Annotated in this window: 45 protein-coding genes and 2 riboswitches; of the genes, 26 read left to right on the top strand and 19 right to left on the bottom strand. The window is 69.7% G+C overall.

From position 1 onward, the window contains the following. The first annotated feature begins 127 nt into the window (after nt 1-127). The 7 genes from ACIY1X_RS04085 to gcvP all read left to right on the top strand — a co-directional run bounded on the left by ACIY1X_RS04085 (nt 128) and on the right by gcvP (nt 8,400). A complete protein-coding gene (locus ACIY1X_RS04085) occupies nt 128-1,096 on the top strand; it encodes a TRAP transporter substrate-binding protein (protein WP_399678183.1) in 969 nt (322 codons plus the stop codon). Between the two features lie 92 nt (nt 1,097-1,188). Then, the gene (locus ACIY1X_RS04090; RefSeq protein WP_399678185.1) at nt 1,189-1,701 is read left to right on the top strand and encodes a TRAP transporter small permease; all 513 of its coding nucleotides are present in this window, start codon (nt 1,189-1,191) and stop codon (nt 1,699-1,701) included. A gap of 17 nt (nt 1,702-1,718) precedes the next feature. Continuing rightward, complete coding sequence (locus ACIY1X_RS04095; RefSeq protein ID WP_399678256.1) at nt 1,719-3,011, top strand: TRAP transporter large permease; 1,293 nt, start codon at nt 1,719-1,721, stop codon at nt 3,009-3,011. A 71-nt stretch (nt 3,012-3,082) separates the two neighbouring features. Beyond that, nucleotides 3,083-3,601, top strand: a complete 519-nt coding sequence (locus tag ACIY1X_RS04100) for a hypothetical protein (RefSeq protein ID WP_399678186.1) — start codon at nt 3,083-3,085, stop codon at nt 3,599-3,601. Between the two features lie 18 nt (nt 3,602-3,619). After that, a riboswitch (glycine riboswitch) is annotated at nt 3,620-3,691 on the top strand. 21 nt (nt 3,692-3,712) lie between these two features. Next, nucleotides 3,713-3,826: riboswitch (glycine riboswitch) on the top strand. Between the two features lie 57 nt (nt 3,827-3,883). Then, a complete protein-coding gene (gene gcvT / locus ACIY1X_RS04105) occupies nt 3,884-5,026 on the top strand; it encodes a glycine cleavage system aminomethyltransferase GcvT (RefSeq protein WP_399678188.1) in 1,143 nt (380 codons plus the stop codon). A gap of 64 nt (nt 5,027-5,090) precedes the next feature. After that, entirely contained in the window at nt 5,091-5,471 is a 381-nt protein-coding gene (gene gcvH / locus ACIY1X_RS04110; RefSeq protein ID WP_038211381.1) for a glycine cleavage system protein GcvH, read from the top strand. Nucleotides 5,472-5,505: 34 nt separating this feature from the next. After that, nucleotides 5,506-8,400 (top strand): aminomethyl-transferring glycine dehydrogenase, encoded by a 2,895-nt coding sequence (gcvP, locus tag ACIY1X_RS04115; RefSeq protein WP_399678189.1) that lies wholly within the window; start codon nt 5,506-5,508, stop codon nt 8,398-8,400. Nucleotides 8,401-8,414: 14 nt separating this feature from the next. On the opposite strand, the gene ACIY1X_RS04120 is transcribed toward gcvP, so the two are convergent. Both ACIY1X_RS04120 and metE read right to left on the bottom strand, forming a co-directional pair. Beyond that, complete coding sequence (locus ACIY1X_RS04120) at nt 8,415-9,269, bottom strand: lysophospholipase (RefSeq protein ID WP_399678191.1); 855 nt, start codon at nt 9,267-9,269, stop codon at nt 8,415-8,417. 64 nt (nt 9,270-9,333) lie between these two features. After that, complete coding sequence (metE, locus tag ACIY1X_RS04125) at nt 9,334-11,628, bottom strand: 5-methyltetrahydropteroyltriglutamate--homocysteine S-methyltransferase (protein ID WP_399678193.1); 2,295 nt, start codon at nt 11,626-11,628, stop codon at nt 9,334-9,336. Nucleotides 11,629-11,736: 108 nt separating this feature from the next. On the opposite strand from metE, the gene ACIY1X_RS04130 reads away from it, so the two are divergent. Further along, nucleotides 11,737-12,636, top strand: coding sequence for a LysR family transcriptional regulator (locus tag ACIY1X_RS04130; protein ID WP_399678195.1), 900 nt, complete (start codon nt 11,737-11,739; stop codon nt 12,634-12,636). On the opposite strand, the gene ACIY1X_RS04135 is transcribed toward ACIY1X_RS04130, so the two are convergent. Genes ACIY1X_RS04135 through ACIY1X_RS04150 form a run of 4 tightly spaced genes read right to left on the bottom strand, consistent with a single transcriptional unit; the run spans nt 12,627 to nt 16,552 of the window. Then, complete coding sequence (locus ACIY1X_RS04135; protein ID WP_399678197.1) at nt 12,627-13,487, bottom strand: oxaloacetate decarboxylase; 861 nt, start codon at nt 13,485-13,487, stop codon at nt 12,627-12,629. The two genes, ACIY1X_RS04130 and ACIY1X_RS04135, sit on opposite strands and share 10 nt — an antisense overlap. 19 nt (nt 13,488-13,506) lie before the next feature. Further along, on the bottom strand, nt 13,507-14,958 hold the full coding sequence (locus ACIY1X_RS04140; RefSeq protein WP_399678198.1) for a bifunctional 2-methylcitrate dehydratase/aconitate hydratase: 1,452 nt from the start codon (nt 14,956-14,958) through the stop codon (nt 13,507-13,509). Nucleotides 14,959-14,996: 38 nt separating this feature from the next. Further along, nucleotides 14,997-16,160 (bottom strand): 2-methylcitrate synthase, encoded by a 1,164-nt coding sequence (gene prpC / locus ACIY1X_RS04145; RefSeq protein ID WP_399678199.1) that lies wholly within the window; start codon nt 16,158-16,160, stop codon nt 14,997-14,999. Next, the gene (locus tag ACIY1X_RS04150; RefSeq protein ID WP_399678201.1) at nt 16,157-16,552 is read right to left on the bottom strand and encodes an acyl-CoA thioesterase; all 396 of its coding nucleotides are present in this window, start codon (nt 16,550-16,552) and stop codon (nt 16,157-16,159) included. Before ACIY1X_RS04150 ends, prpC begins: the two co-directional genes overlap by 4 nt. Before the next feature lie 126 nt (nt 16,553-16,678). On the opposite strand from ACIY1X_RS04150, the gene ACIY1X_RS04155 reads away from it, so the two are divergent. Further along, the gene (locus ACIY1X_RS04155; RefSeq protein WP_399678203.1) at nt 16,679-18,091 is read left to right on the top strand and encodes a short-chain fatty acyl-CoA regulator family protein; all 1,413 of its coding nucleotides are present in this window, start codon (nt 16,679-16,681) and stop codon (nt 18,089-18,091) included. Nucleotides 18,092-18,096: 5 nt separating this feature from the next. Here ACIY1X_RS04155 and ACIY1X_RS04160 read toward each other — a convergent pair whose 3' ends face one another. The 3 genes from ACIY1X_RS04160 to ACIY1X_RS04170 all read right to left on the bottom strand — a co-directional run bounded on the left by ACIY1X_RS04160 (nt 18,097) and on the right by ACIY1X_RS04170 (nt 21,251). Then, the gene (locus ACIY1X_RS04160; protein WP_399678205.1) at nt 18,097-19,095 is read right to left on the bottom strand and encodes an MBL fold metallo-hydrolase; all 999 of its coding nucleotides are present in this window, start codon (nt 19,093-19,095) and stop codon (nt 18,097-18,099) included. Between the two features lie 97 nt (nt 19,096-19,192). Then, the gene (locus ACIY1X_RS04165) at nt 19,193-20,026 is read right to left on the bottom strand and encodes a helix-turn-helix transcriptional regulator (RefSeq protein ID WP_399678207.1); all 834 of its coding nucleotides are present in this window, start codon (nt 20,024-20,026) and stop codon (nt 19,193-19,195) included. Nucleotides 20,027-20,066: 40 nt separating this feature from the next. Then, entirely contained in the window at nt 20,067-21,251 is a 1,185-nt protein-coding gene (locus tag ACIY1X_RS04170; RefSeq protein WP_399678209.1) for a glycoside hydrolase 100 family protein, read from the bottom strand. A gap of 91 nt (nt 21,252-21,342) precedes the next feature. On the opposite strand from ACIY1X_RS04170, the gene ACIY1X_RS04175 reads away from it, so the two are divergent. Then, nucleotides 21,343-21,717, top strand: coding sequence for an energy transducer TonB (locus ACIY1X_RS04175; protein ID WP_399678211.1), 375 nt, complete (start codon nt 21,343-21,345; stop codon nt 21,715-21,717). Nucleotides 21,718-21,727: 10 nt separating this feature from the next. On the opposite strand, the gene ACIY1X_RS04180 is transcribed toward ACIY1X_RS04175, so the two are convergent. Beyond that, the gene (locus tag ACIY1X_RS04180) at nt 21,728-22,639 is read right to left on the bottom strand and encodes a DUF3014 domain-containing protein (RefSeq protein ID WP_038209823.1); all 912 of its coding nucleotides are present in this window, start codon (nt 22,637-22,639) and stop codon (nt 21,728-21,730) included. Between the two features lie 89 nt (nt 22,640-22,728). Continuing rightward, a complete protein-coding gene (locus ACIY1X_RS04185; RefSeq protein ID WP_038209826.1) occupies nt 22,729-23,796 on the bottom strand; it encodes a nitronate monooxygenase family protein in 1,068 nt (355 codons plus the stop codon). A 171-nt stretch (nt 23,797-23,967) separates the two neighbouring features. On the opposite strand from ACIY1X_RS04185, the gene opgC reads away from it, so the two are divergent. From opgC to ACIY1X_RS04205, 4 genes are all read left to right on the top strand, one after another. Further along, entirely contained in the window at nt 23,968-25,176 is a 1,209-nt protein-coding gene (gene opgC / locus ACIY1X_RS04190; RefSeq protein ID WP_399678213.1) for an OpgC domain-containing protein, read from the top strand. 205 nt (nt 25,177-25,381) lie between these two features. Beyond that, the gene (locus ACIY1X_RS04195; RefSeq protein WP_399678214.1) at nt 25,382-26,551 is read left to right on the top strand and encodes a tyrosine-type recombinase/integrase; all 1,170 of its coding nucleotides are present in this window, start codon (nt 25,382-25,384) and stop codon (nt 26,549-26,551) included. A 63-nt stretch (nt 26,552-26,614) separates the two neighbouring features. Beyond that, nucleotides 26,615-27,352, top strand: coding sequence for a hypothetical protein (locus tag ACIY1X_RS04200; RefSeq protein ID WP_399678216.1), 738 nt, complete (start codon nt 26,615-26,617; stop codon nt 27,350-27,352). A gap of 880 nt (nt 27,353-28,232) precedes the next feature. Then, the gene (locus ACIY1X_RS04205) at nt 28,233-28,409 is read left to right on the top strand and encodes a hypothetical protein (protein ID WP_399678218.1); all 177 of its coding nucleotides are present in this window, start codon (nt 28,233-28,235) and stop codon (nt 28,407-28,409) included. A 6-nt stretch (nt 28,410-28,415) separates the two neighbouring features. Here ACIY1X_RS04205 and ACIY1X_RS04210 read toward each other — a convergent pair whose 3' ends face one another. Together ACIY1X_RS04210 and ACIY1X_RS04215 are read right to left on the bottom strand one after the other, a co-directional pair. After that, a complete protein-coding gene (locus ACIY1X_RS04210; protein ID WP_399678219.1) occupies nt 28,416-28,910 on the bottom strand; it encodes an HIRAN domain-containing protein in 495 nt (164 codons plus the stop codon). A 3-nt stretch (nt 28,911-28,913) separates the two neighbouring features. Beyond that, a complete protein-coding gene (locus tag ACIY1X_RS04215) occupies nt 28,914-29,279 on the bottom strand; it encodes a hypothetical protein (protein ID WP_399678220.1) in 366 nt (121 codons plus the stop codon). A 219-nt stretch (nt 29,280-29,498) separates the two neighbouring features. On the opposite strand from ACIY1X_RS04215, the gene ACIY1X_RS04220 reads away from it, so the two are divergent. The 3 genes from ACIY1X_RS04220 (at nt 29,499) to ACIY1X_RS04230 (ending at nt 30,557) form a co-directional block, all read left to right on the top strand. After that, the gene (locus ACIY1X_RS04220) at nt 29,499-29,693 is read left to right on the top strand and encodes a hypothetical protein (RefSeq protein ID WP_399678221.1); all 195 of its coding nucleotides are present in this window, start codon (nt 29,499-29,501) and stop codon (nt 29,691-29,693) included. A gap of 233 nt (nt 29,694-29,926) precedes the next feature. Then, nucleotides 29,927-30,133 (top strand): hypothetical protein, encoded by a 207-nt coding sequence (locus tag ACIY1X_RS04225; RefSeq protein ID WP_399678223.1) that lies wholly within the window; start codon nt 29,927-29,929, stop codon nt 30,131-30,133. A 127-nt stretch (nt 30,134-30,260) separates the two neighbouring features. Continuing rightward, a complete protein-coding gene (locus ACIY1X_RS04230) occupies nt 30,261-30,557 on the top strand; it encodes a hypothetical protein (protein ID WP_399678225.1) in 297 nt (98 codons plus the stop codon). A gap of 133 nt (nt 30,558-30,690) precedes the next feature. Here the strand turns inward: ACIY1X_RS04230 and ACIY1X_RS04235 are convergent, their stop codons facing one another. Beyond that, on the bottom strand, nt 30,691-32,406 hold the full coding sequence (locus ACIY1X_RS04235) for a long-chain fatty acid--CoA ligase (RefSeq protein WP_399678226.1): 1,716 nt from the start codon (nt 32,404-32,406) through the stop codon (nt 30,691-30,693). Between the two features lie 202 nt (nt 32,407-32,608). Here ACIY1X_RS04235 and ACIY1X_RS04240 point away from each other — a divergent pair, with 202 nt between their 5' ends. Further along, nucleotides 32,609-32,884, top strand: a complete 276-nt coding sequence (locus ACIY1X_RS04240) for a hypothetical protein (protein WP_399678228.1) — start codon at nt 32,609-32,611, stop codon at nt 32,882-32,884. A gap of 20 nt (nt 32,885-32,904) precedes the next feature. On the opposite strand, the gene ACIY1X_RS04245 is transcribed toward ACIY1X_RS04240, so the two are convergent. Continuing rightward, a complete protein-coding gene (locus ACIY1X_RS04245) occupies nt 32,905-33,879 on the bottom strand; it encodes an NAD(P)H-dependent flavin oxidoreductase (RefSeq protein ID WP_399678230.1) in 975 nt (324 codons plus the stop codon). Nucleotides 33,880-34,050: 171 nt separating this feature from the next. Between ACIY1X_RS04245 and ACIY1X_RS04250 the strand changes: the two genes are divergently transcribed. The 8 genes from ACIY1X_RS04250 to ACIY1X_RS04285 all read left to right on the top strand — a co-directional run bounded on the left by ACIY1X_RS04250 (nt 34,051) and on the right by ACIY1X_RS04285 (nt 39,811). Continuing rightward, on the top strand, nt 34,051-34,845 hold the full coding sequence (locus ACIY1X_RS04250) for a transporter substrate-binding domain-containing protein (RefSeq protein WP_399678231.1): 795 nt from the start codon (nt 34,051-34,053) through the stop codon (nt 34,843-34,845). Then, on the top strand, nt 34,845-35,501 hold the full coding sequence (locus ACIY1X_RS04255) for an amino acid ABC transporter permease (protein WP_399678233.1): 657 nt from the start codon (nt 34,845-34,847) through the stop codon (nt 35,499-35,501). Before ACIY1X_RS04250 ends, ACIY1X_RS04255 begins: the two co-directional genes overlap by 1 nt. 7 nt (nt 35,502-35,508) lie before the next feature. Next, entirely contained in the window at nt 35,509-36,162 is a 654-nt protein-coding gene (locus ACIY1X_RS04260; protein WP_399678235.1) for an amino acid ABC transporter permease, read from the top strand. Further along, nucleotides 36,146-36,922, top strand: coding sequence for an amino acid ABC transporter ATP-binding protein (locus tag ACIY1X_RS04265; protein WP_399678237.1), 777 nt, complete (start codon nt 36,146-36,148; stop codon nt 36,920-36,922). Before ACIY1X_RS04260 ends, ACIY1X_RS04265 begins: the two co-directional genes overlap by 17 nt. A gap of 146 nt (nt 36,923-37,068) precedes the next feature. Next, complete coding sequence (locus ACIY1X_RS04270) at nt 37,069-37,656, top strand: DUF1439 domain-containing protein (RefSeq protein ID WP_399678238.1); 588 nt, start codon at nt 37,069-37,071, stop codon at nt 37,654-37,656. Between the two features lie 42 nt (nt 37,657-37,698). Continuing rightward, a complete protein-coding gene (locus ACIY1X_RS04275) occupies nt 37,699-38,703 on the top strand; it encodes a glycerophosphodiester phosphodiesterase (protein WP_399678240.1) in 1,005 nt (334 codons plus the stop codon). Between the two features lie 38 nt (nt 38,704-38,741). Beyond that, entirely contained in the window at nt 38,742-38,993 is a 252-nt protein-coding gene (locus ACIY1X_RS04280) for a hypothetical protein (RefSeq protein ID WP_399678259.1), read from the top strand. Beyond that, entirely contained in the window at nt 38,990-39,811 is an 822-nt protein-coding gene (locus ACIY1X_RS04285; RefSeq protein ID WP_399678242.1) for an alpha/beta fold hydrolase, read from the top strand. Before ACIY1X_RS04280 ends, ACIY1X_RS04285 begins: the two co-directional genes overlap by 4 nt. Nucleotides 39,812-39,821: 10 nt before the next feature. On the opposite strand, the gene ACIY1X_RS04290 is transcribed toward ACIY1X_RS04285, so the two are convergent. From ACIY1X_RS04290 to ACIY1X_RS04305, 4 genes are read right to left on the bottom strand one after another with little or no spacing between them, the layout of a single operon-like run. Then, complete coding sequence (locus ACIY1X_RS04290; protein WP_399678244.1) at nt 39,822-40,790, bottom strand: Bug family tripartite tricarboxylate transporter substrate binding protein; 969 nt, start codon at nt 40,788-40,790, stop codon at nt 39,822-39,824. After that, nucleotides 40,787-41,164, bottom strand: coding sequence for a chorismate mutase (locus ACIY1X_RS04295; RefSeq protein ID WP_038209862.1), 378 nt, complete (start codon nt 41,162-41,164; stop codon nt 40,787-40,789). Before ACIY1X_RS04295 ends, ACIY1X_RS04290 begins: the two co-directional genes overlap by 4 nt. Beyond that, entirely contained in the window at nt 41,161-41,634 is a 474-nt protein-coding gene (locus tag ACIY1X_RS04300; RefSeq protein WP_211260244.1) for an aromatic-ring-hydroxylating dioxygenase subunit beta, read from the bottom strand. Before ACIY1X_RS04300 ends, ACIY1X_RS04295 begins: the two co-directional genes overlap by 4 nt. A gap of 2 nt (nt 41,635-41,636) precedes the next feature. Further along, entirely contained in the window at nt 41,637-42,896 is a 1,260-nt protein-coding gene (locus ACIY1X_RS04305; protein WP_399678247.1) for an aromatic ring-hydroxylating dioxygenase subunit alpha, read from the bottom strand. Nucleotides 42,897-43,097 lie beyond the last annotated feature (201 nt).

The raw sequence follows: 43,097 nt of genomic DNA on the forward strand, positions 1-43,097 counted from the left end.
GCAGGCGGACGCCAGCTTCGACGACGCGATCCGCGCCTACGTCCGTGAAAATCCCCAGGCAGTGACGCTGCCGCTTGCGGCATAGTCGCGGGCTCTGTCTTTCATCACACCAATACCCGGAGACCTCATGACATTCCGCTTGCTGGCCGCTCTGGCCGCGCTGGCGCTGGGCGGTGCCGCCCACGCGCAGACCACCACCCTGAAGATCGGCTACGCCACCTCGCCGGAATCGCACTACGGCGTGGGCTCCAAGGTCTTCTGCGACGAGGTCGAGAAGAACACGCAGGGGCGCTACAAGTGCCAGCAGTTCCCCAACTCGGCGCTGGGCGGCGAGCGCGAGCAGATCGAGGCGGTGCAGCTCGGCACCCAGGATCTGGTGAACACCTCCACCGGCCCCGTCGGCAACTTCGTGCCCGAGGTCAAGATCGTCGACATCCCCTTCCTCTTCCGCGACTACGACCATGCGCGCAAGGTGATGGACGGCCCCATCGGGCAGGACATCCTGGCCAAGTTCCCGAGCAAGGGCATCATCGCCCTGGCCTGGACGGAGAACGGCTTCCGCCACATGACGAACAGCAAGCGCGACATCGTCAAGCCCGAGGACGCCAAGGGCCTGAAGATGCGCACCATGGAGAACAAGGTCCACATGGACGGCTACCGCGCCTTCGGCATCCTGCCCACGCCGATGGCCTTCCCCGAGCTGTTCGGCGCTCTGCAGCAGGGCACCGTGGACGGGCAGGAGAACCCGATCCCGGTGATCCTGGCGGCCAAGTTCTCGCAGGTGCAGAAGCACCTGTCGCTGACCGGCCACGTGTACTCGCCGGCGCTGCTGCTGCTGTCGCCCAAGGTGTGGAACAAGCTCTCCGACGCCGACAAGAAGGTCTTCGTCGAGGCGGCGAAGAAGGCCGGCGTGGCGCAGCGCAAGAAGGTCAACGAGGACGAGGCCAACGGCGTCGCCATGCTCAAGTCGCAAGGCATGTCGGTGGTCGAGAACGTCGACAAGCCCGCCTTCCAGGCCGCGCTGAAGACGGCCTACGAGGGCTACGCCAAGGAATTCGGCGCCGACAACATCAAGAAGATCCAGGACGTGAAGTAGCCCCCGGCCTCTTCGCGGAGCCGCCCGGTCCGCCCTCGCTGGCGCCCGGGCGGTTCGTTTTTCTCTTCCTCGCACACATCGAGAACAACACCGTGCAAGCCTTCGAGCGCATCTTCCTCACCGTCAACCGCTGGGCGCTGATCCTGCTGCTGGCCGCCATGTCGGTCATCATCTTCGTCAACGTGACGATGCGCTACACCACGCACGAGTCGCTCGAATGGGCGGAGGAGGTGTCGCGCCACATGATGATCTGGCTGACCTTCCTGGGCGCCGGGCCGGTGCTGCGCTACGGCGGCCACATCGCAGTCGAGAACCTGCAGGACGCCCTGCCCCGCGCCGGCGGCATCGCGATGCGGGCGGTGGTGGCGGCGCTGCTGTTCGCCTTCTTCGGCTTCATGGTCTGGTACGGGTGGCTGTACATGCAGCGCACCATGTTCCAGCTCACGGCCGTCACGCAGATCCCCTTCGCCTACATCTACAGCGCGATGGCGATCGGCGGCGTGCTGCTGATCGTGCACTTCCTGCTGGTCGTCAAGGGCTACGTGCTGCGGCGCGAGTTCGCCTCCGACGAGCATTTCGACGCCGACGCGGCGGCGTCCCTGTAGAGGAGCACACGGCCATGATGGACCCGAGCTTCCTTCTGATCGTCTCCGCCTGCGTGTACCTGGCCATCGGCGTGCCGGTGGCCTTCGCGCTGGGCCTGGCCACGGCCACCACGCTGGTCCTGGCGGAGAACTACCCGCTGATGGTGCTGCTGAAGGAGACCTTCACCGGCATCGACTCCTTCCCGCTGATGGCGGTGCCCTTCTTCATCCTGGCGGCCGAGCTGATGAGCGGCGGCTCGCTCACCGAGGTGCTGCTGCGCTTCGCCGGCCAGTTCGTGGGACACAAGCGCGGCGGACTGGGCTACACCAACGTGGTCTCGCTGACCTTCTTCTCGGGCATCTCCGGCTCGGCGCTGGCCGACGCGGCGGGGCCGGGCGCCATGCTGATCCGCATGATGGACAAGGCGGGCTACGACCGCTCCTACGCGGCGGCGCTCACCGCCTCCACCGCCATCGTCGGGCCGATCATCCCGCCCTCGATCATCATGATCATCTACGCGCTGCAGGACGAGACGGTGTCGGTGGGCCAGCTCTTCGTGGCCGGCATCATCCCCGGCATCCTGATCGCGGTGGCGATGTGCGTGGTCAACTTCCGCATCTCCAAGCAGCGCAACTACAAGGGCGACGGCCAGCTGCCGCCGCTCTCCGAGATCCTGCTGACGACGTGGAAGGCGCTGCCTGCCATCCTGCTGCCGGTGGTCATCCTGGGCGGCATGCGCGCCGGCTGGTTCACGCCGACCGAAGCCTCCGTGGTGGCCGTGTTCTACGCGCTGGTGTGCGGCAAGTTCGTCTACCGCACGCTGGCCTGGAAGGCGCTGCCCGACATCCTGGCCCGCTCGGCGCTGCTGTCGGCCTCGGTGCTGATCATCATCGGCCTGTCGGCCTCCTTCGCCTGGGTGCTGACCATCGAGGGCATCCCGCAGCAACTGGCCGAGTGGCTGGTGGGCATGGACCTCACGCCGTGGATGTTCCTGATCGTGGTGAACATCTTCCTGCTGCTGTTCGGCATCTTCATCGAGCCGCTGCCGGGGGTGATGGTGCTGGCGCCGATCCTCGCGCCGGTGGCCGTCAAGCTGGGCGTGGACCCGGTGCACTTCGCCATGATCGTCATCGTCAACCTGACGCTGGGCATGATCACGCCGCCGGTGGGCGGGCTGCTGTTCGTGACCTGCAACGTCTCGAAGGTGCCGATGACGGCGCTGGTGCGCGAGCTGGTGCCCTTCCTGTGGGCGCACGGCGTGGTGCTGGTGCTGCTCACCTTCGTCCCGCAGCTCTCCACCTGGCTGCCGCACGTGCTGGGCTTCAAGTAGGGCCCGAGGGTTTTCACGCGGGTGTCACGGCCGCCGGCGAAGCTGCCGCCTTTTTCCGGCGGTGGCTTCCCATGCGTTTCATCCGAACCGACAAGGCGCGCGACGAATTGCAGCCGGGCCGGCGCTCGCTGAGCCAGCGCGAACGCGCCCTGCTGCTGCTGGCCGGCGGCCAGCACTCGCTCACCGACTTCGGCGCGCTGTTCGGCGGCAGCCGCGACGAGGCAGAGCGCGTCGCGCAGCAACTGGTCGCCCGGGGCTACCTGGCTCCCGAGGCCCCGCCGCCCCAACGCACGCCCGAGCCTGAACCCGTGCCCGTCCCGGCCGTGGCGGCCGACGCCTTCGACGGCAAGCGCTCGCTGGCCACCACCCGCATGTTCCTGTTCGACCTATGCGAGCGCATGTTCGTGCGGCGCGACCCGCCGCGGGCCGAGCGCCTGCGTGCGGCGCTGCGCGAGGCGCGCGACCGCGAGGCGATGCTGGCCGTCGCCGAGTCGATGCTCGGCGAGATCGCGCTGGCCGCCGGCGAGGAGCGCGCCGCCTCGATCCGCGAACGCATCGAGCGCCTGCTGCCCGCCGAAACGGTGCACTGATCCACTACACTCCGGCCGGTCAGGAGAGAGCCCCCCGCGGGGCCGCCGAAGGCGCAGGAAACATCCGAACGCTCAGGCAAAAGGACTGACGCAGCGCCCGCCTCGTGCGGGCGTTTCCTGGCTGGAGAGAGGCGCCCGGCGGCATCCGCCGATGGCGTCCGCCGAAGGAGCAAGCCCCCATCGCGGAAGGCGAATCTCTCAGGCACCAGGGACAGCCGGGGTGGCCCACGACCTGCGTGTCGTGGAATTCGGACTGCCCTTCTGCCGCCCCTGGAGCCCCTCATGGCCGCTGCCCCTTCCGCCGACGCCGCCCTGCTGAAGACCCCGCTGTACGACCTGCACGTCGAGCTGGGGGCGCGCATGGTGCCCTTTGCCGGCTACTCGATGCCGGTGCAGTACCCCGCCGGCCTGATCGCCGAGCACCGCCACACCCGTGCCGCCGCGGGACTGTTCGACATCTCCCACATGGGCCAGCTGCGGCTGGCCGGCCCCGATGCCGCCGCCGCCCTCGAGACGCTGATGCCGGTCGACGTGATCGGCCTGGCGCCCGGCAAGCAGCGCTACGGCCTGCTGCTGAACGACGAGGGCGGCATCCTGGACGACCTGATGTTCTTCAACGAAGGGAATGACAGCCTCTTCGTGGTGGTCAACGGCGCCTGCAAGCAGGCCGACATCGCCCTGATCCAGCAGAAGATCGGCAGCCGCTGCCAGGTGCTGCCGATGCCCGGCCACGCCCTGCTCGCCCTGCAGGGCCCGCAGGCGGCGGCGGTGCTGGAGCGCCTCGCGCCCGGCATCGGCCGCTTCGTCTTCATGACCGGCGGCGCGGTGCGGATCGGCGGCGTGCCGGCCTTCGCCACCCGCAGCGGCTACACCGGGGAGGACGGCTTCGAGATCTCCGTCAAGGCCGAGGATGCCGAGCGCCTGGCGCGCCTGCTGCTGGCGCAGCCCGAGGTGCAGCCCATCGGCCTGGGCGCGCGCAACTCGCTGCGCCTGGAAGCCGGCCTGTGCCTGTACGGCAACGACCTGGACGCCACCACCACGCCGGTGGAGGCCGCGCTCACCTGGGCGATCCAGAAGGTGCGGCGCAGCGGCGGCGAGCGCGCCGGCGGCTTCCCCGGCGCAGATCGCGTGCTGGGGCAGTTGGACGGCACCATCCCGGTGCAGCGCAAGCGCGTCGGCCTGGCGGCGCTGGAGCGGGTGCCGGTGCGCGAGCCGGCGGCGCTGCACGTGCCGGGCGGCGAGGCCGTCGGCAGCGTCACCAGCGGCCTGCTGGGCCCCAGCCTCGACAAGCCTGTCGCCATGGGCTACGTGCCGCCGGCCCTGGCCGCGCCGGGCACCCGCATCGACGCGCTGGTGCGCGGCAAGCCGGTGCCGATGGAGGTCGCGCCCATGCCCTTCGTGCCCGCGCGCTACCACCGCGGCTGAATCCGGGCGCGCCAGCGCCCCCATACTTCGCTTTCCCTCCATTTCTTTCTTCAGGAACCCTCCCATGACCGTGCACTACTCCAAGGACCACGAGTGGATCGAGATCGCCGACCACGAGGCTGCCACCGTGGGCATCACGCTGCATGCGCAGGACGCGCTGGGCGACGTGGTCTTCGTCGACCTGCCCGAGGTGGGCAAGACCTTCAAGCAGGGCGAGGTGGCCGGCGTGGTCGAGTCGGTGAAAGCCGCCGCCGACATCTACATGCCCGTGTCCGGCGAGATCGTCGAGGTGAACGAGGCGCTGCGCGCCGACCCCTCGCTCGCCAACAGCGACCCGATGGGCGCGGGCTGGTTCTTCAAGGTGCTCATCGCCGAGAAGGACATGGCCGAGTTCGACCAGCTCATGGACGAGCCCGACTACGTCAAGTTCACCGAAGGGTCCTGATCCACCTCCGTCCTTGCCCGCCGCGTCCATGACCATGCCCGCCCCCTTCCCTCCCCTGGCCGCCCTCGAACGGGCCGACGCCTTCGCCGCCCGCCACATCGGCCCCACGGCCGACGACGAGGCGGCGATGCTGCGCGCCGTCGGCTCGGCCTCGCGCGCCGAGCTGATCGACGGCATCGTGCCGCCGGCCATCCGCCGCAGCCGTGCGATGAAGCTGCCCACGCCCGCCACCGAGGCCGAGGCGCTGGCGGAGCTGAAGGCCATCGCCGCGAGGAACAAGGTGGCGCGCAACTTCATCGGCCAGGGCTACCACGGCACGCACACGCCGGGCGTCATCCTGCGCAACGTGCTGGAGAACCCGGCCTGGTACACCGCCTACACGCCCTACCAGGCCGAGATCTCGCAGGGCCGCATGGAGGCGCTGGTCAACTTCCAGACCATGGTGTGCGACCTCACCGGCATGGCGATCGCCAACGCGTCGATGCTCGACGAGGCCACCGCCGCGGCCGAGGCGATGACGCTGGCCAAGCGCAGCGTGAAGAGCAAAAGCAACGTCTTCCTGGTGGCCGGCGACTGCCACCCGCAGACCATCGAGGTGATCCGCACCCGCGCCGCACCGATGGACATCGAGGTGAAGGTCAGCACGCTGAACGAGACGCTGCCGCACCTGATGGCCAGCGGCGAGTTCTTCGGCGTGCTGGCGCAGTACCCCGGCACCACCGGCCGCGTGCACGACCTGCGCCCGCTGGTGGGCATGGCGCACGAGAAGGGCGCCGCGTTCTGCGTGGCGGCCGACCTGCTGGCGCTCACCCTGCTCGCCCCGCCCGGCGAGTGGGACGCCGACATCGTCTGCGGCACCACCCAGCGCTTCGGCATGCCGATGGGCGCCGGCGGGCCGCATGCGGCCTACCTGGCCTGCCGCGACGCTTTCAAGCGCTCGCTGCCCGGCCGCCTGGTGGGCGTGAGCGTGGACGCGCACGGCGCGCCCGCCTACCGCCTGGCGCTGCAGACGCGCGAGCAGCACATCCGGCGCGAGAAGGCCACCTCCAACATCTGCACGGCGCAGGTGCTGCCGGCCGTGATCGCCAGCATGTACGCCGTCTACCACGGCCCCGAGGGGCTGGCGCGCATCGCGCAGCGCGTGGTGCTGCTCACCGACGTGCTGGCGCGCGGGCTGGAAGCGATGGGCCGCGCGCTGGTGCACGACACCGCCTTCGACACGCTCACCGTGAAGACCGGCGAGGACACGCAGGCCATCTACGACCGCGCCCAGCAGGCCGGCATGAACCTGCGCCGCCGCCTGCAGCAGCACCTGGGCATCACGCTGGACGAGACCCACGGCCGCGCCGACGTCGAGGCGCTGTGGGCCGTGTTCGCGCCGGCCGGCGCCGCCCTGCCGCGCTTCGACGACCTGGCCGCCGAGGCCCAGCCGCGCCTGCCGGCCGAGCTGCGCCGCACCAGCGCCTTCCTCACGCATCCGGTGTTCAACACCCACCGCAGCGAGACGGCGATGCTGCGCTACATCCGCGCGCTGTCCGACAAGGACCTCTCGCTCGACCGCAGCATGATCCCGCTGGGCAGCTGCACCATGAAGCTGAACGCGACCAGCGAGATGATCCCCATCACCTGGCCCGAGTTCGCCAACGTGCACCCCTTCGCGCCGGCCGAGCAGCTGCAGGGCTACAGGCTGCTCGACGAGCAGTTGCGCGCCTGGCTGTGCGAGGCCACCGGCTACGCCGGCATCAGCCTGCAGCCCAACGCCGGCTCGCAGGGCGAGTACGCCGGGCTGCTGGCGATCCAGGCCTGGCACGCCAGCCGCGGCGAGGCGCACCGCAACGTGTGCCTGATCCCCTCCTCCGCGCACGGCACCAACCCGGCCAGCGCGCAGATGGCCGGCATGCAGGTGGTCGTCACCGCCTGCGACGCGCAGGGCAACGTCGACATCGACGACCTGAGGCGCGCCTGCGAGCAGCACGCCGCCGACCTGGCCTGCGTGATGATCACCTACCCCAGCACCCACGGCGTGTTCGAAACGCGGGTGAAGGAGCTGTGCGAGATCGTCCATGCCCACGGCGGCCGCGTGTACGTGGACGGCGCCAACATGAACGCGCTGGTCGGCGTGGCCGCGCCGGGCGAGTTCGGCGGCGACGTGAGCCACCTGAACCTGCACAAGACCTTCTGCATCCCGCACGGCGGCGGCGGCCCCGGCGTCGGCCCGGTGTGCGTGGTGGAGGACCTGGTGCCCTTCCTCCCCGGCCATGCCACGGCCGGCGAGCCGGCCGCCGTCGGCGCCGTGTCGGCGGCGCCGCTGGGCAACGCCGCCGTGCTGCCGATCAGCTGGATGTATATCCGCATGATGGGCGCCACCGGCCTCACGGCCGCCACCGAGACGGCCATCCTCAACGCCAACTACATCAGCGCACGGCTGGTCGACCATTACCCGACGCTGTATGCCAGCCCCAACGGCCACGTGGCGCACGAGTGCATCCTCGATTTGCGCGGCCTGAAGGAGACCAGCGGCGTGATGGCCGAGGACGTCGCCAAGCGCCTGATCGACTACGGCTTCCACGCGCCGACGCTGAGCTTCCCGGTCGCCAACACGCTGATGGTCGAGCCCACCGAGAGCGAGCCGCTGGCCGAGCTGGACCGCTTCGTCGACGCCATGATCGCCATCCGCGGCGAGATCCGCCGCATCGAGGAAGGCGTCTGGCCGAAGGACGACAACCCGCTGAAGAACGCGCCGCACACCGCCGCCGCGCTGGCCGAGGGCGAGTGGACGCACCCGTACTCGCGCGAGGTGGCATGCTTCCCGCTGGCCTCGCTCAAGCAGGCGAAGTACTGGGCGCCCGTGGGCCGCGTGGACAACGTCTACGGCGACCGCAACCTGTTCTGCAGCTGCGTGCCGGTGGCGGAACTGCAGGAGGGCTGAGCCGACGCCGGCGCTCAGGCGCCGACGGTGCGGTCCAGGAAGCCGACGATGCGCGCCGTGACCTCCTCGCGGTTGGTCTCGTTCAGAAGCTCGTGGCGCGCCTGGGGGTACAGCACCAGTTCGACGTCGCGCAGGCCCGCGTCGCGGTAGCGCTGCGCGACGAGCTGCAGCGCCGCGCCGCCGGCGGCCAGCGGATCGGCGTCGCCCGAGAGGATCAGGAGCGGCAGGCCGCCGCGGATCTTCGCCAGTTCCTCCGGATCGGCCGCGCGCCGCAGGGTCTCGATGCCCTCGAAGGGCTCGGGCGCGAAGCCGCAGGCCGGATCGGCGCAGTACCTGTCGACTTCCGCCTCGTCGCGGCTGAGCCACTCGAAGCCCGTGCGGTGCTCGAAGGCCTGGTTGAACGCGCTCAGGTCCACCGGCCCCGGCGCGGTCAGCGCATCCACGATGCCCGACGGCTCGCTGGAACCGATCAGCACGGCCGCGTCCACCTCGGCCGAATGGTCCAGCAGGTACTGCTGCGTCGCGAAGGAGCCCATGCTGTGGCCCACCAGCGCCAGCTTCAGCCCCGGATGGTCGGCGCGGATGCGGCGGTTGAGCTGGTGCAGGTCGTCGACCCAGCCCGGCCAGCCGTCCCGCCCCCAGTGGCCGTAGCGGCCGGCAGCGGTGCGGCCCGAGCCCCGGCCGTCGGGCGCGTAGACGAGGTAGCCCGCCGCGGCCAGCGCCTCGCCGAAGCGGCGGTAGCGGCCGCCGTGCTCGCCCAGCCCGTGCTGCACCTGGACCACCGCCCGCGGCGTGCCCTCGGGCACCCAGCGCCAGGTCTGGATGCGGATGCCGTCGCGCGAAGCGAACTCGATGCTGTCTTCCTGCATGCCTCGTCTCCTGTTCCTGTGGAGCGAGGCATTCTAGGAAGGGCCTGCCGGCCGAAGGGGGGCGTCAGGCGGCGCCGGCGCGCAGCGTCCTGGCGGCTTCGACCATGTTGGTCAGGGCCGGGATCACCTCCGGCCACTGGCGCGTCTTCAGGCCGCAGTCGGGGTTGACCCACAGCCGCTCGGCCGGCACGCGCTCGGCCGCCTTCTTCATCAGCTGCACGATGTGCTCCTGCGTCGGGATGTTGGGCGAGTGGATGTCGTACACGCCGGGCCCGATCTCGTTCGGGTACTTGAAGTCGTCGAAGGCGTCGAGCAGCTCCATGTCCGAGCGCGAGGTCTCGATGGTGATCACGTCGGCGTCCATGTCGGCGATCGACGCGATGATGTCGTTGAACTCCGAGTAGCACATGTGGGTGTGGATCTGCGTCTCGTCGCGCACGCCGTTGGCGGTGATGCGGAAGGACTCCACGGCCCAGTCCAGGTAGTCCTTCCACTGCGACCTGCGCAGCGGCAGGCCCTCGCGCAGCGCGGCCTCGTCGATCTGGATGACGCGCACGCCGGCCTTCTCCAGGTCCAGCACCTCCTCGCGGATGGCCAGCGCCAACTGCTTGCAGGACGCCGAGCGCGGCTGGTCGTCGCGCACGAAGGACCAGTTCAGGATGGTGACGGGGCCGGTGAGCATGCCCTTCATCGGCTTGCTCGTCAGCGACTGGGCGTAGGTGATCCACTCCACCGTCATCGGCCGCGGGCGGCTGATGTCGCCGAACAGGATCGGCGGCTTCACGCAGCGCGAGCCGTAGGACTGCACCCAGCCGAGCTGGCTGAAGGCATAGCCCTCCAGCTGCTCGCCGAAGTACTCGACCATGTCGTTGCGCTCGGCCTCGCCGTGCACCAGCACGTCCAGGCCCAGCTTCTCCTGCTCGCGCACGCTGCGCTCGATCTCGGCCCGCATGGCGGCCTGGTAGGCGGGATAGTCCAGCCGGCCCGCCTTGAACTCGCTGCGCGCATGGCGGATCTCCGCCGTCTGCGGGAACGAGCCGATGGTGGTGGTCGGATATTTGGGCAGCTTCAGGAAGGCCGCCTGCTTGGGCGCGCGCCTGGCATAGGCGCTCTCGCGCCGGCCCAGGTGGCTGCCGATGCCGGCCACGGCCGCCTGCACCGCCGGGTTGTTCACGCGCGGCGAGGCGCGGCGCGCCGCGAGCGCGGCCCGGTTGGCGTCCAGCTCGGCCCCGACGGCCTCGCGGCCCTCGCGCAGCGCGCGGCCCAGCACCTTCAGTTCGTCCAGCTTCTGCAGCGCGAAGGCGAGCCAGGACTTCACCTCGGCATCCAGCTTCTGCTCGCTCGCCAGGTCCACCGGCACGTGCAGCAGCGAGCACGAGGGCGCGATCCACAGGCGATCGCCCAGGCGCTCGGCGATCGGCTCCAGCCAGTCCAGCACGGCATTCAGGTCGGTCTTCCAGATGTTGCGGCCGTTGATGACGCCCAGCGACAGCACCTTGTGCGCCGGCAGCATGCCCAGCAGGGGCAGCACGTCGTCGCGTCCGTTGACCGCGTCCACGTGCAGGCCCGCCACCGGCAGGTTGGCGGCCAGGTACTGGTTCTCCAGCAACTGGCCGAAGTAGGTGGCCAGCAGCAGCTTGACGCGGCAGCCCTTGAGCTGGTGGTACGCGGTGTTGAAGGCGTGCTGCCAGTCGGCGCCCAGTTCGGTGACGAGGATCGGCTCGTCGACCTGCACCCACTCGACGCCCTGCGCCGCCAGGGTGTCCAGCAGTTCGGCGTACACGGGCAGGAGCCGCGGCAGCAGCGCGAGCCTGTCCGAGTCGTCCTTGGCCTTGCCGATGGCGAGGTAGGTGACGGGGCCCACGATGACCGGCTTGGCTTTCACGCCCTGCGCCCTGGCCTCCGCGATCTGGTCGAGCAGGCGCGAGGCGTCCAGCGCGAACTGCGTGCCGGCAGTGAACTCCGGGACGATGTAGTGGTAGTTGGTGTCGAACCACTTGGTCATCTCGCCGGCCGCCACGCCGCCGCAGCAGCCGGCGTGTTCCTCGGCCGTCTGCGCGGAACGGCCGCGCGCCACGCGGAAGTAGTTGTCCAGCGCGTCGCCGTGGAAGCCGCGCACGCGCTCGGGCAGGTTGCCGAGCGTGAAGCTCATGTCCAGCACCTGGTCGTAGAACGAGAAGTCGCCCACGGGCACGAGGTCGAGGCCGGCCTGGTCGTTCCAGTGGCGCTGGCGAAGCTGCGCACCGAGCGCCTGGAGTTCGTCGCGGGAGGACTCGCCCTTCCAGTACGACTCCAGGGCGAACTTCAGTTCGCGCCTGGCGCCGATGCGGGGGAATCCGAGGTTGTGGGTGGTGGTCATCCGGTCTGCCGTGCGGGAGTCAATACACAAGGGGACGAATGCTAGGAAGGGGATTCGATGAAGTAAAATGGTTTTATCTCACATATCCATGAGCACTGCTCATTCATCATGCTGGAGCGCATCCACCTCGCCGTGGTCAGGGAAGTCGAAAGGCAGGGCTCGCTGACGGCCGCCGCTGAAGTGCTGCACGTCACCCAGTCCGCGCTGAGCCACAGCATGCGCAAGCTGGAGCAGCAACTGGGCACCGACATCTGGCTGCGCGAGGGCCGCAGCCTGCGCCTGACGCAGGCCGGCCAGTACCTGCTGGCCGTGGCCAACCGCGTGATCCCCCAGCTCGACCTGGCCGAGGAGCGGCTGGGCCAGTTCGCGCAAGGCGAGCGCGGCACCCTGCGCATCGGCATGGAGTGCCATCCCTGCTACCAGTGGCTGCTGAAGGTGGTGTCGCCCTACCTGGCCGCCTGGCCCGACGTCGACGTGGACGTGAAGCAGAAGTTCCAGTTCGGCGGCATCGGCGCCCTCTTCGGCTACGAGATCGACCTGCTGGTCACGCCCGACCCGCTGTTCAAGCCGGGCCTGCATTTCGAGCCGGTGTTCGACTACGAGCAGGTGCTGGTGGTGGCGCGCAGCCACCCGCTGGCCGGAGCCGCCCACGTGAAGCCCCGGCAGCTCACCAGGGAGGTGCTGATCACCTACCCGGTGGAGCCGCAACGGCTGGACGTCTTCACCGACTTCCTCTCGCCCGCGGGCATCGCGCCGAAGCGCCACAAGACCATCGAGACCACGGACATCATGCTGCAGATGGTGGCCAGCGGCCGCGGCGTGGCGGCGCTGCCGCGCTGGCTGGTGGAGGAATACGCCGACAAGATGGCGGTCGTGCCGGTGCGGCTGGGGCCGCGCGGCATCGCCAAGCAGATCTTCCTGGGTGCGCGCGAAGCCGACCTCGGCACCGACTACCTCCGGGCCTTCATCGAGCAGGCCCGGCAGCCGGCGGCGGCGCGTCAGGTATAGCGCTTCTCCAGCGCGTCCCACGCGGGCTTGCCGACCAGGCGCTGGCGCTCGGCGAAAGGTGTCACCAGGCCGCTGTCCTCCCGCACTTCCTTCTCGTCGCGCAGCACCGTCAGCGCCTTCTGCATGCCCGCCACCGCACCCTGCAGCGCCGCGTTGGCGTACAGCACGATGCCGTAGCCCAGTTCGCCGAGCTGCTGCGCGTTGAGGATCGGCGTGCGCCCGCCGATCACCATGTTCATCAGTTGCGGCTTGCCCAGGCGCCGGGGCAGCGCGCGCACCTCCTCCTCCTTCGTCACCGCCTCGACGAAGAGGATGTCGGCGCCCGCCTCCGCGAACTGCTGCGCGCGCTCCACCGCCGCCTCGAAGCCGTGCGTGGCCGCGGCGTCGGTGCGGGCCATGACGAGCAGGTCCGCGTCCTGCCGCGCATCGACGGCCGCCTTGATCTTGGCGACCGCCTCCCCGGTGGAGATCACTTCCTTGCCCGAGAAGTGGCCGCAGCGCTTGGGCGCCACCTGGTCCTCGAACTGGATGCAGTCGGCGCCGGCGCGCTCCAGCGTGCGCACCGTGTGGCGCACGTTCAGCGCATTGCCGAAGCCGGTGTCGGCGTCCACGATCAGCGGCAGGTCCACCGCATCGCGGATGCGCGCCGTGTGGTCGGCGATCTCGGCCAGGCCCATGAAGCCCTGGTCGGGCAGGCCGAACCACATGTTGGTGACGCCGGCGCCGGTGACGTAGATGGCCTCGAAGCCCAGGTCTTCGATGACCTTGGCAGACAGCGCATTGAACGCGCCGGGCACGAGCACGCCGCGGCGGGCTTCGGCCAGTTGCCTGAGTTGCTTGCGTGTGGACATGGCGTTTGCTCGCGGCCCATCAGATCACATAGAGATCGACATACTCGTGCACCGGCATCGCCGCCAGCGCCTGCGCGTCGAGCGAGGCGGCGAGGATGGCGTCCTGCTGCTTCTTCGGGAAGCGCCGCGCCAGATTGGTGCGGAACTTGGCTTCGAGCAGCGGAATGCCCTCGGCACGGCGGCGCTTGTGGCCGATGGGGTATTCGACGGCCACTTCGGGCAGCGTGCCGCCGTCCTTGAACTGCACGGTGAGCGCGTTGGCGATGCTGCGCTTGTCGGGGTCGTGGTAGTCCCGGGTGTACTGCACGTCTTCCACGCAGTGGATGCGCGCGCGCAGTGCGTCGATGCGCGGGTCCGCTGCCGCTTCGTCCTCGTAGTCGGCGGCCGTCAGGTGGCCCTTGATGAGCGGCACGGCCACCATGTACTGGATGCAGTGGTCGCGGTCGGCCGGGTTGTTAAGTGGGCCCTGCTTGTCGATGATGCGGATGCAGGCCTCGTGCGTGCGGATGGTGATCTTCTCGATGTCGTCGATGCTCCTGCCCGCGTCACGCAACTGCCGGTGCAGCGTCACGGCGGCCTCGACGGCGGTCTGGCTGTGGAACTCGGCCGGGAAGCTGATCTTGAACAGCACGTTCTCGCTCACGTAGCTGCCATAGGTGCGCTGGAACTTGAACGGCTGGCCCTTGAACAGCACGTCGTAGAAGCCCCAGGTCCTGGCCGTGAGCGCGCTGGGGCAGCCCATCTCGCCGGTCTGCGCGATCAGCGCCAGGCGCACGGCACGGCTGGTGGCGTCGCCCGCCGCCCAGCTCTTGCGGCTGCCCGCGTTGGGTGCGTGACGGTAGGTGCGCAGGCTCTGCCCATCGACCCACGCCAGCGACACGGCGGCCAGCGCCTCGTCGCGCGTCAGGCCCAGCAGCTTGCCGACCACGGCGGTGGAGGCGACCTTGACCAGCAGCACGTGATCCAGGCCCACCTTGTTGAAGGAATTTTCCAGCGCGATCACGCCCTGGATCTCGTGCGCCTTCACGATGCCGCGCAGCACCTCGATCATCGTCAACGGCGGCTTGCCGGCGGCCACCGCGGTGCGGCTGAGCCAGTCGGCCACGGCCAGGATGCCGCCCAGGTTGTCGCTGGGATGGCCCCACTCCGCGGCCAGCCAGGTGTCGTTGAAGTCCAGCCAGCGGATGAGCAGCCCGATGTTGAAGGCGGCCTGCACCGGATCGAGCTGGAACTGCGTGCCCGGCACCTTGGCGCCGTGGGGCACGGCGGTGCCCTTGACCACGGGGCCGAGCAGCTTGCAGGCGGCCGGGTATTCCAGCGCCTCCAGCCCGCAGCCGAGCGTGTCGATGAGGATGTGGCGCGCAGTCTCGATGGCGAGTTCGGACGTGACTTCGTAGTTCAGCGCGTAGTCGACGATGTCCTGGATGACCTGGTCGTAGTCGGGACGGATGTTGGAGATGGGGGAAGACATGGAAAGCTCTCGGGAGAAATGCTCGGCAGGGATGGACATCAGGCGCGCTGGTCGATGGGCACGAAGCTCCGGTCATCCGGGCCGGTGTAGTTCGCGCTCGGCCGGATGATCTTGTTGTCGACGCGCTGCTCGATCACGTGGGCGGCCCAGCCGCTGGTGCGCGCGATGACGAACAGCGGCGTGAACATCGCCGTCGGCACGCCCATCATGTGGTAGCTCACGGCGCTGAACCAGTCGAGGTTGGGAAACATCTTCTTGACCTCCCACATCACCGACTCCAGCCGCTCGGCGATGTCGAACATCTTGGTGGAGCCGGCCTCCTCCGACAGCCGCCGGGCCACGCCCTTGATGACGACGTTGCGCGGGTCGCTCACCGTGTAGACGGGATGGCCGAAGCCGATCACGACCTCCTTGGCCTCGACGCGGCGGCGGATGTCGGCCTCGGCCTCGTCGGGGTTTTCGTAGCGCTTCTGGATCTCGAAGGCCACCTCGTTGGCGCCCCCGTGCTTGGGCCCGCGCAACGCGCCGATGGCACCGGCGATGGACGAGTACATGTCGCTGCCGGTGCCGGCGATCACGCGCGCCGTGAAGGTGCTGGCGTTGAACTCGTGCTCGGCGTAGAGGTTGAGCGAGGTGTGCATCGCGCCCACCCAGGCCTGCGATGGCTTGCGCCCGTGCAGCAGGTGCAGGAAGTGCCCGCCGATGGAGTCGTCGTCGGTCTCGACCTCGATGCGCTTGCCGTGCGTGCTCCAGTGGTACCAGTACAGCAGCATCGAGCCCAGCGAGGCCATCAGGCGGTCGGCAATGTCGCGCGCGCCGGCCAGGTTGTGGTCCTCCTTCTCCGGCAGCACGCAGCCCAGGGCCGAGACGCCGGTACGCATCACGTCCATGGGGTGCGCGCCCGCGGGCAGGCTCTCGAGGGCCTCCTTCACGCTCACGGGCAGCCCGCGCATGGCCTTCAGCCGGTTCTTGTAGGCGCGCAGCTCGGCCCGCGTGGGCAGCTTGCCGTGCACCAGCAAGTGGGCGATCTCCTCGAACTCGCACACCTCGGCGATGTCGAGGATGTCGTAGCCGCGGTAGTGCAGGTCGTTGCCGCTGCGGCCGACGGTGCACAGGGCGGTGTTGCCGGCGGCGACGCCCGACAGGGCGACGGATTTCTTGGGCCTGAAGGCGGCCGTCTCGGTGGCGGTGGCGATGGTCATGTCGTTTCCTTGTCCAGGTAGGAGCGGTCGATGCAGGTGGGGCGGCCGGCGGCGTCCACGGCCACCATCTCGTAGATACCCTTGAACACTTCCTCGGCGGGCACGCCGGGCTGGTCCGCCAGCCCGGTGACGCACACGGTCATCGAGCTGCGGCCCACGCGGCTGACCCAGGCGCGCAGGACGAGCTGGCTGCCGACGGGGATGGGCGAGAGGAAGTCCACGCCGGTCACGCCGGCCATCACGACCTCGCGCTGCGCCAGGCCGCGCGCCGCCAGGAAGGCGGCCCCGGCCATCCACAGCAGGCCCTGTCCGGCGAACAGGGTGCCGTGGTGGTTCGCGTGGGCGGGCAGGACCAACTCGCGCAGTTCCACTGTTCCCAGGGGTGTTGTCATGCTTCGCAATTTACGCAAAATCCACCCCTCCGCCCATGACTGAAATGGCGAAAGATTGCGAATGAAAAACCTGCGAATTGCGAATTCTGCGAATTACACGCACCGCGGCTGCGCCGGAGCCCGCCGGTGAAGAAGACCTTCATGGGCGTGCGCCTGCGCAAGCTGCGGGCCGAGCGCGGCCTGTCGCAGGTGGCGCTGGCGCATGCGCTGGGCCTGTCACCGAGCTACCTGAACCAACTGGAGCAGAACCAGCGGCCACTCACGGTGGCCGTGCTGCTGAGGATCCACCGCGCCCTGGGCGTGGACATCCAGCAGTTCTCCGAGGACGAGGAAGCCCGCCTGGTGGCCGGCCTGCGCGAGGCGCTGGCCGACGCGCCCGAGCCGGTCACGCTGCCCGAGCTGAAGGAAGTGGCCGCGCAGATGCCGGCGCTCGGCCGCGCCCTGATCGCCCTGCACCGCCGCACCGTCGCGGCGCAGGAGCAGATCGAGACCATGGCCCTGCGCATGGGCGACGACCGCGCCGGCATCGCCGCGCCGCGCGCCATGCCCTTCGAGGTGGTGCGCGACTTCTTCTTCGCCCACCAGAACCACTTCGACGAAGTGGACCGCCAGGCGGAGGCCCTGGCGGCCGAGGCCGGCGCATCAGGCGGCACGCTGGCCGACTGGCTGGTGCAGCGCCTGCAGCAGCGCCACAAAGTCCGCGTGCTGGCCGGCACGGGCGATCACGAAGGCAAGCGGCAGTTCGATCCGGCGCGGCGCACGCTGCGGCTGTCGGCGTCGCTGGACGCGGCGCAGCAGGTGTTCCAGCTCGGCACGCAACTGGCGCTGATCGAGCACGCCGGGCTGATCGACGCGCTGGTGGACGCGCCCCCCTTCCACGGCGACGAGCCCTCGCGCCGGCTGGCGCGGGTCGGGCTGGCCAACTACTTCGCGGGCGCCCTGCTGCTGCCCTATGCGCCGTTCCTGCAGGCGGCCGAGCGGCTGCGCTACGACATCGACCTGCTGGGGCAGCAGTTCGGCGTCGGCTTCGAGACCGTCTGCCACCGGCTCAGCACGCTGCAGCGGCCGGGCGCGCCGGGCGTGCCCTTCTTCTTCGTGCGGGTCGACCGGGCGGGCAACATCTCCAAGCGGCAGTCGGCCACGCACTTCCACTTCAGCCGTACCGGCGGCACCTGCCCGCTGTGGAACGTGTACGAGGCCTTCGCGCAGCCGGGGCGCATCCTCCCGCAGCTGGCACGCATGCCGGACGGGCGCTCGTACCTGTGGATCGCGCGCACGGTGGCCAGCCGCCCGGGCGGCTACGGCGCGCCCGGGCGGGTGTTCTCGATCGGGCTGGGCTGCGACATCCGGCACGCGCCGCGGCTGGTCTACGCGAAGGGGCTGGACCTGCGCGACCCGGAGGCCGCCACGCCCATCGGCATGGGCTGCAAGGTCTGCGAGCGTCCGGACTGCCCGCAGCGCGCCTTCCCCTTCGTCGGCCGGCCGCTGGACGTGGACGAGAACCAGAGCCGGTTCACGCCGTACGGCGTGGCGCCCTGATCCCCTCAGGGCCGGCCCGGCGGCAGCGGCGAGAACTCGGCCGGCACCCAGGCATAGCCCTGCCCCTCGGGGCGCACGTGGCCCAGCCCCGGGAAGGGCAGGTGCGCGCCGGCCACCCACCAGCCCTCGCGCGCGGCCTGCGCCAGCAGGCGCCGGCGCGAGGCGACGGCCTGCGCACGGTCCACGTCGGGCTCGTAGCTGGCCGCGGGCCGTGCGAACTGCACGACGTGGTAGTGCACCACGTCGCCCCACACCAGCAGTTGCTGGCCGTCGCCAGCGCCGATCAGGTACGAGGTGTGGCCGGGCGTGTGGCCGGGCGAGGCCAGCGCCCGGACGCCGCCGGGCAGCGCGTCGCCGGGCCTGAAGGTGCGCAGCCGGCCCGCCGCCTGGTAGGGCGCCAGCGCGCGCCGCGCCAGGCCGACGATGAAGCGCAGCGCCTGCGGCGTGCGCGGCTCGGCCTCCGGGCCTTCCCAGTACGCCAGCTCGGCATCGTCGAGCCAGAGCGTCGCGTTGGGGAACGCGCGCGCGCCGTCCGCGCCCAGCACGCCGCACAGGTGGTCGGGGTGGGCGTGCGTCAGCAGCACGTCGTCGACGTCTTCCGGCCGGAAGCCGGCCGCCTTCAGATTGGCGGCGACCTGGCCCAGGCCGGGCCCGAAGCAGTCGGCCGTCCCGGCATCGACCAGCACGCGCCGCCCCTCCACCTGCACGAGATACGCGTTGATCGAGGTCTGCAGGCCTTGCGGACTTTCAGGCACGTAGCGCCGCTTCAGCAGCGCATCGACCTGCGCGGCGCCGAGGCCCTTGATCTGCGCGCGCGGCAGCGGCACGACGCCGTCGAACAGCGCGGTCACGCGCAGCGTGCTGCCGATGGCCTGGTGGTAGTAGCCGGGCACCTGCTGCCGGTGCGGGCCGTCCTGCGCGGCAGCGGCCAGCGCGAGTCCGGTGAACAGGGCTGCGGCGCTGCGGCGCAGCGCGGTGGGCAGGGAAACGGGCATCAGGGTCATGGAGGGATCGCTCGATCATGGATGCGGCGCGCGCCGCGGTCCTGCGATCGTGCCCCGGCCGCCGTGCGCGATCCGCTCAATCCGGTGCGCGGTCCGCTCAGCCGTTGCCGATCTGCCCCGGCTCCAGCCCGTAGCGCTGCGTGAAGCGGCGGCTGAAGCTCGCCGCGGAGCGGTAGCCCACGCGCGCCGCCACCGTCTTGACGGGCCAGTGCGTGGTGTAGAGCAGGTGGATGGCGCAGGCCAGGCGCGCCTCGGTGACCGCGTCCAGCACGGAAGTGCCTTCGGCCGCCAGGCGCCGCCGCAGGGTGGCGCCGCTCAGGCCCAGTTCGGCCTCGAAGTCGGCCGAACGCCAGGTGCGCTGCGGCGCCTCGGCCACCAGGGCGCGGATGCGCGCCGACAGGCTGGGCGGCGGCGGCGCCAGCATGGCGGTGTGGCCCAGGGCGCACAGGTGCACCAGCAAGCCGGCCAGCGCCGCGCGGGCCGGGCCGTACTCGCCCTGGCGCAGCGCATCGGCCCACGCGCCGAGCTGCACGGCCACGCGCTGCGCCGGCAGGGCCAGCACGTCCGGCCCGCCCTGCGCCACCGGCTGCGCCCACAGCGTGCGGGCGGCGATGAGCACCTCGTCGCACAGCGGCAGCGTGAGCGTGAGGTACACGCCCTGCTCGTCCGGCCAGTTGAAGGCGTCGAGCCGGCAGGGCCGCACGATCACGAACAGGTCGCCGGCCGCGAGAGACAGTTCATGGCCGCTGCCGTGCAGCCGCTTGCGCCCGCGCAGCACCACGGCCAGCGTGGGCCGGTCGATCCAGGCGCTGCGCACGCCGTGCTCGCGCCGGGCGGTGATGCAGACGTACGCCTCGGCGCGCGGGCACTCGGCCAGCGCGAGGAGGTCCGCCATGAGCGGCAGGGAGGGAGCCAGGGCCAGGTCGTTCATCGTGAAGGCGATGCGGGCGGAAGGCCCATGGTACGGCGCCTCACCAGCCGGCCGGCGCGCCTTCGAGCGCGCGGCGCGCCAGCAGAAACGTCGCCGCATTCCAGCTCTGCCCCGCCATTCCCATCGGCGCGAGCGTGCGCCCATGGAACCACTCGGTGAACCGCCACCCCTCCTGCGCGTTCGCCTCGGCCAGCCGCGCCAGCGCCGACCCGGCGCGCTCGGCCAGGCCCAGCCTGGCCAGCGCCATCACCCAGAAGCCGCCGACGAAGGGCCACAGGCCGCCGTTGTGATACTGGTGCGCCAGGTTCTGCCGGTGCCGGCCCATGTAGGCGCGCCAGAGCGGGTGGCTGGGCGCCATGGGGTGCAGCGTCACGCGCACCGGCCAGGGCTCGGCGGCGTGCGCAGCGTCGATGGCGCGCACGATGCGGTGCGCCATCGCCTCGTCCGCCAGGCCGCCGATCAGCGCCAGCAGGTTGCCGAACACGTCGCCCTCGTCGCCGACGAATGACAGGTTGACGAAGCTCAGGTACAGGCCGGGGTCGCGCCGGCCGCGCCGCGCGTAGTGGCGCAGCAGGCGGGCGCGGTGGTATTCGGGCAGGTCGCGCTGGAAGGGGTTGAACAGGTGGTTGAAGTGGTGGCGCGTCTCGTCGGCATGGTCCAGGCCGAAGCGGCGCTTGACCTCGAACCACAGCGCGTTGGTGTAAAGCACGTAGCCCGAGCGCGGCATGATGTCGGCCCAGTCGCTGGCCTCGTTCTGCTGCAGCAGGCGGAAGTGCTGGTGCTCCTGCGCCTGCAGCCAGCGGATGGCCAGCGCGGCCTCGCGTGCCCAGTGCTGCGCGCCGACGTCGCCGTGGCGGCGCACGTGGTCCACCGCGATCAGCCACCACAGCGTGGCGTCGATGCAGCCGAGGTACCAGAAGTCGGCGTCCTGCCCTTCGGGGTCGACGTATTTCGGGATCTGGCCGTTGGCGGCCTGCTGCGCGGCCAGCGCGTCGAGGCTGGCGACGGCGCCGCGCTCCAGCGACGGCACGCCGCTGCCGCACATCGCCATCACGCAGATGGCCGCGTCGCGCCCGAAGATGCGCGTGTAGCGGCGCGCCGCCGCGGCCTCGGTGCGGCTGGCCGCGAGGATGCCGTGCGGCGTGAGGTTGGCTTCGAGCAGGGCGAGCGAAGCCTGCGTGGCTTCGTCGATGAGGGTGTTCGGAACAGGGTCGGTGGATGTCATACGGCAAGGCGCGGCCGGCGCGCGGGCCGCATTGTCGTTGCGGCGGGCGCTATGCTGGCGAGCCCGCGACGCCCACCCGCTTGCACCCATCATGCCCCTGCGATCCGCCCCTGCGCCGCTGCCGATCTGCCTCGCCGCGGCAGCCCTCGCCACCGGCTGCGCCGGCACCACGCCGGCCGTCCGTGCCGAGGCCCCGGCCGAGGCGGAACACCGTCCCAGCGCGCCCTACCCCGCGGCGTCGATCCAGGCCAGGGAGCAGGGCCGCGTGGTGGTGCGGGTGCTCACCGGCCCCGACGGGCGCCCGCGCGAGGCGCAGCTGCACCAGACCAGCGGCTTCGCCCGGCTCGACCGCGCGGCGCTGGAGACGGTCATGCAATGGCGCTTCCGACCCACCCCGGGCGCCGAGGCTGTGTGGCGCGAGGTGCCGTTCACCTTCGGCATCGTCGGCGGCGGGGCGGTGCCGTGAGGCGCCGACCTCAGGGCCGGGCGCCCTGCGCGCCGCTGCCCACCTTGGCGGTGGCCACGTGCCCGCGCAGCTCGCGCAGCTTGGCCTTCAGGCGCCGCTCGTTCACCAGCCCGACGCGCATCATCGCCTTCTGCCCGGCCGAGAGCGATTCGAGCTTCGGGTCGGCGTATTCGTAGCGCACCCAGGGCTTCTCGCTGGGCACCTCGCCCTTGACCTCCACCACGCGGATGGCCACCGGCTCGGCCGGCTCGGGCGCGGCCAGCAGGTGGTCGATCACGGCCACCAGCCGGTCGTTGAAGTACTTGCCGGGGTAGCCCAGCTCCTCGTAGGCCTGCTGGAACAGCGGGTACAGCCGTGCATAGAGGGCCGCCGCCTTGCCGGCGTCCACGCCCTCGGCGAACAGCACGAAGGGCGTGTAGCGCGCGCCGTTGTCGGGTGCGACGGTGCGCTGCTCGCCCTCGCCCGCCAGCGCGAAGCGCCCCGGCGTGGGCCGCGCCGGCCAGGCCTGCACCGGCGCATGCTCGCGCGGCAGGTTGTCCACCGTGGCGACGAAACGGCGCGCGAAGCCCTCGGTCTGCAGGAAGGTGCCGACGCTCTTCGCGCCCAGCAGGCCGTCCAGCGCGGAGCGCACGCGCGCGTCGGCATCGGCCAGTGCGGGCAGGTCGGCGTCGGGCTGGGCGATCTCGTCGACCTGATTCTGCGGCTCGGTCGAGGCGGCGGGCGGCGTGGCGGGGGGCGCGTCGGGCGTGGCCTCCGGCGGCGGCTGCACGGCGGCGGCCGGCGGCGCGGCGCCTTCCGCCTCGCGCTGCTGCCACCAGCGCCAGCCGAACCAGCCCGCGGCCAGCAGCACGATCAGCACCAGGGCATAGAGGCCGACGGGGTGCCCGGCGCGGGGGCGGAAGTCGGGTTCGCGGTCAGTCATCCGGGCGGTTCCTTTCGTGCTCGAGCAAAAAGCCTCTCATTGGAGCGCGTGTGCGCCGCAGGTTCCGTAACGGGCTGTGAGCCGGCGCCTCAGCCGGCCCGGCCGAAGCCCCGGACCAGCGCCCGCACCAGCTCGGCCGCGGGCACCTCGCGGCAGCCGGTGGCGTTCTGGCCGGACCACAGCGGCGAGAAGTCGCCGCTGCCCTGCGCTTCGGCCTTGGCGCGCAGCGGCGCGATGGCGGCGGTGGCGAGCGGGAATTCGGGCGCGGCGGCACTCATCGGGCCGGCCTCGCGCAGCAGCCGGTTGACGATGCCGCGCGCCGCACGGCCGGTGAACAGGTTGGTCAGCGCCGTGTGGCGCGCCGCCTCGGACTTCAGCGCCGCCCGGTGCAGCGGCGTGGTGGTCGCTTCGTCGCACAGCAGCCAGGCGGTGCCCACCTGCACGCCGGCGGCGCCCAGCGCCATCGCGGCGGCCACGCCCTGCGCATCGGCGATGCCGCCGGCGGCGATGACCGGCACGCGCAGTTGCGCCACAAGTTGCGGCAGCAGCGCGAACAGGCCCGGCTGGCGCGTGAGGTCGTGCGAGAGGAAGTGGCCGCGGTGCCCGCCGGCCTCCAGCCCCTGGGCGATGACCGCGTCGGCGCCGTGCGCCTGCAGCCACAGGCCCTCCTCCACCGTGGTGGCCGAGGCCAGCACCACCGCGCCCCAGGCCTTCACCCGCGCCAGCAGATCGGGCGCGGGCAGGCCGAAATGGAAGCTCACCACGCGCGGGCGGAATTCGGCCAGCACCTCGGCCGCCTCCGTGCTGAAGGGGTTGCGCCCCGGCCCGGCGGGGATGGCGGCCGGGTCGATGCCGAACTCGCGCAGGAAGGGCGCCAGCGCCTCGCGCCAGGCCGCCTCGCGCGCGGCGTCGGGCACCGGCGCCTGGTGGCAGAAGAAGTTGACGTTGTAGGGCCGCTCGCCCAGCGCGTCGCGCAGCGCCGCCAGTTCGCTGCGCATCGCCTCCGTCGACAGCATCGCGCACGGCAGCGAGCCGAGCGCACCGGCGCCGCTCACGGCGATGGCCAGGCGGCTGCCCTGCACGCCGGCCATCGGCGCCTGCACGAGCGGGAATTCGGTGCCCAGCAGGGCGGCAAGGGACGAGGAAGAAGAAAGCATGCGTGTCGGTTCCTGGCGGCGGACGAAGGGCGCGGCCTGCACCACGATTGTGCGACCTGCCGCGCAGGCCGGTTCGCGCCGCGGTCCGACAACCCCATGCGCGCATCGCTGGCAGGCTGTGGGAACTCGCGCGCCGAACGCAGGTCGTTCTCTCACCCCGGAGCCCTCTTCTTGCCCTCGCCAGCCACGCCCGCCGCCCTGCCCGCCGCCCGCCGCTACCACGAGATCGATGCCGCCCGCGGCCTGATGCTCGTGCTGATGACGCTCACGCACGTGCCGACGATGCTCACCGACCCGGTCGGCCAGCCCTTCGGCTTCGTCTCGGCGGCAGAGGGCTTCGTGCTGCTGTCGGCCTTCGTCTGCGGGCTGGTGTACGGCCGCATCGGCTACGCGAAGGGGGTCGATGCGATGCAGCAGGCCTTCTGGCGCCGCGCCGTCACGCTTTACATGAGCCAGGCGGCGCTGCTGCTGTTCCTGTTCACCGTCATCACCGCGCTCGCGCTCAAGGTGCATCTGCAGTCGCCGGGCGCGCGGGAGCTGATCCTCTACTACCTGGCCCATCCGCGCGAGGCCTTCGCCTTCGCGCTGGCGCTGGTGTACCAGCCTGCCCTGCTGGACATCCTGCCGATGTACATCCTTTTCATGCTGATGAGCCCGTGGGTGATGGCCTGGGCCTTCCGCCACGGCTGGCGGCTGCCGCTGGCGCTGTCGGCGCTGGGCTGGCTGGCGGCGCAGCTGGACGCCACGCCCTGGCTGTACGCCACCGTGATGCAGGGCTGGCTGAAAGTGCCGGTGCCGTACGCGGAGACGGGCTCCTTCGACACCCTGGCCTGGCAGGCGCTGTGGTTCGGCGGCCTGGCGCTGGGCGCGGGCCGCTCGGCGCCCGGCGCGCGGCCGATCGCGCTGCCGGCGCCGTGGGTGCGGGCAGCGGTGGCGGTGGCCGCGGCCGGCCTGCTGTGGCGCCACCTCGGGCCCGGCGGACAGGCGCCCTTTGCCGACCACCACGCGCTGAACACGCTGCTGTTCGACAAGTGGCGCCTGGCGCCGCTGCGCGTGCTGGACCTGGTGGCCATCGGCATCGTCGCCCTGCGCTACGGGCCGGCCTGGCTGGCGCGGCTACCGCGCATGACCTGGCTGGAGACGATGGGCTCGGCCTCGCTGTCGGTCTTCTGCACGCACCTGGTGGCGGTGCTGCTGGTGCAGGCGCTGTGGGGCGGCGACCACCACGTGCGTCCCTGGTGGGGCGACGTGCTGATGCTGGCCGCGGTGTTCGGCGCGATGTACGCGGTGGCGTGGGCGGTGCAGCGGCACGAGCGGCGCAGCGGCAAGCGCCGCGGCACCTGCCCCACGCCGCGGCACGCGCCGGCGGCCGGGCACTGAAGCCGCGGCCGCTCAGGCCTTCTGCTGCGCCTCTTCCGCCTCCTGCAGCAGCCGCCACATGACCTTGCCGCTGCCGCTCTTGGGCAGTTTTCGCGGATTTCGGCGAACATCAGCGCACCAATCTTCCCTCTGTAGAGCGCGATCTTTGTTCGTGGTTGTGCGGTAAAGTACGGAACTGTTTTCCGTATCTGCTCCGTACTCAGGAATGGCCACCAAGATCGACACCGTGACCGCCCGCAACCGGCTCAAGCCGCGCCGCGAGCCGTATTGGCATCGGGTCAGCAAAGGCAACTACCTGGGCTTTCGGAAGATGACTTCGGGTAGCGGGGGATCGTGGATCGCACGCAGCTTCGATGAGGGCACCCGCAAGCAGGTCTATCACGCGCTGGGGGACTTCTCCACCCTCCCCGACCACCAGCGATATGACGCCGCCAACAAGGCCGCCCTGGCGTGGTTCGACCACCTCGGCAAGGGTGGCAGCAGCGACGTGGTGACGGTGGCCAGCGCCTGCAAGACCTACGTGGCCCATCTGCGGGACACCAAGGGCGACAAGGCCGCCGATGACGCTCAGGCCCGCTTCGCCCGCCACGTCCTCAGCGACCGCAAGTTGTCGTCCATCGAACTGACGAAACTGACACCAGCCCACGTCGAAGCATGGCGCAAGGCCCTGCGCGACAAGCCCACGCCGACCGGCCCCAACAAGGGCAAGGCGCGATCCGCGAGCGCCGTGAACCGCGACGTGAATTCATTCCGGGCCGCGCTCAACCTCGCGTTCAAGGATGGCCTGGTCACGTCCAACTTCGCATGGCGCGCCAAGCTGGCGCCGGCCAAGAACGCCGACAAGCGCCGCGACGTGTACTTGGACCTCGATCAACGCCGCAAGCTGATTGCAGCCTCGGCCCCGGACATGGCCGAGTTCCTGCGGGCGCTGTCCCTGGTGCCTCTGCGGCCTGGCGCGATGGCAGCCCTGACGGTCGCACAGTTCGACAAGCGCCTGGGCGTGCTCACCGTGGGCAAGGACAAGGCCGGCGGGGATCGGAAGATCCACCTTCCCGACACCACAGCCAAGTTCTTCGCCGCGCAATGCAAAGACAAGCTGCCCACCGCTCACATCCTCACGAACTCGCAGGGGCGGCCTTGGGGCCGTGACACCTGGGGCTACCAGTTCACACAGGCTGCGCAGCGATCCAGCATGCCGCCCAAGGCCAGCACGTACAGCGTGCGGCACAGCGTCATCACCGACCTGATCCACGCCGGCGTGGACAGCCTCACGGTGGCGCAACTATCGGGCACCAGCGTGGCGATGATCGAGAAGCACTATGGGCACCTTACGCGGGACCATGCAAGGACCGCGCTGGCTGCACTAAGTCTCTAGAACACGACAAAGATTTTGTAGACCCAACAGTTTTGCCGCGCCTAGGCTGATCCCCGAATCCCCGTGAACCTGACGGGCTGGCGCGGCACCTCTTTCAGGTGGCGTGAGGACGCTATGAGTGAAGACCAGCAACCGACTGATGTACTGTGCGTACGCGGATTCCGGGCGATTATGGAAAGGAGAAGCGAAGAGTATTGGCACATGGCAGAGCCCTTATGTCTTGGCTACTTCGAGGAGGGTCGCGACTACGTCATCACGCTTCTAAGCGTGATTCCTCCCGATGATGTGCAAGGCCAAATCTCCGAGCTAATGGATATTCACAGCCAGGACGAATTTCCCAAGCGAAAGCCTTCGGGGATGTCCAAATCAGTGTGGCTGCTGTTTTCCACTGGCAATCAATGCGATACCCATTCTGACGGCATCGCAAAGGTCATGCTGCTTGCATCGTTGCTCGCCTGGCTCGAATGTCAGGACCATCTCAATCGTGGGGATATCGGCAACTGCATTCTCACCTACGGGCAGGCGCTCATGCTGCTGGGAACGAGCATGGCGCGCGGCGTCGCGACCATGGCGAAAGATTCTTTACAAGCTGTCGCCAAGCGCGGCGCTGAAGCGCGTCACGAAGAGAATCGGTCCATCAAGGAAAGCGTGATGCGCTGGCTTGATGAAAACAAGGATCTCACGCTGCATGGTGACAACACAGCGTCCGAGATCGCCGGGAAAGTTGCGCCAATCAAGTGGCGGACGGCACGCGACTACATCACCGAATGGAAGAAGCTACGCTCTGCCGGCAAACCGTAGGCCGTGCGTGCAGACCGTAAGGTGTGCCGGCTAACAGGCTTCCTACTGTCCGCCTAAATACGGAGGATTGCGCCATCGTTTTGAAACACGAGGGCGCACATGCAAGCAACATCCATCGAGCAGTTCTGCAAGGACCACGATCTCAGTAGAACCCACTTCTACGAACTCCAGCGCAAGGGCGAAGGCCCGCGCGTAATGATGGTGGGCCGGCGTCGGCTCATCAGCATCGAAGCGGCAGCCGATTGGCGCCGCCGCATGGAGGTTCAGCCGGCCGGTAAGCAACGGGAGGAAGTAACGGCTTCGCACAGACCAACAACATCACGGTGCAGGGGAGCGTGGATCGGCGCACTGCCGAGCAGATTGCTGCCGAGCTGGGCCGGCGCACCCGGACGGCGATGTACAGGATGGGATGATTGCTGGCGCCCGCAGGGCGTTGCGAATAGCAGGATCTCAAACCTGCCCTGCGGCGCTATACCTCCCGACGGCAATCCCTCGCGTCGGGTTCGTTCAGGTATGTGAGTATCTCGGCGACATCGGTGCCAGCAACTCCCATCAAGCCGTTTGCTCTCGGATGCCGGAGTGATTGAATGACTTGCCGAAGACTGATGGTTGCAACGCCGCACTCTCTGATGCACTGTAGTTCATGGCGGGAGAGCACTACCGCATGCACCAGCTTGCGATCCCAGGTCAAGTTGGGCCAAGCGCGGTTCCGCATGTCCACCTTTACGTCGGCGTCAAACTTCCGAGCCACCCATGCAACGGCACATTCTTTGACGATTTCTGGTGTCCTGTGGCCGGCCGCCGCGGGACCGTTCGCCAAGCCAGCGTCAATGTGCTGTGGCAGCCACCTTGCAATGTAGCCAATAGGCCGAATACTGGCTTGGACCTCGACGTGCCAACCCTCGATTCGGCCCTCAAGTTGTCGGACGCCGAGCAGATCAATCTCCTGCACTCCGCGCCGAAGTCCGCGAATCGTGAAGAACCCTTCTCGGTTCATCCATTCGTCGACAAGGGTTTCAGCAAAGGCGGCCATACCGTGATTGGTGGTGAATTCTGATGCACATCAACGCGAAGCTTCGGGAAGATCAAGCCAGACACCGTACATCCCTGTGTCTCCGTCGCCACGGTCCCATCCACCTTTGACCTTTGCGCGTGCGTGCAGGCTGCGATGCTGCTTGCCTAGACCGCTTTTGCCCAGTTCGGCGCGGAATTGCTTGGCGAGCTTGCGCGGCAGGTAGCCGACTGTCATCCCGTTGATGGCTACGCGGATGGCGTTGGGGTCGTACTTGTTGTCGTCGTCGGGGATGAGTTCGGCCATGACCTCTTCATCAATGCCATCCTCCTCCTTCTCGCCAAAGATCCGGTCGAAAGCGCTTTGGTAGTTGCTCTCGCCGACGACCTCGAATGAGTAAGTGCCAGGGCCTCGAATCACGGCGATGTGCTCAGGCTCCGGTGATGAGGCCGGGCTATCCGTCCGCTTGCCGGCTCGCACAGCCTTCACGATGACAAAGACGATCAGTGCCAGCACCAGCCAGTGCCAGATCGAGAACGCTTCCATCCACTACTCCTCGCGAGATGCCTTGTCCACGACAAGGCCGTAGTGCGTCTCAAGGTGCTTGATGACTCTGAGCAGCCCCATGCCGATGTGCAGATGGTTGGCACCGAAACCATAGTAGGCACCACGCACTTCCGAGGCCGTAGCGTCCCGCGCAAGGCGGCCGTACACCTTGGACTTCTCGCCGTCGCCGTTCACCACTGTCAGGGGATAGCGGTACTGACGCCCCTCGCCCAAGAAGACGCCGCCCGGCCCCCAGTTCTGGATGCTGGCGTTATAGGTTTCGCCACCGATCAGAAACTCCAACTCCTGCAGCAGCTTGTGCCTCGCTTCCGAGATCGGCTCATGCCGAACGCCCACACCGTGTGCCATCGCTCACCTCCTGGGCCCATCATGACGCCGCCTGCTGGCGAGTGCAACAGGAAGTAACCGGAGGCGCTGCGAGATTTCGTCAGTTTTGTCAGTTCGTCCCGGGGGCTTCTGTGAAAAACGACTGATGGTGCTGGCGGCGAAGCGAACCTTCTTCTACCTAGGGTTTGCCGCATCTGATTTGGCATTCCTTTTCACAATGAATAGGAATACCATTTCTCCATGGACAGCAAGAAATCGGTTGGCGGCGCAAGGCCCGGAGCGGGGCGCAAGCCTCGTGTTGCAGGCGCTCCCGCCACGGCGCCAGTCAGCATCAAGCTCTCGGACGCGCAGCGCGACAAGCTCAAGCGCCTGGGTGGTGCTCCCTGGGTGCGCCGCAAGATCGACGACGAGCCCGAACCGCCGAAGAAGGAGTGATCGCCGCGCCTCGGGGCGGACCTCGGCTCAAAAGTGAGCCCAGGTGATCCGAGGCACCAAAGCGAACGGCCACAGGAGTAGTGATCCTGCAGCCGTTCTAACCGCAACGTGCAACCTCGCGAAAGGAACCGCACATCATGGCTACCCGTATTGTCGCCCCGGGAGGGGCTACCCACGCGCGACCCCGCACACTTCCCCCAGCATTGGTGCGAAAGCTCCATGCTTGGGAACTGATGCATCTGCGCATCCACGCCGCCGAACTGGAAGCGGAGACCGAGCGACTTCATGCTGAGGTCGAGCGTCTCCAGCGAGAGCTGGCGTGCGCCGACGACTGTGCCGAGATGTGGCGCCGCGACGTGGAGCGCATGCAGGAGGCCGGCGCCGCAGTCGGCATGACGGTCGATGGTCATCTTCACCTGCTGGAGGTGGCTCATGGCTAAGCAACCTGCAGTGCCATGAACCGCATCAACTCGATTGCCGAGGGCCAGGGTGCCCAGTACCGAGACGAAGGTTGGCACGCCATCCACCAGGCAGTGTCCAATGTTGCTCGGCGCGAGGGGGGGCAGCATGGCTGAACGCGATAACGACTGGCTGCTGCCTACCGATCTGCAGGCACTGCTGAGCGAGACGAATCACGAGATCAACATGATTGCCGATGGCATCGTCCGGCTGCTGGAGATCAAGCGCGACGACGATTTCCTCATGTACCACGGCATGCTGGCACGCATTCAGCAACTCAGCACGATCCAGTTCCATGCGCTCCGTCTGCACGGCGACAAGGGCAAGGAGGCCGCCCACAACTGGGGGGCCAGCTCCGATGATCTGAGGCACTTGGGTCTGATCTATAGGGGCATCGGCCTCTGATCGAGAAACGCGCAGCCAGCAAGGCCCTTCGGGGCCTTCTTCATTTCCGCCTAGGCACCGCCCCTTTTCCGCACTATTTCCGTACAACGCCACCAATCTAGATGAATGCTATGCAATTCATAGCGTCAAATCCTTATTCTGAGCCGTCCTCCTGCTCCTGCAGCAGCCGCCACATGACCTTGCCGCTGCCGCTCTTGGGCAGCGCGTCGGCGAACTGCACCTGGCGCGGCACCTTGTAGGCCGCCATGTTCTCGCGGCACCAGGCGACGATGTCCTCGGCCGTGGTGTCCTTGTGGGTGGGGCGCAGCACCACCACCGCCTTCACCGACTCGCCGCGGTAGGCGTCCCTGGTCGAGATGACGCAGGCCTCCTGGATCGCCGGGTGCCGGAACATCAGCAGCTCCACCTCGGCCGGCCAGACCTTGAAGCCGCTGGCGTTGATCATGCGCTTGAGGCGGTCGGTGATGAAGAAGTAGCCGTCCTCGTCCATCCGGCCCATGTCGCCGGAGCGGAAGAAGCGCTTGCCCTCGAACTCGATGAAGGCGGCGGCGGTCGCGTCGGGCCGCTTCCAGTAGCCCTGGAAGACCTGCGGTCCGTGGATGATGATCTCGCCCGACTCGCCCACCGGCAGCTCCTGCAGCGTCTCCGGGTCCACCACGCGCGCGTCGACGCTCATGAAAGGCATGCCCAGGCACTGCTGCTTGGGGTGGTCGGGCGGGTTGCTGTGCGAGGGCGCCGCCGTCTCGGTGAGGCCGTAGCCCTCCTGGTAGGCCAGGCCGAACTCCTCCAGCAGCCGCTGCGCCACCGCCTGCGGCATGGCCGCCCCGCCGCCGCCGATGTAGATCAGGCTGGACAGGTCGTAGTCCTTGAAGCGCGGGCTCGCCATCAGGTCGATGACCATGGTGGGGATGTTGGTCCAGCTCGTGACCTTCCACTTCGAGATCAGGTGGCCGGCCACGTCGCGGTCCCAGCGCGGCATGAGCACCAGCGTGGCGCCGGCGAGGATGGCCGTGTGCATCATGCTCACGATGCCGGTGATGTGGAACATCGGCACCACCGCCAGCACCACCGTCTCGGCGCTGGCGCAGCCCCACATCTGGCCCGCCACGGCGTTGTGCATCAGGCTGGAGTGGTGGTGGATGCAACCCTTGGGCAGCCCGGTGGTGCCGCTGGTGTAGGGCAGCAGCGCCATGTCGTCGGCGCCGGCGGTGTGCTCGGGCGGCGGCGCGTTGCGCGCGATCAGATCGGCCCAGGCGTGGACCTCGCCGCCGTCGAGCTGCGGCAGGGGCCGCACCGGCAGCAGCCAGTCGCGCCAGGCCAGCGCCATCGCGGGCGTGTCGGCCGCGGCGGCGTCGAAGGCGTCGGTGAACTGGCTGACCACCAGGTGCGCCAGGCGCTCGCCCGGCGGCAGCGCGCCGCTGGCCTTGGCCAGCTCGGGCGCCAGGTCGGCGGTGGTGATGGCGACCTTCGCGTCCGGGTCGCTGATGTAGTGCTTCAGTTCCTCGGCCCGGTTCATCGGGTTGACCGGCACCACCACCGCGTTGGCGCGCAGGATGGCGAAATGCGCGGCCACGAGCTGCGGCGTGTTCTGCATGTCCAGCAGCACGCGGTCGCCGCGCTGCACGCCCAGCGCATGCAGCGCGCCGGCCAGCGCATCGACCTGGGCCGCCAGCTCGCGGTAGGTGGTCACGCGGTCGAAGTACACCAGCGCCGGCTTGTCCGGGTAGCGCTCGGCGGAGGTCTTCAGGTTGTGCCACAGCGAGGTGGCGGGCAGCGTGATCTGGTAGGGCAGGCGCTTGGGCCAGAAGCGGTGATGGGGGCGTTCCTGGATCTCGGCAGGGATGGGCATTGCGGGCGGTCTCCGTGAAGACGCCGAGCGTACGCCGAGGGCCCGCCGCGGGGCATGCGGGGAAGCCCCGCCGGGCGTCACCTGGGCGACGCCGAACGCCCGCGGCCGGCCACCCGGCGGCCTACGCCCCGGGTCCGCACCGTCCTACCCGCGCGCGGCAGGGTCCGCGCCACCATGGGGCGAACGCCAAGGAAGCGATGCGATGAGCCCCACCCACACCTCGCCACCCGGCGGGAACCCGCCGCCCGACGACCGGGGCAGGACGAAGGTCGAGCAGCAGTCCGGAGAAGGAACGCAGCGGGCCCCGCGCCTGCCGCACGAGCGCGACCAGTCCAGCGACAGCCAGCAGATGCGCGACGGGCGGCCGTCCACGAAAGGGCGGCGTGCGCTGGAGGACGTCGAACGCGGCGTCGTCGACACCGACCTCGGCCCGCCGCTGGAGCGTGCCCGGCGGAACATGGGCGGCGACAAGCGCTGAGCGGCTGAGCGCCCGCGGCCTCAGCCGAGGAAGCCTTCCAGCCGCTGGCGGATGATGGCCTCGGCCTCGGCCATGGTGCGGTCGACCAGCTCCCTTACGGTGGGCACGTCGCGGATCAGCCCGGCCACCATGCCGCAGCTCCAGGCGCCGGCCTCCATGTGGCCCTCGCCCATCACCTTGGGGTAGATGCCGGCCACCTGCTCGAAGATGTCCTCGATCTTCAGCGCCGCGCCCTTCTCGCGCTCGATCTCCAGCAGCCGCTCGACGCCGGCGTTGTTCAGCACGCGCTCGGTGTTGCGCAGGCCGCGCATGATCAGGCGCGTGTCCAGCTCCGAGGCGGCGACGATCGCCTGCTTGACGTTCTCGTGCACCGGCGCCTCCTTCGTGGCGATGAAGCGGGTGCCCATGTTCATGCCCTCGGCGCCCAGCGCCAGCGCCGCCACCAGGCTGCGGCCGTCGGCCATGCCGCCGGAGGCGACGAAGGGGATCTTCAATTCCTCGGCCGCGCGCGGCAGCAGGATGAAGTTAGGCACGTCGTCCTCGCCGGGGTGGCCGCCGCACTCGAAGCCGTCCACGCTCACCGCGTCGCAGCCGATGCGCTCGGCCTTGAGCGAGTGGCGCACCGAGGTGCACTTGTGGATCACCTTGATGCCGGCGGCCTTGAGCTGCGGCATGTGCTCCTCGGGGCTGCGGCCGGCGGTTTCCACGGCCTTGACGCCGCCTTCGATGATGGCCGCGATGTATTCCGGATACGGCGGCTTGGCGAAGGTGGGCAGGAAGGTGAGGTTCACGCCGAAGGGCTTGTCCGTCATCTCGCGGCAGCGCGCGATCTCGCGGGCCAGCAGCTCGGGCGTCTTCTGCGTCAGCCCGGTGATGATGCCCAGGCCGCCGGCGTTGGACACGGCCGCGGCCAGCTCGGCATAGCCGACGTGGTGCATGCCGCCCTGGATGATGGGGTGCTGGATGCCGAAGAGTTCGGTGATGCGGGTTTTCAAGCGGTGTCTCCCGGGGGTGGGGGTTGAGCAAACCCGCCGATCATCGCCACGACGGGGCGGGGCGCGCTGCCACGCTGGCGACAAGGCACCCGGCGGGTGGCACGCGAGCGGCGTGGCACGCCTCGTGCTTGCAGGCAGGCGATTCTCTTCCAACGACCCCGGAGCCTTGCCATGAAGATCCCCCGACGCCTGTTCGCCGGCGGCCTGCTGACGGCCGCCGCGCTGGCCGCCGCCGGCGCCGCCCAGGCGCAGAACGCGCTCGACAACATCATGAAGTCGAAGACGCTGAAGATCGCCATCCCGACCGACTACCCGCCCTACGGCTTCGTCGGCACCGACATGGCGCCGCAGGGCCTGGACATCGACGCGGCGAAGCTGATCGCCAGCCGCATGGGCGTGAAGCTGGAGCTGGTGCCGGTGACCAGCGCCAACCGCATCCCCTACCTGCAGACGAAGAAGGCCGACCTGGTCATCTCCACGCTGGGCAAGAACGCCGAGCGCGAGAAGGTGATCGACTTCTCGTCGGCCTACGCGCCCTTCTTCCAGGGCGTGTTCGCGAAGAAGACGATGCCGGTGAAGGACTTCAAGGACCTGGTGGGCAAGTCGGTGGCCGTGACGCGCGGCGCGATGGAGGACCAGGAGCTGAACAAGGCCGCCCCGCCCGGCGTGGACTACCGCCGCTTCGAGGACAACAACGCCACCGTGGCCGCCTACGTGGCCGGTCAGACGCAGGTGATCGCGATGAGCGGCGCGGTGGCGGCCGAGATGATCCGCAAGAACCCGCAGATCAACACCGAGTTCAAGCTGCTGCTCAAAGACAGCCCCTGCTTCGTCGGCATCGCCAAGGGCGAGGACGCGCTGAAGGCCAAGGTCAACGAGATCATCGCCGCGGCGAAGAAGGACGGCACGCTGGACAAGCTGTCGAAGCAGTGGCTCGGCAAGCCCGCCGGCGACCTGCCCGTCTGATGAGCTTCGACTTCTGGGCCGTCCTCGCGGAATGGCCCCTGCTGCTCAAGGGCGTGGCCTGGACGCTCGGGCTGACGGCCATCGCCACCGTGCTCGGCATGGCGGTGGGCGTGGCCTGCGCCTGGGCCCGCGCCTGGGGGCCGGGCTGGCTGAAGTGGATCGTCGGCACCTACGTCGAGCTGATCCGCAACACGCCCTTCATCGTGCAGTTGTTCTTCATCTTCTTCGGCCTGCCGGCCGCAGGCGTGAAGCTCACGCCCGAGGCAGCCTCGATCATCGCGATGGTGCTCAACCTGGGCGCCTACGCCACCGAGATCGTCCGCGCCGGCATCGAAGCCACGCCCAGGGGGCAGATCGAGGCCGCCGTGAGCCTGGCGCTGAACCGCGCGCAGGTCTTCCTGCGCGTGGTGCTGCCGCCGGCGATGAAGAAGGTGTGGCCGGCGATGGTCAGCCAGATCATCATCGTGATGCTCGGCTCGGCCGTGTGCAGCCAGATCTCGGTGGAAGACTTGAGCTACGCCGCCAACCTGATCCAGAGCCGCAACTTCCGCGCCTTCGAGGCCTTCATCGTCGCCACGCTGGTCTACCTGGGCCTGTCGATCGCCGTGCGCCGGCTGTTCGACTGGGCGGGGCCGCGCTTCTTCTTCGGCCGGTGAGCGCGGCATGGGCGAATTCACCCTCTGGGACATCCTGCGCAACCTGCTGCTGGCGCTGCGCTGGACGGTGGTGCTCTCGCTGATTGCCTTCGTCGGCGGCGGCATCGTCGGTGCGCTGCTGCTGGCGCTGCGGCTGCGCGGCGGCCGGCTGACGGAGAAGCTTATCGCCGGCTACGTGCAGCTCTTCCAGGGCACGCCGCTGCTGATGCAGCTCTTCCTGGCCTACTTCGGCATCGCGCTGCTGGGCGTGGACGTGTCGGCCTGGACGGCGGCCGCCGTGGCGCTGACGCTCTACACCAGCGCCTTCCTCACCGAGATCTGGCGCGGCTGCGTGGCCGCCATCCCCAGGGGACAGTGGGAGGCCTCCGGCAGCCTGGCCCTCGGCTTCGGCGAGCAGTTGCGCCACGTCATCCTGCCGCAGGCGGTGAGGATCGCCATCGCGCCCACCGTCGGTTTCCTGGTGCAGGTCATCAAGGGCACGGCGCTGGCCTCGGTGATCGGCTTCGTCGAGGTGACCAAGGCCGGCAGCATGATCGCCAACGTCACCTTCCGGCCCTTCACCGTGTTCGCCTGCGTGGCGCTGATGTACTTCGCGCTGTGCTTCCCCGTCAGCCTCTACGCCAGGCACCTCGAAAGGAAGACCCGTGGCAGCCGTCCTTGATGCACCGACCCACGTGGAGCCCGGTGCGCCCATCGTCCGCATCACCGCGCTGAAGAAGTCCTACGGCGCGAACCAGGTGCTCAAGGGCATCGACCTGGAGGTTCTGCGCGGCGAGGTCATCGCCATCATCGGCAAGAGCGGCTCGGGCAAGAGCACGCTGCTGCGCTGTATCAACGGGCTGGAGGAATTCCAGGAAGGCGCGCTCACGGTGGACGCCAAGCCGCTGCTGCACGAGAGCGCCGCCGCCATGCGCGAGCTGCGCCAGCGCGTGGGCATGATCTTCCAGAGCTTCAACCTCTTTCCGCATCTGACGGTCGGGCGCAACGTGATGCTGGCGCCGACGCTGGTGAAGAGGCGCGCGAAGCCCGAGGCCGAGGCGCAGGCGAGGAAGCTGCTGGCCCGCGTCGGCCTGGCCGAGAAGTTCGACGCCATGCCCGACCAGCTTTCCGGCGGCCAGCAGCAGCGCGTGGCCATCGCGCGGGCGCTGGCGATGGAGCCGGCCGTGCTGCTGTGCGACGAGATCACCTCCGCGCTCGATCCCGAGCTGGTCGGCGAGGTGCTGCGCGTGGTCGAGTCGCTGGCCGACGAGGGCATGACGCTGCTGATGGTCACGCACGAGATGAACTTCGCGCGCAAGGTGAGCGACCGCGTGATCTTCATGCACCAGGGGCGCGTGCACGAGATGGGGCCGCCGGCGGAGCTGTTCGGCAGCCCAAAGACGCCGGAGTTGAAACAGTTTCTTTCGTCGCTGCACGATTGAGACGGCACGCACCGTTCGGGCTGAGCCTGTCGAAGCCCTGGTGCCGCGCTTCGACAGGCTCAGCGTGAACGGTCGGGGTTCATTCAAGGCGACCTGACGCGCCGCCGTTCGGGGAACCGCTCACAGCCCCCACAATCGAAGCGGCCATGCCGCTCGCCGCCCGTCCCGCCCCCGCCCTCCTGCACCGCCGCACGCTGCTGACCGGCCTGGCCGGCGCCGCCACCGCCATTGCCCTGCCCGCCCGCGCCGGCTTCAACTTCTTCACCAGCGAGTACACCGCCACGCGCGCCGAGCTGGAAGCCCAGGTACGCCGCCGCTTCCCGCTGCAGCAGGGCTACGGCGGGCTGTTCACGGTGCAGCTGTCCGACCCGCGGCTCGGCCTCCAGCCCGCCGCCAACCGCGCCGCGCTGACCCTGCGCGTGGCCATCGCCAGCCCCTTCCTCGACCCCGGCACGGTGGGCGGCTGGCTGGCCATCAGCAGCGCCCTGCGCTACGACGCGCCGGCCCTGACGCTGCGCCTGGACCAGCCGCGCGCCGAGCGGGTGGAGCTGGAGGGCCTGGGCGGCCAGGACGCGGCGCGGCTGCAGCGCGCCGGCGCCGCCGTGGCGCAGGAGGCGCTGCAGGGCCAGCCGCTGCACACCTTCAAACCCGAGGAGCTGACCGTGGGCCGCAAGACCTACGAGATCGGCGACATCACCGTGCTGGACGACGGCATCAAGGTGCAGTTGCGCTGAGTGCCGCGGGGGCCGCCGCGCGCCGGCGGCAGAATGCCGTGCATGAACCCGACGCGCCGATCCGCCCTCCTCGCCCCGGCCCTGCTGGCACCCTGGCTGCTGCCCGGCTGCGCCGCGCCTTCCACCGCCAGGCGCGGCAGCCCCTTCGACCTACAGGCCCACCGCGGCGGCCGCGCCCTCTCTCCCGAGAACACGCTGGCCGCCTTCGAGCGCGCGATGGAGATCGGCGTGACCACGCTGGAGCTGGACATCGCCCTCACCGCCGACGGCGTGCCCGTGATCTCGCACGACGCCGTCCTCAACCCCGACCACACGCGCGACGCGCAGGGCCGCTGGCTGGCGGCGGCGGGCCCGGCGATCCACACGCTCACGCTGGCCCAGCTGCAGGCCTACGACGTGGGCCGCACCAACCCGGCGACGAAGTACGGCCAGCAGTTCCCCCGCCAGGCGCCGCGCGACGGCCAGCGCATCCCCACGCTGGCGCAGCTGTTCGACCTCACGCGGAGCAGGGGCGCCGACGGCCTGCGCTTCAACATCGAGACCAAGACCGACCCCACCCGCCCTGCCGCCGGCGCCGCGCCGGAGCCGATGGTGCGCGCCATCCTGGCCGAGGTTCGCCGCGCCGGCGTGGCGCCGCGCGTGACGATCCAGAGCTTCGACTGGCGCACGCTCGCGCTGGTGGCGCAGGAGGCGCCGCAGCTCGCGCGCGCCTTCCTCACCAGCCCGCGCACGCTGCGCGACGCCCGCTGGACGGGCGGCCTGCGCGTGGAGGACGCCGGCTCGACGCCCCGCCTGGTGCAGGCCGCGGCGGCCGGCGGCACCGGCCCGGTGACCTGGGCGCCCGCCTTCGCCGACCTGACGGCGGCGCAGGTGGCCGAGGCCCATGCGCTGGGCCAGCAGGTGATCCCCTGGACCGTGAACCGCCGCGAGGACATGGCCCGGCTGATCGACCTGGGCGTGGACGGCCTCATCACCGACGAGCCCGACGTGCTGCGCGCCCTGATGCGCGAGCGCGGCATGGCGCTGCCGCGGGGGCTGAAGAATTGAGCGCGCCCCTCGACGCACTGGACGCCATCGCGCGGCACCTGGACGCCACGCGCCGCGACGGCACTGTCGTCGGCCGCCTGTGCGACACCGCCCGCCACGCCGGCCCGCTGCACCAGGCCCTGCCGCCGCGCTATGCCGAGGTGCTGCTGAACCTGCTCGACCGCCTCGAATCCAGCGCGCTCTTCAGCGAGGAGAGCTGCTCCTTCAGCCAGAAGGACCTGCTCGACAGCCTGCAGCTGTGGATCGACAAGGCGCGCGCCACGCTGAACTCCCGTCCGTCGAACCCATGACCGCCACGCTCCCCACCCTGCCGCCCGAGGTGCACGACCAATGGGTCGCGCTCCCGCAAGGGCGCCTGTTCACCCGCGCATGGCAGCCGGCGGCGGCCGCCGGCGCGGCGCCGATCCTCATGCTCCACGACTCGCTCGGCTGCGTGGCGCTGTGGCGCGACTTCCCGGCGCTGCTGGCCCAGGCCACGGGCCGGCGCGTGATCGCCTACGACCGCTGGGGCTTCGGCCGCTCCGACCCGCGGCCCGACCTGCCCGCGCTCGGCTTCGTGGCCGAGGAGGCGCGCCTGGTCCTGCCGGCCCTGTGCGAACAGCTCGGGCTGGACGCCTATGTCGCCCTGGGCCACAGCGTGGGCGGCGGCATGGCGATCTGCGCGGCTGCCGCGCAGCCCACGCCCTGCCGCGCGCTGGTCACGATCGCCGCGCAGGTCTTCGCCGAGGACCGCACGCTGGAGGGCATCCGCGTGGCGCGCGAGCAGTTCAAGGACCCGCTGCAACTGGAGCGCCTGGCGAAGTACCACGGCGACAAGGCGGCCTGGGTGGTGCGCGCCTGGACCGATACCTGGCTCTCGCCGCGCTTCGCCGACTGGACGCTGGTCGACTTGCTGCCGCAGGTGCGCGTGCCGGCGCTGGCCATCCACGGCGAAGAGGACGAGTACGGCACCACCCGCCACGCCACGCTGATCGGCCAGGGCTGCGCGGGCCCCGTGCAGGTGGAGCTGCTGCAAGGCATCGGCCACGTGCCGCAGCGCGAGGACCCGCAGCGCGTGGTGGGACTGATCGCCGCCTTTCTCGACCGGCACGACGGCGCCTCGCCCTGAGGCGGAGCCGTCAGTCCGGCTTCAGGCCCGCGCGCTCGATGACCGGCTTCCAGCGCTGCAGTTCCTCGCGCATGAAGGCGGCGAGCTGCGGCGGCGTGCTGCCGACCGGATCGAAGTACGCCGTCAGCAGCTTCTGCCGCGTCTCCGGCTCGGCCAGCACGGCGGCGATCTCGCGGCTCATGCGGTCCACGACCGGCTGCGGCGTGCCCTTGGGCGCCATGTAGGCGAACCACGGCACGGCCTGGATGTCGGGCAGGCCCGACTCGCGCAGCGTGGGCAGGTCGGGCAGCAGCGCCGAGCGCTCGGCCGAGGTGACACCCAGCGCCTTGAGACGACCGGCCTTGACCTGCGGCATCACCGTCACCGGCGGCAGGCAGGCGAACTGCACGTCGCCCTGCACCAGCGCCGTGACGGCCTGCGCCGAGGAGGCGTACGGGATGTGCACCGCGAAGGACTGCGTCCTCGCCTTGATGAGTTCCACCCCCAGGTGCGAGATCGAGCCGTTGCCGGTGGAGGCGAAGTTGTACTTGCCCGGGTTGCGGCGCAGCGCGTCGAGCCAGCCCTTGACCGAGTCGATGCCGAGCTGCGCGTTGGCCGCGCAGACGTTCGGCGTGGTCGCCGCCAGCGAGACGGGCACCAGATCGCGGAAGGGGTCGTAGGGCAGGTTGCGGTACAGCACCGTGTTGTAGACCAGTGGTGCGTTGACCGAGAGCAGGAAGGTCTGCCCGTCGGGCGCGGCCTTGGCGACGAGGTCGGTGCCCGCGTTGCCGCCGGCGCCGGGCTTGTTCTCCACGATCACCGGCTGGCCCAGGCGCTGCGCCAGGCGGTCGTTGACGATGCGCGCCAGGATGTCGGGCGAGGAGCCGGCGCCGAAGGGCACGACGACGCGCACCGGGCGCTGCGGCCAGTCCTGCGCCTGTGCGGACGCGGCCAGCAGCAGCGCGCCCGCGGCGATGGAAACGAAACGTCGAAGCGTCATGCCTTGCCCTCCTGAATCGGCATCATCTGCGCATGGTCCTGCTGCTCGCGCGCGATGAAGCCGGCCACCATCGCGCGGTAGCAGGCATCCACCACCTCGGGGTACGCGCCGTGCTGCTCTGCCAGCCGGCGCACCTTGTCGAACACCTGCTGCTGGCGCTGCGGCGCCGAGACCTGGAAGGCGTCGTGCTTGAAGCGGGCGGCGTCGCGCACATAGCGGCCGCGCTCGGCCAGCAGCGCCACGATCTGCGCGTCCAGCGCGTCGATGCGCTCGCGCACCTCGGCGAGGTCGCGGCACAGCGGCACATAGGCCGGGTCGATGAAGCGCCGCAGCGGCGGGCCGTGCGGGTCGGGTTCGGTGCCTGCGCCGCTCATATCGGGTAGATGATGGAGTTGGGGATCATCTCGCTGTCGTACACGACGAGGCGCACGGCGAAGCGCAGGCCCTGCGGCGTGCGCACCACCTCGTCCAGCGTGCGGCCGACGTTGAACACCGTGCTGAGCTGCGAGAGCTTGGTGCGCAGCACCGCGTAGTTGGCCTCGCAGTGGATGCGGCCGGCCTCCACCTTGCGCACCAGCGGCGCGCCGACCACGTGGCGCTGGTAGTACGGGTCGTGGTAGAGCGTCTCGCGGATGCCGTAGACGCGGTCGCGCAGCATCGCCTTGCTCTCGAAGGAGAGCGTCGCCAGCGGGAAGCCGCGCTCGTGGTTCTCGCGCGGCTGCAGGCGGTAGCTGCATTCGTCGGTGAAAAACTCGGGCCAGGCGTCCCAGTCGGCCGCGTCGAGCGCCGAGGCGTAGCGGGCATAGAGCTGCGTCAGCTCGAAGAATTCCTCGAAGTTCAGCATCGTCACTTCTCCATCACCTTGCGCCAGTACGCGTACATGCCGCGGATCAGGCCCTCGGTGACCATGTGGTCGGTGTCCTCCGCCGTGCGCCCGCCCAGCTCGGCCAGCGCGCGGTGCCAGGGCTTGCTCTCGAAGCCCTGCTGCGACAGCTCGATCACCTCGCCGTCGTCGGCCGAGACGAAGCCCGCCGGGCCGAACAGGTTGGCCTGGCGCAGGCGGCGGCGCAGCATCTCCTCGCTGTCGTCCTCGAAGGCGAAGTGCGTCCATTCGAAGAAGAAGGCCCCGTGCCCGTCGGGCTGGATGTGGCGCGTCGAGACGCTGTTGACCTGCTGCTGCAGGATCACGCTCGGGAACAAGGTCGTCATCACGGCGGTCGGCCCGCCCCACCAGGGCTCCGGCACGATGTCGAGGAAGCGGTCGTCCTCCAGCTTCATGCTCTCCTTGAAGCTCGACACCGCCGTCGTCGCCTGCCCCGCCTGGCCTTGCGTGCCGCGGGTGGAGATCATGGCCGCGTGCCGGTGGTGCGCGTCCATCACGAGCTGCGACTTGTTGTCGGCCCGCCAGAGCCCGAAGGTGACGAACCAGGTGTGCAGCAGGCCCGGGTGGTACGGGTCCTTGATGTTCTCCTGCATCAGCTTCCAGTTGCCCGGGATGCGCTGGCGGTTGTAGCCGAGGATCTTCAGCTGGCGGCCGTTGAAGAGGCGGTCGAACCACTTCAGGATGACCGGCCCCATGTAGTCCTCCAGCGATTCGACCTCGTGGTCGAAGCTGGCGAACACCACGCCGCCGCGCGTGGCGACCTTGAGCTTCGTCAGGCCGTGCTCGTCGGTCTTGAAGTCCTCCGGCATGCCGCCCTGCATCTCGCCGTCCTCCCCGCGCACGCCGCGGCGGAAAGGCACGCCCACCAGCTTGCCCGAGAGGTTGTAGTTCCACTGGTGGTAGGGGCAGGTGAAGCTCTTGCGGTTGCCGTGGCGCTCGCGGCAGAAGGCCATGCCACGGTGCGCGCAGACGTTCTCCAGCACGTGGACCTGCCCGTCGGCGGCGCGGACCATGATGACCGAGCGCTCGCCCGCCGCCGTGCGCTTGAAGTCGCCGGGGTTCGGGATCTCGGCCTCCAGGCCGACGTAGCACCAGTGGCCGCGATAGAAGAAGCGCTCCAGCTCCTCGCGGTGGCGCTGCTCGTCGGTGTAGGCGGCAAAGGGGATGCGGCTGGTGCCTTCGCTCTCCCAGCGAATGGGCACCGCTTCGGCGGTGTCGTTCATCGTGGCTGTCTCCTGTAGATAGTGCCCCCAGGACCGGGCTGCGCCCAGCCCGCCCCCCGAGGGGGACAAGAAAACTTGGGGCGGCCCGGCGTTTTCCTGAGTGCTGCCGATGATCGGCGCTGCTGCTCTATCCACCAATAGAATCCCGTGAATACGCGCCATCACCATCATGAATATGGATCTGCAGGACATGGACCTCAA

This window comes from Xenophilus sp. (genome assembly GCF_044462705.1).
Taxonomy (GTDB): Bacteria; Pseudomonadota; Gammaproteobacteria; order Burkholderiales; family Burkholderiaceae_C; genus Xenophilus; species Xenophilus azovorans.

Bases quoted from the DNA above. Each gene is read 5' to 3' on its own strand.
- ACIY1X_RS04085 (WP_399678183.1), top strand. From the start codon at position 128: ATGACATTCCGCTTGCTGGCCGCTCTGGCCGCGCTGGCGCTGGGCGGT.
- ACIY1X_RS04095 (WP_399678256.1), top strand. From the start codon at position 1,719: ATGGACCCGAGCTTCCTTCTGATCGTCTCCGCCTGCGTGTACCTGGCC.
- ACIY1X_RS04100 (WP_399678186.1), top strand. From the start codon at position 3,083: ATGCGTTTCATCCGAACCGACAAGGCGCGCGACGAATTGCAGCCGGGC.
- gcvT (WP_399678188.1), top strand. From the start codon at position 3,884: ATGGCCGCTGCCCCTTCCGCCGACGCCGCCCTGCTGAAGACCCCGCTG.
- gcvH (WP_038211381.1), top strand. From the start codon at position 5,091: ATGACCGTGCACTACTCCAAGGACCACGAGTGGATCGAGATCGCCGAC.
- gcvP (WP_399678189.1), top strand. From the start codon at position 5,506: ATGCCCGCCCCCTTCCCTCCCCTGGCCGCCCTCGAACGGGCCGACGCC.
- ACIY1X_RS04120 (WP_399678191.1), bottom strand. From the start codon at position 9,269: ATGCAGGAAGACAGCATCGAGTTCGCTTCGCGCGACGGCATCCGCATC.
- metE (WP_399678193.1), bottom strand. From the start codon at position 11,628: ATGACCACCACCCACAACCTCGGATTCCCCCGCATCGGCGCCAGGCGC.
- ACIY1X_RS04130 (WP_399678195.1), top strand. From the start codon at position 11,737: ATGCTGGAGCGCATCCACCTCGCCGTGGTCAGGGAAGTCGAAAGGCAG.
- ACIY1X_RS04135 (WP_399678197.1), bottom strand. From the start codon at position 13,487: ATGTCCACACGCAAGCAACTCAGGCAACTGGCCGAAGCCCGCCGCGGC.
- ACIY1X_RS04140 (WP_399678198.1), bottom strand. From the start codon at position 14,958: ATGTCTTCCCCCATCTCCAACATCCGTCCCGACTACGACCAGGTCATC.
- prpC (WP_399678199.1), bottom strand. From the start codon at position 16,160: ATGACCATCGCCACCGCCACCGAGACGGCCGCCTTCAGGCCCAAGAAA.
- ACIY1X_RS04150 (WP_399678201.1), bottom strand. From the start codon at position 16,552: ATGACAACACCCCTGGGAACAGTGGAACTGCGCGAGTTGGTCCTGCCC.
- ACIY1X_RS04160 (WP_399678205.1), bottom strand. From the start codon at position 19,095: ATGACCCTGATGCCCGTTTCCCTGCCCACCGCGCTGCGCCGCAGCGCC.
- ACIY1X_RS04165 (WP_399678207.1), bottom strand. From the start codon at position 20,026: ATGAACGACCTGGCCCTGGCTCCCTCCCTGCCGCTCATGGCGGACCTC.
- ACIY1X_RS04170 (WP_399678209.1), bottom strand. From the start codon at position 21,251: ATGACATCCACCGACCCTGTTCCGAACACCCTCATCGACGAAGCCACG.
- ACIY1X_RS04175 (WP_399678211.1), top strand. From the start codon at position 21,343: ATGCCCCTGCGATCCGCCCCTGCGCCGCTGCCGATCTGCCTCGCCGCG.
- ACIY1X_RS04180 (WP_038209823.1), bottom strand. From the start codon at position 22,639: ATGACTGACCGCGAACCCGACTTCCGCCCCCGCGCCGGGCACCCCGTC.
- ACIY1X_RS04185 (WP_038209826.1), bottom strand. From the start codon at position 23,796: ATGCTTTCTTCTTCCTCGTCCCTTGCCGCCCTGCTGGGCACCGAATTC.
- ACIY1X_RS04195 (WP_399678214.1), top strand. From the start codon at position 25,382: ATGGCCACCAAGATCGACACCGTGACCGCCCGCAACCGGCTCAAGCCG.
- ACIY1X_RS04210 (WP_399678219.1), bottom strand. From the start codon at position 28,910: ATGGAAGCGTTCTCGATCTGGCACTGGCTGGTGCTGGCACTGATCGTC.
- ACIY1X_RS04215 (WP_399678220.1), bottom strand. From the start codon at position 29,279: ATGGCACACGGTGTGGGCGTTCGGCATGAGCCGATCTCGGAAGCGAGG.
- ACIY1X_RS04220 (WP_399678221.1), top strand. From the start codon at position 29,499: ATGGACAGCAAGAAATCGGTTGGCGGCGCAAGGCCCGGAGCGGGGCGC.
- ACIY1X_RS04225 (WP_399678223.1), top strand. From the start codon at position 29,927: ATGCATCTGCGCATCCACGCCGCCGAACTGGAAGCGGAGACCGAGCGA.
- ACIY1X_RS04230 (WP_399678225.1), top strand. From the start codon at position 30,261: ATGGCTGAACGCGATAACGACTGGCTGCTGCCTACCGATCTGCAGGCA.
- ACIY1X_RS04235 (WP_399678226.1), bottom strand. From the start codon at position 32,406: ATGCCCATCCCTGCCGAGATCCAGGAACGCCCCCATCACCGCTTCTGG.
- ACIY1X_RS04240 (WP_399678228.1), top strand. From the start codon at position 32,609: ATGAGCCCCACCCACACCTCGCCACCCGGCGGGAACCCGCCGCCCGAC.
- ACIY1X_RS04250 (WP_399678231.1), top strand. From the start codon at position 34,051: ATGAAGATCCCCCGACGCCTGTTCGCCGGCGGCCTGCTGACGGCCGCC.
- ACIY1X_RS04255 (WP_399678233.1), top strand. From the start codon at position 34,845: ATGAGCTTCGACTTCTGGGCCGTCCTCGCGGAATGGCCCCTGCTGCTC.
- ACIY1X_RS04260 (WP_399678235.1), top strand. From the start codon at position 35,509: ATGGGCGAATTCACCCTCTGGGACATCCTGCGCAACCTGCTGCTGGCG.
- ACIY1X_RS04270 (WP_399678238.1), top strand. From the start codon at position 37,069: ATGCCGCTCGCCGCCCGTCCCGCCCCCGCCCTCCTGCACCGCCGCACG.
- ACIY1X_RS04275 (WP_399678240.1), top strand. From the start codon at position 37,699: ATGAACCCGACGCGCCGATCCGCCCTCCTCGCCCCGGCCCTGCTGGCA.
- ACIY1X_RS04285 (WP_399678242.1), top strand. From the start codon at position 38,990: ATGACCGCCACGCTCCCCACCCTGCCGCCCGAGGTGCACGACCAATGG.
- ACIY1X_RS04290 (WP_399678244.1), bottom strand. From the start codon at position 40,790: ATGACGCTTCGACGTTTCGTTTCCATCGCCGCGGGCGCGCTGCTGCTG.
- ACIY1X_RS04295 (WP_038209862.1), bottom strand. From the start codon at position 41,164: ATGAGCGGCGCAGGCACCGAACCCGACCCGCACGGCCCGCCGCTGCGG.
- ACIY1X_RS04300 (WP_211260244.1), bottom strand. From the start codon at position 41,634: ATGCTGAACTTCGAGGAATTCTTCGAGCTGACGCAGCTCTATGCCCGC.
- ACIY1X_RS04305 (WP_399678247.1), bottom strand. From the start codon at position 42,896: ATGAACGACACCGCCGAAGCGGTGCCCATTCGCTGGGAGAGCGAAGGC.